The following is a 57671-nucleotide window of genomic DNA, read 5'->3' on the forward strand; positions in this document are numbered from 1 at the left end:
CGAGGGCGGAGATTTGGTCTAAATGATATTTGCAGCGAGTTGTTGGAGCGTGTGAGCCGCTTGTTGAGGACGCTGCGTTATTGTGTTGCCGAAACTGAAACTTTATCTATATTGAGTATTTTTTACAAAAGACACCGGCCGTCTGAACATTTCAGACGGCCTCAATGTTTGGAGTTTCAGATATAATGGCGGCAATTTTGAAATTATTAAATGAAGGATAAGTGATGAACCGTTTGTATCCCCACCCGATTATCGCCCGTGAGGGCTGGCCGATTATCGGCGGCGGTTTGGCTTTGAGCCTGCTGGTGTCGATGTGTTGCGGCTGGTGGTCTTTGCCGTTTTGGGTGTTTACCGTATTTGCTTTGCAGTTTTTCCGCGACCCTGCGCGTGAGATTCCGCAAAATCCTGAAGCAGTGTTGAGTCCGGTTGACGGCCGTATCGTGGTGGTCGAGCGCGCACGCGATCCGTATCGTGATGTCGATGCTTTGAAAATCAGTATTTTTATGAACGTGTTCAACGTGCATTCGCAAAAATCGCCTGCTGATTGTACGGTAACGAAAGTGGTCTATAACAAAGGCAAATTCGTGAATGCGGATTTGGACAAAGCCAGCACGGAAAATGAACGTAATGCGGTGTTGGCGACTACGGCTTCTGGTCGTGAAATTACTTTTGTTCAAGTGGCCGGTTTGGTGGCGCGCCGTATTTTGTGCTACACCCAAGCAGGTGCGAAACTGTCTCGCGGCGAACGTTATGGCTTTATCCGCTTTGGCTCGCGCGTGGATATGTATCTGCCTGTCGATGCGCAGGCGCAAGTGGCGATTGGTGATAAAGTTACCGGCGTCAGCACTGTATTGGCGCGTTTGCCGCTGACTGCGCCGCAAACTGAATCTGAGCCTAAAGCCGCAGCTCAACAAGCTGCGCCAGCTCCACAAGCGACTCCGGCTGAAACAGTGGCAAGCCAATCTACCGAACAGCAGCAAATCGAAGCAGCAGCGGCTAAAATTCAAGCGGCTGTGCAAGATGTGTTGAAAGATTAATAGTCAGTTTTAAATGATTGGTTAAAACAAGAAAAAAGGTTTTCAGACGGCCGTCTGAAAACCTTTTTTGTTTGCCTATCCGATTTTAAAACTTCACATTTACGCCACCGGTAAAGCTGCGGCCCATTTGCGGCGTATCAGAGAGGAAGCTGCTGTGGGCGTAAACGGATTGGTTGAGCAGGTTGTCGGCTTTGACGTACCAATTCCACTCGCCATAGCGCGTATTGCGGCGGTAGTTTGCGCCGAGGTTGAGCATATGGTGTCCGGGTGTGCGTGTTTCGTAGCGGGCGAGTTTGTTTTGATTGAACACGCGGTAGTAGTCCAAATTGGCATCGATACGGTCGGTCAGCGAGGCTTTCAGGTGGAAGCCGAGGCGCGCAGCCGGAACGCGAGGGGCGTTTTGGTCGTCCTGTGCGATGAAAGGACGGTTACCGTAAGCATCTTCCCTGCCGGGTAGGGAAGGCAGGTTTTTCAGACGGCCTCGTACATAGTCGCCGGAAACGCCGATGCGGTAGCGCGGTGTCGGTTTGAAGTAGATTTCGCCTTCCGCGCCGTAGAAGTCGGCGCCGGATTGGTTGTAGCGCACGAGTTTCATTTCGCTGTCGTCTTCGATGGATTTGGGGCCGCGTCCGTCGTTTAAGGTTTGGGCGTAAATGTAGTTGCCGAAGCGGTTGCGGTAGAGCGCCAGATTGTATTGCCAGCGGTCGCCTTCGTAGCCCAGCGCGATTTCGATGTTGTTGGAACGCTCTTTGTTGAGGTGTTTGTTGCCGACTTCAAAGGTGTTGGTGGCGACGTGTTTGCCGTGTGCGTACAGCTCTTGCGTTGACGGCAGGCGTTCCTGATGGGAGGTGGTCAGGCTGAGTTTGTGTTGTGGCGTGAAATACCAGTTTCCCGAAAGTGCGAACGAGCGGGCGGTTTGGCGGTGCGCGCCGAGGTCGGGCAGGGGCTGGTTGTAGTAGTTTTCCCGATCAATCAATGCTTTGTCGTACTGGATGGAAGCTTTTTGTTTTTCCACGCGTACGCCACCTTCTAGCGTGAAATTGTCCCAGTTTGCCTGTTCTACACCGAAAAAGCTGTAATGGCGCACATTGTTGTCAATCAACATCGGTTGTTGGACGGTTTCGGGAATGGCGGAAAGCGCGCTGGATTTTTGTCCCAAATATTGCACGCCCCAGCTGCCTTTCAGACGGCCTATGGGTTGGTGGCGCAACTCGATACGGGCGTTGTGTGTTTTGTTGTTGAAGAAGTTTTCTACTGCATCGCCTGCTTTTTCGTCGTGGTGGTAGTCATTGTGGTTTAGGTGTACGCGCAGGGCTTCAAAACCGGGGAATGGCTGCTTCCATTCGGCGCGGAGTTCGTAGCGTTTGTTGCGCAGGTCTATCCACGGTTTGCCGTTGTGGGCATGGGTGTGTGCATTATCGTCGTCGTGAAAGCCGCAGCTCAAGCCCGGATTATCGTAATCAACATCTTCTTCGGTCAATAGGTGCGGATAAAGCTGCAAATAGCGTTTGTTAATCAAACTTTTCTGCCAGATGATGTCGGCGTGGCAGTCGTCGTAGAGATGGCTGTGGGCAGGCAGGCCGTAGCGGTCGCGACGGTCGCTGTACGCCACGCCGAGGAACCCTTTATCGCCAACCCAAGACAGACCGATGCTGCCGGTTTTTGAATCGGCATGGCTATCGGGCAGTCGTTTCAGACGGCCTTCTTCTTTTTGATAGCGCGGTACGGCGTAATCGCCCGATTTGCGGTACAGCCCTTCGGTATGCAGCACGAAGTTTTTGTCCAATCCGACGTTGATGCCGCCGGACGTGAGTTTTTCCAGATTGCCGCTGCTCAAACGTAATCCGGCTTCGCCCGATACTCCGTTTTCAGGCATTTTTTCGGGGATTTTGCCATCGGCAACATCGACCAAACCGGCTACATTGCCCGAGCTGTACAAGAGCGTAACTGGGCCGCGCAGGATTTCGACCTGTTGCGACAAGGCGCTGTCCACCATCAAGGCATGGTCGGGAGAGAAATCCGCCATGTCGCCCGTTTCGCCGTGATGGTTCAATACTTTAATCCGTCTGCCTGTTTGACCGCGAATAACGGGAGCAGATGCGCCGCCGCCGTATTGCGAGGCATGAATGCCCGGTACGCCGTCTAAAGCATCGCCTAAGTTGACGGCTTTTTGGCGTAAGGTATCGCCGGAGATGATTTTGTCGGAGGCGGTCGAAGTATGCAGCAGCCCCGAAGTGGCGCGCGGACGGCTTTTGCCGACGACGGTAACCTCGTCCAAGTCAACCGACTGATCGGTTTCATGCGCTTGGGAGAGGATGGGGGTGCTGATTAAAAGAATAGATAAAACAATGGGTTTGAGTGTGGTTTGTGTCATTTTAGTTTCTCATCATATTTCGAAAGGCTGTTATTATATAACATTGCGTCATTTATATGATAAGATTTTTGAGAAAAAAGGCCGTCTGAAAACGAAGCGTGGTTTTCAGACGGCCTTTAGCTTGTATGTAGGTTTAAATGAAAACGGAACAATCTCTCTGCAGCCTGGTTTGGGTAAGGCAGAAAGTCATGGCAGATTGTTTGCTTTCATTGAAAGCATTACTTGGTTTCGGCGGCTTTAGCGCCAGTGGTCTCTGCAATCAGATCAAGGAATACCAACGGTTTTTTGTCGATATTTTTGAGTGCGTGGGACTGTCCAGGGCGGGCGATGGTAATGTCGCCGGCACCGACTTCGGTTTGTTTGCCTTCGCTGTCGGTAAACAGGCCTTTGCCGGATACGATGATGTAAACGTCTTCATTGCCGGTATGTTTGTGCTGACCGATGGAAGCACCCGGCGGTAATGTGAGCCAGCCGATTTCTTTGAATGCGTCTTGGTCGGCGGTTTGATGGCGCGTGAAGGCAAAGTTGCCGAGCAATGGGCCTTGGCCTCCGGCTGCGTTTTCGCGGTTCCATTCTGCTAAGTCGGCTTTTTTGTACACTTGGATGCTGCGGTCGGTGGGGGTGGTTTGTTCGGCAGCTTGGGCGCTTATGGATGTGCCGAGCAGAAGGGCGACAGATAATGCGGCAAATAGTGGTTTCATGGTGGTTCTCCGTTTGTCAGGTTGAGTCAGATAATGCGGATTCAGTTTTCAGACGGCCTGCGGGGTTGAAATGTGTAACCCTGCAGGCTTCCCCCAAGTTTTATTTCACATTGCGCAGATAGTTCAACAATAAAGGAACAGGGCGGCCGGTCGCGCCTTTTTCACCGCCGGATTTCCATGCGGTACCTGCGATGTCGAGGTGTGCCCATGGATAGTCTTCGGTGAAGTAAGACAGGAATGTTGCGGCGGTAATCGTGCCTGCACCCGGCGTACCGATGTTTGGAATGTCGGCAAAGTTGGATTTGAGTTGGTCTTTGTAGGTTTCAAAGAGCGGCAGTTGCCATGCTTTGTCGTCCACGTTGCGGGAAGCGGTCAGCAGGCTGTCGACCAAATCTTGATTGTTGCCCATCACGCCGCTGACGTCATGACCCAAAGCGATGATGCACGCGCCGGTCAGGGTGGCGACGTCGATAACGGCTTTGGGTTTGAATTGTTCGGCGTAAGTGAGTGCGTCGCATAAAATCAGACGGCCTTCGGCATCGGTGTTCAATACTTCGATGGTCAAGCCTTTCATGCTTTTCACGACGTCCCCCGGTTTGTTGGCCGCGCCGGAAGGCATGTTTTCGCAGGTGGCGACGACGGCAATCAGGTTGATCGGCAGTTGCAGTTTGACGGCGGCGCAGAAGGTACTGATGACGGTTGCCGCGCCGCACATGTCGAACTTCATTTCGTCCATGTTCAGGCCGGGTTTGAGGGAAATGCCGCCTGTGTCGAAGGTAATGCCTTTGCCGACCAAGACGACGGGGGCGGCTTCTTTGTCGGCCGCACCGAAATAGCTCAGTTCGACCAAATATGGGTCTTCGACGCTGCCTTTGGCGACAGACCAGAACGAACCCATGTTTTCTTTAATGTAGTCTTTTTCAATGATTTTAGCGTGTGCGCCCAATTTTTCGGCTTCGGCTTTCGCGGTACGCGCGAGGAATTCAGGCGTGCATTCGTTGGGTGCGGCATTGCCCAAGTCGCGGCAGAGGCTTTGTCCGTAAACCTGCGCTTCGGCAACGCGCAGGGCTTCTTTGACGGCGGCTTCGTGTGCGCTGTGGAACACGGCTTCTGCAAATTTGGCCGGTTTGGCTTCTTTTTTGTAGCGGTCGAAACGGTAGGCGGCATTGCCGAACGCAATCGCAAACGCTTCGGCAACGGCTGCTGCTTGCGCTTCTTCAAAGGCGTGAACGTCCACATTGACCGTTTCTTGATTTTGCGCCCATTTGGCGGCTTCGGCTGCGGCTTTGTTCAGCGCGGCGCGGTCGGTTTTTTCGAGGCGGGAGACGGCAATGGCTTGCAAACCGTTGTCCGTCGGGATTTTGGTGTCGGCGAAATTTTGACCTTCTTCAAGGGAAGCGAAGAGGGCGAGGGCAGTCGGGTTGCTCAGTTGCGATGCTTCGGCGCAGACAAATAATTGCGCACCTGCCTGTTGAGCCTGCAAAGTTTCGGCTTTTGTGCTAAATTTCACGTTTATTCTCCTGATTGGAACGGTTGTCGGTTGTTCAGACGGCCTGTTGACCAACCGTCCGAACAGATGAAAATCATTGTACTCCATTTGTGTCATGCCGTCTGAAGCCTTATTAATAAATATAGGTTTCCCATAAACCGTATACCACGCTCAATCTTATGATTTACCAAAGAAACTTTATTAAAGAACTTTCCTTTACCGCCGTCGGCATCTTTGTCGTCCTCTTGGCGGTATTGGTGTCCACGCAGGCCATCAACCTGCTTGGCCGCGCAGCCGACGGGCGTGTCGCCATCGATGCCGTGCTGGCCTTAGTCGGCTTCTGGGTAATCGGCATGACACCGCTTTTGCTGGTGTTGACCGCATTTATCAGTACGTTGACTGTATTGACCCGCTACTGGCGCGACAGCGAAATGTCGGTTTGGCTCTCTTGCGGATTGGCATTGAAACAATGGATACGCCCGGTCATGCAGTTTGCCGTGCCGTTTGCCATTTTGATTGCCGTCATGCAGCTTTGGGTAATGCCGTGGGCAGAGTTGCGTAGCCGCGAATATGCCGAAATTTTGAAGCAGAAGCAGGAATTATCTTTGGTGGAAGCCGGCGAGTTTAATAGCTTGGGCAAGCGCAACGGCAGGGTTTATTTTGTCGAAACCTTCGATACCGAATCCGGCATCATGAAAAACCTGTTCCTGCGCGAGCAGGATAAAAATGGCAACGACAACATCGTTTTTGCCAAAGAGGGCAATTTTTCGCTGACCGACAACAAACGTACGCTTGAATTGCGCGACGGCTACCGTTACAGCGGTACGCCCGGCAAAGCCGATTACAACCGCGTTTCTTTCCAACACCTCAGCCTGATTATCAGCACCACGCCCAAACTCATCGACCCTGTTTCACACCGCCGTACCATCCCGACCGCCCAACTGATTGGCAGCAGCAACCCCCAACACCAGGCGGAATTGATGTGGCGTATTTCCTTGACCGTCAGCGTTTTGTTGCTGTGCCTGCTTGCCGTGCCGCTTTCCTATTTCAATCCGCGCAGCGGCCATACCTACAATATCCTGATTGCCATCGGCTTGTTTTTGGTTTACCAAAACGGGCTGACCTTTCTGCGCAATGCCGTGGAAGACGGCAAAATCCATTTCTGGCTCGGACTGCTGCCCATGCACATCATCATGTTTGTGATTGCCGTCGTCCTGCTGCGCGTGCGCAGTATGCCTAGCCAACCCTTCTGGCAGGCGGTTGCCAAAAGTCTGACATTGAAAGGCGGAAAATGAACCTGATTTCACGTTACATCATCCGTCAAATGGCGGTTATGGCGGTTTACGCCCTTCTTGCCTTCCTCGCTTTGTACAGCTTTTTTGAAATCATCAACGAAGTCGGCGATCTTGGAAAAGGCAGCTATAACGGCGCAAAATTGGGGCAGTATGTTTTAATGCAGATGCCTGCGCGCGCCTATGAACTGATGCCGCTTGCCGTTTTGATCGGCGGCCTGATTTCCCTCAGCCAACTGGCTTCCGGCAGCGAGCTGACCGTCATCAAAGCCAGCGGCATGAGCACCAAAAAGCTGCTGTTGATTCTGTCGCAGTTCGGTTTGATTTTCGCCATTGCCACCGTCGCGCTTGGCGAATGGGTTGCACCCACGCTGAGTCAAAAAGCCGAAAACATCAAAGCCGCCGCCATCAACGGCAAAATCAGTACCGGCAATACCGGCCTTTGGCTCAAAGAAAAAAACAGCATCATCAACGTGCGCGAAATGCTGCCCGACCATACCCTGCTGGGCATCAAAATTTGGCAGCGCAACGATAAAAACGAACTGACCCAAGCGGCAGAAGCCGAATCAGCGGTTTTGAATCCCGACGGCAGCTGGCAGCTGAAAAACATCCGCCGCAGCATATTGGGCGAAGATAAAGTCGAGGTTTCTACCGCCGCCGAAGAAAACTGGCCGATTTCCGTCAAACGCAACCTGATGGACGTATTGCTCGTCAAGCCCGACCAAATGTCTGTCGGCGAATTGACCACCTACATCGACCATCTGGAAAAAAACAACCAAAATACCCAAGTCTATGCCATCGCATGGTGGCGCAAGCTGGTGTATCCCGTTGCCGCATGGGTGATGGCGCTTGTTGCCTTTGCCTTTACCCCGCAAACCACGCGCCACGGCAATATGGGCTTGAAACTTTTCGGCGGTATCTGCCTTGGTTTGCTGTTCCACTTTGCCGGACGGCTCTTCGGCTTTACCAGTCAGTTGTACGGCGTGCCGCCGTTTTTGGCGGGCGCATTGCCGACGGTTTTGTTTGCACTGTTGGCGGTGTATCTGATACGCCGTCAAGAAAAAAGATAAGGCAAAATAAACTTCAGGCCGTCTGAAAGGCAATCTTCAGACGGCCTGAGTATTTTGTGTGCAAAAAACAAAATGCTAAAGTAAAATAATACCTTTCCAAACCAATGCGGCTATTGAAAATGTCCCAAACCATCTGCTTGAATATGATTGTCAAAAACGAAGCGGCAATTATCGAAGAAACACTGGCCAACATCACCGACCACATCAAACTTGACTACTACGTCATCAGTGACACCGGCTCGACCGATGATACCGCCGGCGTGATCCGCCGCTTTTTCGATGCAAAGGGCATCGCAGGCGAGATTCATCATGATGGTTGGCAAAATTTTGCATACAACCGCAATCAGGCGTTGAAACACGCAAAAAACAAAACCGATTACGTGTTGATTTTTGATGCGGACGACCGCTTTGAAGGCAAATTGGAATTGCCCGAGTTGACCGCCGACCGTTACCGCCTCCGCATGAGAAATGCCATGGGCAGCGTGGTTTATTACCGTCCGCTGTTGTTGCGCAATGACGGAACATTCTACTGGCGCGGCGTGTTGCACGAATTTATTGAAACCGACAAACAAGATACCAGCGAAGCCACGCTTCATGGCGACTATACGGTTCTCAGCGGCCGTTTCGGCGCGCGCAGCAATATGGCGAACAAATACCTGCTTGACGCGGTTTCTTTGGAAAAAGCGTTTTACAGCCCTGAAGATGAAGACCTGAAACCGCGTTACGCCTTTTACGCGGCGCGCTCTTATTGGGATTCTGATATGCCCGAGCGTGCGAGCGAATGGTTTAAAAAACGCATCGAGTTGGGCGGTTGGATAGAGGAAGTGACGGTTTCTTACCAACAGCTGGGCGAGTGCTACAAATTAATGGGCAAACGCGATGAAGCCTTGGCAACTTGGTTGGCAGGCTACGATTACAACCCGCGCCGTGCCGAGTGTCTCTACCTTGCGCAAACCATGCTGCGTCAGGAAGGGAAATACCGCATTTCCCATGCAATCGGCCTGATGGCGAAACGTATCCCGTTCCCAAAAGACGATATTCTTTTTGTCCAAAGCAATGTTTATCAGTTGGACATCGATTATGAATTGTCGGTTACCGCCTATGCGGCCGGCGATTTGCGCCAAGGCTATGAGTCTTGCCGCCACTTGCTCTTGCTTAATGTACGCGAGGTATTGACCACAGTGACCATGCAAAATATGTGGCTCTACCGCGAACATGCGCAAACCGAAACGCGCGAAGTATTAGAGCAGCTGGTAGCCGTCATGCAGCCTTATGCCGAGCAGGGTGGACGTTTGGCAGAAGTGACCGAATATTTTGCTGATATTTTGAAAAACCGTTAATCAGGACTTTGCCCCGACCATAAGGCCGTCTGAAAGGAAATTTTTTGAGCAAGCGCAATCTGTTTTCCGTCGATAAATCTTTGGAAAAGCCCGAACGCGTCCTCTTGGTCGGCGTGATGTTGACGGCGGACTATTCCGGCGCAAACGAAACGCGCGAGCGCGGCTTTCAGACGGCCTTGACCGAAGCGGCAGAATTGGTGGGCGCGGCCGGCGGCGATTTGGTTTCTATCGAAACTTCACGCCGCGATAAACCGCATCCGGCTTCGTTTGTCGGTACGGGCAAGGCGGAAGAGTTGGCGGCAGTGGTCAAGCAGCATGATGTCGGGCTGGTTGTGTTCAACCACGAACTCACGCCGACACAAGAGCGTAATCTGGAAAAAGAGCTTCAATGCCGCGTCCTAGACAGAGTGGGTTTGATTTTGGCGATTTTTGCCAAACGCGCCCAATCGCAGGAAGGTAAGTTGCAGGTGGAGCTGGCTCAGTTGAACCATTTGAGCGGACGGCTGGTGCGCGGTTATGGACACCTGCAAAGTCAGAAGGGCGGCATCGGCTTGAAAGGGCCGGGCGAAACCCAGCTGGAAACCGACCGCCGTTTAATCGGACAAAAAATCACGGCATTGAAAAAACAGCTTGCCGATGTCCGCAAACAACGCGCCACGCGCCGCAAATCGCGCATGAGCGGCCGTCTGAAAACCTTTGCCATTGTCGGCTATACCAATGCCGGAAAATCCAGCCTGTTCAACCGCTTGACCAAAGCAGACGTATTGGCGAAAGACCAGTTGTTCGCTACTTTGGATACCACTGCGCGCCGGCTTTTCCTGTCGCATGAGGCGAGCGTGATTTTGACCGATACCGTCGGCTTCGTCCGCGATTTGCCGCACAAGCTGGTGTCGGCGTTTTCCGCCACCTTGGAAGAGACGGCGATGGCGGATGTGCTACTGCACGTCGTTGATGCGTCCAATCCTGATTTTGAACGGCAGATGGACGATGTCAACGAAGTCTTGGAAGAAATCGGCGCGCATGAAATTCCGCAGTTGGTGGTGTACAACAAAATCGATTTGCTGCCGCCGGGTATGCGTGAAGCAGGCATTTTGCGCGACAATTCCGGGCATGCCGTCGGCGTGAATGTTTCCGTTGCCGAAAGTTTGGGCTTGGACGGTTTGCGTGAAGCGATGATTGAATTGACCGTACAGAAAAGTGCTTGATGGTATGGAATGAAACAAGGCCGTCTGAATGTTCAGACGGCCTTACCGTAAAATTTTAAATCTGAGGATTATGCCGACAGAGGGCTTTTCTTTTTAAACACGCTTTCGTAAAGCATCCAAGCGGCGAGGCTCAGGTATACGGTGCTGGACAAAATGCCGATAACGGCAAAGATAGGCATAAGGCGATCAATCATGGTGAGGTTTCCCAATAAGTTAGTTTTATAAGTAAATGTGTGTTTTTTGATTTCCGTCTTCGCGGAATGCCTAAAGTATGCTGCTTAAGTGGGCTGAGGTCAACAAAGAATGTATCGGAATTTTTAAAAAAGTTCCATTTTTACATTAAAATAATCGGAAGTTTTTAAAGATAAACGGTATTTATATGTTACCGTTCATCGTTTGATGAACGGTCAATACTTTGTTTTCCATATTTTTTACAAAGTCCGACAGTCTATTGATTCAAAAGTAAATGAAATGAAGCAGAAAAACGCTTTTTGCTAAAATGTAACACCCTGGGACGGTTGTTTCAGGCCGTCTGAAAAATAAATCGAACACATGATGACATCTTCCACACATCCCCAAAAAAACTGTTTCCATTGCGGACTTGAAGTCCCGGAGCATCTGCATCTGACGGTTCGTTTTGAAGACGAAGAACACGAAACCTGCTGTGCCGGTTGTCAAGCAGTGGCGCAGAGTATCATCGATGCAGGTTTGGGCAATTATTACAAACAGCGTACCGCAGACGCGGAAAAATCCGAATTGCCGCCACCGGAAGTGTTGTCGCAATTAAAGCTATACGATTTGCCCGAAGTGCAGGCGGATTTTGTCGAGGTCGGCGCAGGGGATGAACGCGAGGCGGTGTTGATGCTGGGCGGCATTACCTGCGCCGCGTGCGTGTGGCTGATTGAGCAGCAGTTGTTGCGCATGAAGGGCGTAGTGCGCGTGGATTTGAATTACAGCACCCACCGCTGCCGCGTGGTGTGGGACAGCGCCCACATCGAATTGTCGGACATTTTGCTGAAAATCCGCCAAACCGGTTATACCGCTGCGCCTTATGATGCGCAAAAAATCGAAGTGCAGGCGCAGAAGGAACGCAAACAGTTTATCGTCAGATTGGCCGTGGCCGGTCTGGGTATGATGCAGACGATGATGTTTGCCCTGCCGACTTATTTTTACGGCGGCGACATCGAGCCGCTTTATTTGGAAATCCTGCATTGGGGCGGCTTTTTGATGGTGTTGCCCGTTGTGTTTTATAGCGCGTTGCCGTTTTACCGCGGCGCGTGGCGCGACTGGAAAAACCGCCGTGTCGGCATGGATACGCCGATTGCCATTGCCATTGTGATGACCTTTATTGCGGGTATTTACAGTTTGGCCACCAACGCAGGGCAGGGCATGTATTTTGAATCCATCGCCATGTTGCTGTTTTTCCTATTGGGCGGGCGTTTTATGGAACAGATTGCCCGACGCAAAGCAGGCGATGCGGCGGAGCGGTTGGTCAAACTGGTTCCGGCATTCTGCCACCGTTTGCCGTCTTATCCGGAAAGCGAAGTCATCGAGGAAGCCGCAGTCGTCCGCCTCAATATCGGCGATACGATTGTTGTGAAGCCTGGCGAAGTCATTCCGGTGGACGGTACGGTTTTGTCCGGCGAAAGCGAAGTTAACGAAGCCATGTTGACCGGCGAAAGTTTGCCGATTGTCAAAAGGCCGTCTGAAAAAGTAACCGCCGGCACGCTTAACACCAGCAGCCCTTTAATCATCCGCACCGACCATACCGGTGGCAACACGCGCCTGTCCCATATCGTCAAACTGCTCGACCGTGCGCTGGCGCAAAAACCGCGTGCCGCCGAGTTGGCCGAAAAATACGCGTCCAGTTTTGTGTTTGGCGAACTTTTGCTTGCGATTCCTGTTTTTATCGGCTGGGCTTGGTATGCAGATGCGCACACCGCCTTGTGGATTACCGTTGCCTTGCTGGTCATTACCTGCCCATGTGCCTTGTCGCTTGCGACTCCGACTGCGCTGGCTGCTTCTACCGGTGCGCTTGCCAAAGACGGGATTCTCATCAGCGGCAAACAAAGCCTGGAAACGCTTGCTCAAATTGACGACGTCGTGTTCGATAAAACAGGTACGCTGACCAAAGGGCAGCTTTCCGTCAGCCGTATGTTGTCAGCAGGCCGTCTGAACGAAGTCCAAGCCCTTGCCGTTGCCCAAGCATTGGAACAGCAATCCGAACACCCCATCGCCCGTGCCATTTTGAACCATACGCTTTTAGACGGACCTGTATCCGCGCTTGATGTGAAAGTGCAGCAACGGGTCAACCGTATCGGACACGGTGTCAGCGCACAAATCGAATTGGATGGCAAAACCCAAGTTTGGGCTTTGGGCAAAGCGGCGTTTGTTTCGGAAATCGCCGGTAATCTGCCTGAAACATTTGCCCATATCGACCACACAGGCGGCATTATTTTCTTGGGCAATCAAAGCGGTTTTCAGACGGCCTTTTTGCTGGAAGACCAAATCAAAGACAGCGCCGCTGAAATGTTGCAAAACCTGAAACAACACGGCATCCGTCTGCACCTTTTAAGCGGTGACCGTCAAGCTGCCGTAGCCCAAGTCGCGCAAGAGCTGGGATTGGATGCCTATCGTGCCGAAGCCACGCCTGAAGACAAACTTGCTTATGTGGAAAATCTGCAAAAACAAGGGCGTAAAGTCATGATGATCGGCGACGGGATCAACGATGCCCCCGTCCTTGCCCAAGCCGACGTGTCGGCCGCCGTGGCCACGAGTGCCGATGTGGCGCGAGACGGTGCGGATGTGGTTTTGCTCAATGATGATTTGAACGTTTTGCCCGTGATGATGGAACAGGCACGCCGCACCCATCAAATTATCCGCCAAAACCTGACTTGGGCTAGCGCATACAATCTGGTTGCCGTTCCGCTGGCCGTGTTTGGTTACGTTACCCCGTGGATCGCCGCGCTCGGCATGAGTTTCAGCTCGCTGCTGGTGTTGGGCAATGCCTTGAGATTGTTGAAAACCAAAAAGGCCGTCTGAAACCGGCCAATCCATTGCCTAAACGAAAGAATACGCCATGCCTAAAGCCACTTTTTATACACACGTCGCCCGCCCGGCCGCCTTTGCCTGCCGCCTGATTGCGCGCGCCATACGCGATGGCGGGCAGATTTTGGTGTGGTCGGATTCTGCCGCGGCAGTGCAGCAACTAGACGTTGATTTTTGGCAGCAAATTCCCGAAAGCTTTATTCCGCATGAAGTCTGGCTGCCTACCGACCCCATGCCGTCTGAAACGCCGGTATTGCTTGCGTTTGGAAACGCATTGCCGAATATTTCGCAAGATTGCACGGTTTTGAACCTGTCTGCTGATTTCTGGAGCCAAGCCCCGGCCATTCCAAACCGTATCCTTGAAATTGTGGGCAACAGCTTAGAAGATTTGGCCGAAGCCCGAGACCGTTTTCGAGCTTATCGTCAGAGCGGATTTGAGATTGAGCATTTTTCGAGAGGAGGGAAGGATTGAGTGTTGGAGATATTCAAGGCCGTCTGAATATAAACAAAGGGACATTTTGATGATGTCCCTTTGTTTTTTAGATTGATTATCGGAAGGCTTCGTGCCATATACCATAAAACATGAGGCAACAGCAGAAAGAGTAGAAATAGTGGAAAAAGCGTTCAAAAAGGGAAGTATTGGCAAGATACCATTGAACAGACTGATGGTGGTGTTGGGGATTTTTGAGGATTAAGTTGGGGAAACGGACAATCGAAGGTACGGCAAGCAAGTCAAACAGATTGAGGAAGACTGTAACCGATAATGAAAAACCGATTGTCTCATGAAATACGTCGAATGGCTGTAATGACAGGGTGTGTGCAAATAGGGAGGTTAGGGCAGATTTGTTGGACATCCATAAATAAAACAGTCCACCGATAGACAAGTAAAGTGCCAAACGAATCCATATAGATAGCTTGCGTCGCAAATAGAGGATGAAGAATAAGTTGAGCAGGATAAAGAAAATAGGAAAAACTGATTTCATGGGTTTGTTTGCTTACAGTTTGGTATTTAAAGCTGCTAAGGGAAACGCATTATTGCTTGTATGAAGGGCTGCCTTAGGAAAAGACAGTCTGAAAAGGCCATTCTATTTTAGGCCGTCTGAAAAAGATTTGCGTAAGGGCAAGGGTTTCAGACGGCCTTAAGTTTTTTTGAAGTCAAAATCCGATGGTTTAGGATTCGGTTTTTGAGGCCGCATTGGCGAAATAGCGGTTGGATACCGGATTGAAGATGAGGAGCAGCAAAACAGGGTGGAGAATGGATTGAATAATGATTTGTTGAGAACTATAGCTCGCCATATCGCTATACACCATGATTAGCGAAGAGGCCGCTAGCACAATAGCCAGCCAACGGGCAGAACGGTTGCCTGAAAGCAGGCCGACAGCAATAAATACCGGTAAGGAAAGGAGGATGAAGTATAGGGGCATAGACAGCCACCAAGGCAGGAAAGGGAATGCCAAGGCTGCAACCTCTATCAGTAAATCGCCCGAATAAATCGCAAGAGCAACCGTAGTAAAGCAAGTAAGGGCAGTTATGATGAAATAGAGAACGGTGGCGATGGTAACAGGGACTGGACGTTTCATGTAATAAAAGCCTTGGAGGGGATATCGGGGATAAGGATTAAAATCGGTATTGGCCAAACCTTGTTATCGAAGGCGATGGCCGTCTGAAAGCAGGCTATTCGTCTTTCTCAAATGAAGAATGCTTGATAATGGCAGGCTGGAAGACTGCAACCAAATAGAGCATGATAGGAAGGATGAGATACGTAAAAGGAATATCTGCGCGAAATAGTGCAATCAGAAAGGCAAGGTATAAGGTCAGCAGGGCAAGGAAAATAATGCTCTTTTTCCATGTCGCTTGGCGGATTTCTTTTGCAGTTGGCTGCTTATAGCGGACTTTTTTGTGGCAGGTCGGGCATTCTTTAATGCTTTTCAGTCCTTTGAATGCACTACCTCGAATCGGATTGGAGCAATGCGGACAAAAAAATGGGGACGATTTCATTATTTTTTATTGGGCCGTATAAAGTATTGCCCATCCGGAAAAGTGGGTTGGATGGGCAAAGTATATGTTTATTCGTCTTTTTCAAAAGATGAAAGTTTGTTTTGAATCGGGATAATGTAGTAGACGAAAAAGCCGATAACTAATGCCATACTGATATATTGGGGGAATGTACCAAACAGGCTGATCAGTATTGCCGCTACGATGCAGACAACTACTACAAAAATAGCGAAAGGTTTCAGCAAAGCTTTGAAATATTCGCCAACAGGCGGTTTTTTGAATTTGACTTTTTTATGGCAGGAAGGACATTCTTTGACTGCGGCCAAACCTTTAACCAATCCGCCTTGGATCGGGGCATGGCAGTGTGGGCAGGGGAGTGAAGGGTTTAGATTATTCATTGTGTTCAACCTGACTTAGGGTTTGGAAAGGTGGTATCGATGTTGCCGATACCACCGATATTTATCGGAAACAATAGGCTTATTGGGAGTATTTTTTGCCTAAAGCTTCGGCAGCTTTTTGTACTTCTTGATTGGCTGCACGTAGGGTTTCTTGCAATTTTTGAGATTTTTCTTGGAAATCATTGGCAAATTTGAGCGAATCTTTATCTTTGCCGTTGATAGTCAGCTCAGAAGCATGTTTGCCTGCATAAATCATCATGTCGTTGGCAGCACTGCTGACTTGTAATGCACGATCCAGAACTGCTTTGATTTCAGGATCTTTGATGTCGAGGGCAGCTGCGCTCTGATGGAATTGTTCCAGTGCGGCAGTCAGTTTGTTCATCTGCTCCAAAGCTTCTTTTTCTTTATTTTGGTTAGCCAAGTTTTGCAATTCTAGGCCTAGCTGAGTAATTTTTTGAGCTTCTTCACCAGTGGTGAAGTGAATGAATTTTTGCAATTCGGCAAGACCGTCTGGAGATTTTTTATCGGAAATGACGATAGGTTCGGCCAGTTTAGGATCTGCTTCCGGGAATTCGCTCAGAGCTTTTTCGTATTTGTTGGCAGAGCTAGATTCGCTTTGAGCAACTTGTTCTGCCGGTTTGTCGCTGCTGCCTTTATTACCGGAGTCGCCGCAGGCTGCCAGCAGGGAAGCGGTCAAGATCAGCATACCGAATTTGTTTAATACGTTCATATTAGGATTCCTTCTTAAGTTAGGAGAAAATTGGGGGAAATTTGTTTTTATTGATGAGCGTAGATAATTGTTTGTACTTTTGTCCTATTTTATTACAGATTTGTTTATTTTTCTCAAATTAGGTTAAGTGGTATGTTTTTGGAATTAAACGGCGAAGGTGGATGGTTGTAAAATATTGAATATATAATGAAATTAACAAGGGTAATAATAAGCCAGGCTACACTGTTTTGAGCTAAAGTTGATTTTTTTTATTAAGATGTTGTTGATTTATGTAATGGAAATAAAAAAGGCCTTCTGAAACAATAAAGTTTCAGAAGGCCTTTTTGACTGGTTGGAATTAGTTGCCTAAGTCGAATGCTTTGTGCAGAACGCGGGTAGCCAGTTCCATGTATTTTTCGTCAATCAGGACGGATACTTTGATTTCGGAAGTTGAAATCATTTGGATGTTGATGCCTTCTTCTGCGAGGGTGCGGAAGATTTTGGCGGCTACGCCGACGTGTGAACGCATGCCCAAGCCGACTGCGGAGACTTTGCATACGGTGTCGTCGCCGTCGATGTAGGCGGCGCCGATGCTGTCTTGGCGTTGTTGCAGGAGTTCGATGGTTTGTTTGTAGTCTCCGCGTGGAACGGTGAAGGAGAAGTCTGTTGTGCCTTCGCTGCCAACATTTTGGATGATCATGTCGACTTCGATGTTGGCATCGGCAACTGCGCCGAGGATTTGGTAGGCAACGCCGGGTTTGTCAGGTACGCCGCGTACGTTGATGCGTGCTTGGTTTTTGTCGAATGCGATACCGGTTACGGCTGCTCTTTCCATGTTGTCGTCCTCTTCAAAGGTAATCAGGGTGCCGTTGCCGCCATCTTGCAGGCTGCTGAGTACGCGCAGGCGCACTTTGTATTTTCCGGCGAATTCTACGGAGCGGATTTGTAAAACTTTTGAGCCGAGGCTGGCCAATTCGATCATTTCTTCGAATGTGATCGTGTCCATGCGGCGTGCTTCGGGTACGACGCGCGGGTCGGTGGTGTAAACGCCGTCTACGTCGGTATAAATTTGGCATTCGTCGGCTTTGAGGGCTGCGGCGATGGCAACGGCGGAGGTATCCGAACCGCCACGGCCGAGGGTTGAGATATTGCCTTCGCTGCTGATGCCTTGGAAACCGGCTACGATAACGACTTTACCGGCAGCCAAATCGGCACGCATTCTTTCGTCGTCGATGTTTTCGATGCGGGCTTTGGTGTGGGAAGTGTCGGTTTGGAGGGCGACTTGCCAGCCGGTGTAGCTCTTGGCGTCAACGCCGATGTCTTTCAGGGCCATGGCCAGCAGGCCGATGGTCACTTGTTCGCCGGTAGCGAGAACGACGTCGAGTTCGCGCGGATCGGGATGCTCTTGCATTTCGTGCGCCAGTGCGACCAGTCGGTTGGTTTCGCCGCTCATGGCGGATACGACGACTACGATGTCGTGTCCTTCGGCGCGGGCTTTGGCGACACGTTTGGCTACGTTTTTGATGCGTTCGGGCGAGCCTACTGATGTGCCGCCGTATTTATGTACGATTAACGCCATGTTTCGTGCTTTCTTGTGGGGGTTGTCGGGCAGCTTGGTTTGCTGGAAAAAGGGTTATTATTACTATTTTTTACATGGAATTCAAGGATAGAACGCGCTTTTTTGAGTAAATACGCATAAAGGGGTTTGGTTAAAAAAGGCCGTCTGAAAGTTTTCAGACGGCCTTGCTGATTATCGGGCCAAAAGAGCGGCCTGCTGGTGTTGAACCAATTCAGCAATGCCTTTATGCGCGAGGGCAATGAGTTTGCCCAATTCTTCGATGCTGAAGGGTGCGCCTTCGGCTGTGCCTTGGATTTCGATGATTTTGCCGGATGCGGTCATGATGATGTTAACGTCGCTGTCGCAGCCTGAATCTTCTGGATAGTCCAAGTCCAAAAGCGGTACACCGCCCACCACGCCGGCGGAAACGGCGGCAACGGCTTCACGGATGGGGTTTTCGCTGATAAGGCCGTTTGAAAGGAGTTTGTCTACGGCGATTTGCAGGGCAACGTAGGCACCAGTAATGGAGGCGGTACGCGTGCCGCCGTCGGCTTGGATGACGTCGCAGTCAATCAGGATTTGGCGTTCGCCGAGTTTTTCCATATCGACGACGGCGCGTAGAGAGCGGCCAATCAAGCGTTGGATTTCTTGTGTGCGTCCGGATTGTTTGCCCGCGGCGGCCTCGCGGCGCATACGGGAGGCGGTGGAAGCCGGCAACATACCGTATTCGGCCGTTACCCAGCCTTGTTCTTTACCGCGCAGGAACGGTGGGACATTTTCGTCGATGGAGGCAGTGCAAATCACTTTGGTGTTGCCGCACTCAATAAGGCAGGAGCCATCGGCATGGGGGAGGAAATTGGGGGTAATTTTGATGTCGCGCAGGCTGTCGGCGGCGCGGCCGGTGCGGGTGTAGTTACTCATGATGAACCTTTGGGGGGAATAAAAAATAGGTTGCCTTGAATTATAGAGGAATTTGGCACCAAAGGCCGTCTGAAAATCGTCGGTCGGGTGTGTTATAGTGTCCATACTTTCACTCGTATTTGGAAACGGAGTAAAACCATGGCTACAAGACGAACTATTCAAATCCACAGCATGACCGGCTTTGCCAATGCCGCAGGCGAATGCGGAGGCAAGCGGATTAATTTGGAAATCCGCGCGGTCAACCATCGTTATTTGGATGTTCAATTCCGTATGCCGGAAGAATTGCGTTATTTGGAAGGCGCGTTGCGCGAGCAGATTGCCGCGGCTGTGGCGCGCGGTAAATTGGAATGCCGCATCCAGCTGCAGGATGCCTCCTCGGGCGGACAGACTTTGGAGGTCAATCAGGATTTGGTTGCCCAACTGGCGCATTTGAACAAAGAATGGCGCAAGGAACACAATTTCGGCAAGCTGAGCGTGGCAGACGTTTTGCGTTTCCCCGGCGTTTTGGCAGGCCAGGGCGAAGATGCCGAGGCTTTGGCCAAAGGCGTTAAAGATTTATTGACCAGCGCTTTGAAAGAGTTTACAGCCGCCCGCAAACGCGAAGGCAAAAAACTGGGTGAGCACCTGCTGCAACGCCTGGATGGCATGGAAGAGATTGTGGACGCTTTGAACGAATTGTTCCCCAGCCTTCTGCAAGCGCATATGGATAAAGTCAAAACCCGTTTGGCAGAAGCCGTCGGCAATATCGACAACGACCGCTTGCAACAGGAATTTGCTTTATTCATCCAAAAATCCGATGTGGATGAGGAATTCAGCCGTTTGCGCACCCATATCGCCGAAGTACGCCGTATCGTTACCGAAGGCAAGGGCAGCGTAGGCAAACGTTTGGATTTCCTGATGCAGGAGTTGAACCGCGAAGCCAACACTTTGGGCAGCAAAGCCATCGCCGCCGAATGCACGCAAGCGTCGGTTGAACTGAAAGTCTTAATCGAACAAATGCGCGAACAGGTTCAAAATATCGAATAAATCGATAATGAACGGATAAAACAAGGCCGTCTGAAAAGGTTTCAGATGGCCTTTGTGTTGATATTGGGTGGAGTTAGTGTGGTTTGTTTTTAAACATTATTGGATGATGGATTTCCTGTTTCGTTACTGTCATTGCGCACAAGAGTTAATATGTGTTAAATTATGGCAATTATTGTCATGATAAAAACATACAAAGGAGTAAAATATGAACTTTCTGACCGCTATCAGTCGGCAAATGACCCGCTTCACCGCCTTGATTATCGTCCTTGCCTCCATTATCGCCTTTATCGAACCTGCTACGTTTTCATGGGTAAAAGGCGATACTCAAGTCGTTGTACTCGGTATCATCATGCTCGGTATGGGCATGACTTTAGGCAAAGAAGATTATCAAATTCTGGCGCAACGTCCGCTCGATATTTTTATCGGCGCCATCGCCCAATACACGATTATGCCCCTGCTCGCTATCGGTATTGCCAGAGCCTTTGACCTCTCGCCTGGATTAACGCTGGGTCTGGTTTTGGTCGGCACCTGCCCGGGCGGTGTTTCGTCCAATATCATGAGTTTTTTGGCTAAAGGCGATGTCGCCTTTTCAGTCGGTATGACCACCGTCTCCACCGTCCTTGCGCCTGTGATGACGCCGCTGTGGATGACTTATTTGGTCGGACAAACCGTCGAAATGGACGGCTGGGGTATGTTCAAATTTATGTTGCTCGTTACCTTGTTGCCTGTGGTTATCGGTTCTGCCGCCAATATATTGCTGCATAAAAAACACTGGTTTGAAGACGTGCGCGCGATTATGCCTGCTGTTGCCGTTGTCGCGTTTGCCTGCATCGTCGGCGGCGTTGCTGCCGTTCACGGCCACCGCTTTGCTGAATCCGCCTTCGTTATGGTACTCGCCATCGCTGCCCACAACATCGGTGGCTACATCCTCGGCTATTACAGCGGCGCACTGACCGGCATGAACACCGCCAAAAAACGCACTCTTGCCATCGAAGTCGGCGTACAAAATGCCGGACTTGCCACCGGTTTGAGTGCTAAATTTTTCCCCGGTAATGCCGAATCTGCCGTTGCCGCCGCCGTTGCCTGCGTTTGGCACTCTGTGTCAGGAACGGTTTTGGGCAATTTGTTTGCCTGGTGGGACAAGCGTAAGCAATAAGCTGTAAACATTGCCAGATAGCAAAAGGCCGTCTGAAATATTTCAGACGGCCTTTTGATTGCCTTTTATTATCAATGCGCTTTATGCGTCGTGCTGTACACGATTTTGTCCGTTAAAGCCATGGCGAGGGCGGAAATCAGGAAGCAGATGTGGGTAATACATTGCCACATGATTTGTTTTTCCGACAGATTGGCGGCGTTGAGGAAGGTTTGCAGCAGATGGATGGAGGAAATGCTGATGATGGACATCGACAGCTTAACCTTCAAAACCGAAGCATTGACATGGCTGAGCCATTCGGGCTGGTCGGGATGTTCGTCAACGTGAAGGCGGGAGACGAAGGTCTCGTAGCCGCCGACAATGACCATGGTCAGCAGGTTGGCAATCATCACAACATCAATCAGGTTCAATACGGCGATCATGATGGTGTTTTCATCCATGATGCTGAAATTGGATACCAAGTGCCACAAGGATTTGAGGAACTTACAGGCATAAATGACTTGGGCGATAATCAAGCCTATATAAATCGGCAGTTGCAGCCAGCGGCTGGCAAAAATGAAATGCGCGAAGATGCCCATTCGGTCGTGGGCTGTGCGTTTGGTCGGGGTGGAATGTTCCATAAAATGTGTTGTGTGTAGGAAAGATAAGGGGCGGCATTTTAATGGAAAAATTTTTAAGCCGCAATTTGAGCGGTTGAATTTAAAAAGAAAGGCCGTCTGAAAACAGGATATCGTTCCTTGTTTTTCAGACGGCCTTGTAGGTTGTCAGGACAGGCAAATACGCGCAAAATCGCTTTGCTTTTTAGAGATGGACATTATGCTTGCAGATTCGTTTTTTTATTATCTGGTGTTGGTCGGCTTTGCCGCAGGGCTGATGGATGCGGCGGTTGGCGGAGGCGGGCTATTGCAGATTCCCGGATTATTCAACCTATTGCCAAACGCTACACCTGTGGCCTCGGTAATGGGTGTCAATAAATTTGCTTCCTGCTGCGGCACGCTGACTGCGACGGGGCAATACCTGCGCCGAATCCCCGTGCCGTGGAAAATGCTGCTGCCTGCCGCGGTGTTGGCATTTGTCGCTTCATATTTGGGCGCGAAAACGGTGGTGTATTTCCCCGTGCAATACATGAAACCGACGATGTTGGTCATCATGATTGCCATGTGTCTGTACACTTTTTTGAAAAAAGACTTGGGACAGACGGTGCGCACTGAAAAGCTGACGCGCCGCGAAACTTTATGGGGCTTATTTTTCGGCGCGTTAATCGGGTTTTACGACGGCGTGTTCGGGCCGGGAACGGGCAGCCTGCTGGCTTTTGTGTTCGTCCGCTTTTACGGCTATGATTTTTTAGCGGCTAACGCCTCGGCAAAGGTCATCAATTCGACCACCAATCTTGCTGCGCTGACGTTTTTTATTCCGCAAGGCCATGTTGTGTGGGCATGGGCGATACCGTTGGCGGTGGCGAATTTGTGCGGCGGCGTGGTCGGCGCGCGCTTGGCAATGCGCGGCGGAACCAGGCTGCTGCGTTATGGGTTTATGTTGCTGCTGTGCCTGACCATCGGAAAGTTTGCTTGGGATTTATTGGGTTGATATCGAATGAAAAAAAGGCCGTCTGAAAGTTTCAGACGGCCTTTGCGTTTTACAGTTTAACCGAATGCTCGCGCGTTTCGTGGAACACGATGTCCGGCCAGCGTTCCTGCGTCAGGTTTAAGTTGACGCGGTTAGGCGCAAGGTAGGCGAGGTTGCCGCCTGCGTCTATCGCCAGATTGCCTGCGTTAGCTTTTTCAAATTCCGCCAGCTTTTTCTTGTCTTCGCACGATACCCAGCGCGCCGACCAGATGGATGCGCTGTCGAACACGGCTTCTACGCCGTATTCGTTGGCCAGCCGCGAGGTAACGACTTCAAACTGCAACACGCCGACCGCGCCCAAAATCAAATCTGCGCCGCTCATCGGTTTGAAGACTTGTACCGCGCCTTCTTCGCCGAGTTGCTGCAAACCTTTTTGCAGTTGCTTGATTTTCAGCGGATTTTTGATGCGGACGCTGCGGAACAGTTCGGGTGCGAAGAAGGGAATGCCGGTAAATGCCAGTTGTTCGCCTTCGGAGAAGCTGTCGCCGATTTGGATGTTGCCGTGGTTCGGGATGCCGATGATGTCGCCGGCGTAGGCTTCTTCCACCAGCTCGCGGTCGTGCGACATGAAGGTTACCACGCTGGAGGCGGCGATTTCGCGGTTGATGCGCAGATGTTTCATCTTCATGCCGCGCTCGAATTTACCGGAGCAGACGCGCAAGAAGGCGATGCGGTCGCGGTGTTTCGGGTCCATATTGGCTTGGATTTTAAAGATAAATCCGGAAAACTTCGGCTCATCTGGCTCGACCATGCGTACGGTCGCATCGCGCGGTTTCGGCGCAGGCGCCCATTCAATCAATGAATTGAGGATTTCCTGAATACCGAAGTTGTTAATTGCCGAACCGAAGAACACGGGCGTGAGTTCGCCGGCGAGGAATTCGTCGAGATTGAACTCGTTGGAAGCCGCCTGCACCAATTCGATTTCGTCGCGCAACTGTTGGATTTCCAACGGAAAGCGTTGTTCCAATTCGGGATTGTCGATGCCTTTGATGATGTCGAACTCGTGCGGCAGGCGTTCACCGCCCGCTTCAAAGAGATAGATTTCGTCGTTCAGGATGTGGTACACGCCTTTGAAGTTTTTGCCCATGCCGATTGGCCAAGTTACGGGCGCGCAGCGGATTTGCAGGATGTTTTCTACTTCGTCCAAGAGTTCCAGCGAATCGCGCACTTCGCGGTCGTATTTGTTCATGAACGTAACAATCGGCGTATTGCGCAGGCGGCAGACGTTCAAGAGTTTGATGGTTTGCGCTTCCACGCCTTTTGCCGCGTCGATGACCATCAAGGCGCTGTCGACGGCGGTCAATACGCGGTAGGTATCTTCGGAGAAATCTTGGTGTCCCGGCGTGTCCAAGAGGTTGACGGTATGGTCTTTGTAGTCGAACTGCATCACGCTTGATGCCACGGAAATGCCACGCTGCTTCTCGATTTCCATCCAGTCGGAGGTGGCGAATTTGCCGGTTTTCTTGCCTTTTACCGTACCCGCGCTCTGAATCGCGCCTGAAAACAGCAACAGTTTTTCGGTCAGCGTGGTTTTACCCGCGTCAGGGTGGGAGATGATGGCAAACGTGCGGCGGCGGCGCACTTGGTCGAGGATTTCTTGGGACATGGTTTTCTTTGCAAAAAGTTTCAGGCCGCTTTTTCAGACGGCCTGAAGGGTATGGGTGTTGGAAAACAGGCTAAAATAAGGGCGTGTGCGACACGCCCTGCAATAGATTGAAAGATGCGGAATTGTACAAAAAAATGCTTGATAATTCAATGTTTGCACCAAACCAAAGGCCGTCTGAAAAGTTTCAGACGGCCTTGTGCTATGAATCGATGATTAAATATCCATCGGTTTCCATTCCGCGCCTTTTACCGGCGGCAGCCATGATTGCGTACCGCTGGAGGCAAATCCCCACAAGGTGTCGGGGAGGCCGTAATGGTCGGCGCGTGTCGGGTCGAGTTGCGTTTCGATTTCAGCTTCGCGGCCTTCGCGGATTTGCGTGGCGATGTGCGGATTAATCATCACGGTTTTGCCCAAGGCGATAAATTCTGCCCAGCCGGTTTCATAGGCGGCCAAAATTTGGTCGGCGGTAAACAGGTTGCCCACGCCGATAAGCGGCAGTTTGCCGTTGATGCGTTCGTGGATAAACTGCATACGGGTTTGGGCGGTATCGCCGCCGCGACGGATTTTTTTATCAAATTCCCACAGGGAAACGTGCAGATATTGCAGCGGTTTTTGTACCAATGCGTCAATCAGTGCGCCGGTTTCGGTCATGGTTAAGCCGTCTTCGCCCGGCTCTTCGGGGGAGAAGCGGTAGCCGATAATGAAATCGTCGCGCTGGTGTTTTTCTCGGACGGCAACCACGGCATCGACAACGGCCAGCGGGAAGCGCATTCTGTTTTCCAAGCTGCCGCCCCATTGGTCGTTGCGGCGGTTGCTTTGGGCAGAGTAAAACTGTTGGATTAAATAGCCGTTCGCACCGTGGATTTCCACGCCGTCAAAACCGGCACGAAGCGCCAAATCGGCGGCTTGCGCATAAGAGGCGATGAGTGCTTCGACTTCTTCTGCGGTCGCTTCGCGTGCGTGTTCGGCTTCGTTGGCGGAAGCGCTGATTTTGTCGAGACCGTCCAAAAGGTCATCAATGGCTTTGGAACCGCCGTGATGGATTTGCAAAATCGCTTTTGTGCCTTGTTGTCGCAGGATTTGTGCGGTTTCTTTCAGGCTGTCGAGGCAGTGTTCGCCTGTGGCTTCAGGTTGGCCGTGAAAGGCTTTGCCGTCTTTTTGAACCAAAGTGGCGGCCGTGATAAACAGGCCCATATCGCCTGCGCGGTTGCTGAGGAAGGTACGCTCTTGGTCGCTGATTAAACCGTCGGTTTGTGAACCGAAATGGGTCATGGGGGCGACGGCAAGGCGGTTTTTGATGGTTACGCCGTTATTGAGGGTGTATGTTTGAAAGAGTGGGGCGTATTTTGGATTCATGAGATTTTGCTCTTGATAAGTGAATGGTTGGCAGAGGATTGGGCCATTCGGGAATTTATCAAGTAAACAGGCCGTCTGAAAAGTTTCAGACGGCCTGTTTATTCTTTAAGCCTTAGGATTAAAGATTAGGATTAACAATGATTTTTACTGCGGATTCATTGTTGTGGATCAAGCGCTCGAAGCCTTCGGAAATCAATTCGTCCAGTTTGATGCGTTGGGTGATGAAAGGCTCAAGGTTGATTTTGCCTTCTTCAACCAATTTGATGGTTTCGGCGTGGTCGTTGCAGTAGGCGATGGTGCCGCGCACGTCCAGCTCTTTCATCACAACGCTGTGGACGTTGATGGTAGCGGGGTGGCTCCAAATGGATACGATGACGACTTTCGCAGTCGGACGGCATGCTTCGACCATGGTGTCCAGCACTTTGTTGACGCTGGTGCATTCGAATGCAACGTCTACGCCTTCGCCGTTGGTCAGTTTTTTCACTTCTTCAACGACATCGACTTCGGATGGGTCGAGGATGTAGTCGGCCACGCCGGCTTCGCGTGCTTTGTCTTTACGCGCTTTGCTCAATTCGGTGATGATGACTTTGATGCCTTTGGCTTTCAGTACGGCAGCCAACAGCAAACCGATTGGGCCTGCGCCGCCGACCAATGCGACGTCGCCTTCTTTCGCGCCACTGCGTACATAAGCATGGTGGCCGACAGACAGAGGCTCAATCAAAGCAGCTTGGTCCAATGGGATTTTGTCGGAAATAGGGTGTACCCAACGGCGTTTAACGGCAATTTTTTCAGACAAGCCGCCACCGCAGCCGCCCAAGCCGATGAAGTTCATGTCTTTGGAGAGGTGGTAGTTGCTGCCTTCGCCGGTCGGTACGTCGTCGCGGATGATGTAGGGTTCGACAACAACGTGTTGACCGACTTTGATGTCGTCCACGCCTTCGCCTACGGCATAAACCACGCCGGAGAACTCGTGACCCATGGTGACTGGCGCAGACTCGCCGGAGATTGGGTGCGGATGGCCGCAAGGCGGAATGAAAATCGGGCCTTCCATGAATTCATGCAGGTCTGTACCGCAGATACCGCACCAAGCAACATTGATGCCGACAGTACCCGGAGCTACGGTTGGCTCGGGAATGTCTTCGATGCGGATGTCGCCTTTGTTATAAAAACGTGCTGCTTTCATTGTAACGCTCCTTTTTTAAAGTGGAGGCCGTCTGAAAAAGACGGTCAATTGGGGAAAGGGAAGCAGTGTGGCGTGTGAAATGTTTTTATTGATATGTTTTATGTTTGTTATTTTACTACTGATAATATGGAAATGGTTTGTCTTTGCTCAAATTAAAGTTTGTAAATGAAAAAAAAGGCCTTCTGAAATGGATAATCTGTTTTCAGACGGCCTGGGCAATAGTTTGAATGCGTTATGGTGTAGGATTGTTACTTTTGCCGCGCTTCAGATGCTTTTGGTAGGCGATGACGTAATCGGCCTTGCTTAAGCCCGCCAATACGCGGATGTGGGCGGCGGCGGATTTGGACATGGATTCCAAGGTATAGCCGCCTTCCAGCACGGAAACAACACGTCCTTGGCAGCTTGCCGTTGCTTGGACGATTTTGTGCGTCAGCCAGGCAAAATCGGCTTCATGCAGGTTCAGACGGCCTGTTTCGTCTTGTTTATGCCCGTCAAAACCTGCCGAAAGCAACACCAACTCGGGGCGGAAGGCCGTGAGCTTGGGCAGCCATTGTTCGCGGATGGTCGTGCGGAAGATACGGCTGCCTGTGCCTGGTTTGAGGGGCGTATGCAGCATATTTTTATTGCCGGCGTATTGTTCCGCCTGAGGGAAGGGAAAGATATCGGTTTCAAACAGGTTGAAAAACATCACGCGCGGATCGTCTTGGAGAATCTCCGCCGTTCCATCGCCGAAGTGGACGTCGAAATCGATGACGGCGATGCGTTGCAAGCGGTATTGGGCAATGGCGTGCATCACGCCGGTGGCGGTGTTGTTGATCAGGCAAAATCCGCCGGCGCTGTTGCTGTGGGCATGGTGGCCTGGCGGGCGGATGGCGCAAAAAGCATGCCAGGCTTTTTTATTCATCACCATATCGACTGCCTTGACAACGGCTCCGGCCGCAAAACGGGCGGCTTGAAGGGAGTCGTGGCAGATGACCGTATCGTCATCGATGCGGTGGATTTTGCCGGGGAGCGGCTGGGCGGCTTCCAACTCGTGCAGATAGTTGCGCGAGTGGACCAATGCCAGCTGCGCATCTTTGATTTCCGGTGCTTCGGTGGTTTGCAGGCGACGCCAAATGCCTTCTTGTTTTAAGGCAGTTTGAATGGAGCTGATGCGTTCGGGCCTGTCGGGATGGTTAGGCCCCGGCTGGTGCTGTAGGAATATCGGATGCGAAATCCATACGGTGCGGGCGTTTTTGCCAAACAAACGGCGTAGGCGGGTGCTGATGCGCCAAAGGATTTTTTTGAACATGGAACAGTATGTGTCGGACAAGTCGTAAAGACTGCTAAATATGGTTAATAAATACGGAAATACTTGGAAATTTTTCAGACGACCTTTAGAATAGCTCAATTTTACAGTCCAACCAATGTATTTGATTGCAGTGTGCAGTTTTTTACTTAATCTAAAACTTGAAAGAACGGATATATTATGAATCAAGCAGTGGCTCAATTTGCCCCTTTAGTGCTGATCATGGTGGTGTTCTACTTCCTGATTATGCGTCCTCAACAAAAGAAATTCAAAGCGCACCAAGCGATGTTGGCCGCTTTGAAAGTCGGCGATAAAGTCGTTTTGGCGGCAGGCTTCAAAGGCCGCGTGACCAAAGTCGGCGAGCAATTCTACACTGTCGACATCGGTCAAGGTGCGAAAATCGAAGTGGAAGTTGAGCGCAACGCGATTGCCGCGAAAGCCGAATAATCCGTTTTTTTGCAAAAAGCCGCCTCATTTTCCGAGCGCGGCTGTTTGCCTTTATAAATAAAGCAAAGGTTTACCATGAACCGTTATCCTTTATGGAAATACCTGCTGATTGCGTTCACGATTGTGGTTGCGGCTGTTTACTCGCTGCCCAACCTTTTCGGTGAAACGCCTGCCGTACAGGTATCGACCAACCGACAAGCCATCGTTATCAATGAGCAAACCCAGTCTAAAGTGGATGCCGCGCTGAAACAGGCAGGTATTCAGACTGATGGTATGTTCATCGTCGACAACTCGCTGAAAGTGCGTTTCAAAGATACCGAAACGCAACTGAAAGCGCGCGACGTCATCGAAAATACTTTGGGCGAGGGCTATATTACCGCGCTCAACCTGTTGGCAGACAGCCCTGAGTGGATGGCGAAAATCAAAGCCAATCCGATGTTCCTGGGTCTGGACTTGCGCGGCGGCGTGCATTTCACCATGCAGGTGGACATGAAAGCCGCGATGCAGAAAACGTTTGAACGTTATTCCGGCGATATCCGCCGCGAATTGCGCCGCGAAAAAATCCGTACCGGCACGGTGCATCAGACTGAAAACGGTCTGACCGTGCCTTTGCAAGATGCTGCCGATGTACAAAAAGCCTTGCCTCAGTTGCAAAAATTGTTCCCTGAAGCCACGCTGCTGCCGGACGGTAACAATATCGTGCTGACTTTGTCTGAAGAGGCAATCAATAAAGTACGTTCTGATGCAGTTAAACAAAATATCAATACGTTGCACAACCGTGTGAACGAATTGGGCGTAGCCGAACCGGTTATCCAACAATCCGGCCTTGACCGCATTGTCGTACAGCTGCCGGGCGTGCAAGATACTGCCAAAGCAAAAGATATTATCGGTCGTACTGCGACTTTGGAAGTGCGTATGGTGGAAGACGATCCGATCAAACTGCAAGAAGCTTTGAACGGCAATGTGCCGACCGGTTACGAATTGCTGTCAAGCGGTGGCGATCATCCGGAAACTATCTTGGTCAACAAACAAGTTGAACTAACCGGCGACAACATCAACGATGCGCAACCTAGCTTTGACCAAATGGGCGCGCCTGCCGTGAGCCTGAGCCTGGATAGTGCGGGCGGCAGCATTTTTGGCGAATTGACTTCGGCCAATGTGGGTAAACGTATGGCTATGGTGTTGATCGACCAAGGTAAATCCGAAGTCGTGACCGCGCCTGTCATCCGAGCCGCCATTACCGGTGGCCGCGTGGAGATTTCCGGCAGCATGACGACAGCCGAAGCCAACGATACTTCATTGTTGCTGCGCGCCGGTTCGCTGGCCGCGCCGATGCAGATTGTCGAAGAACGTACCATCGGCCCGTCTTTGGGTAAAGAAAACATTGAAAAAGGTTTCCACTCTACCTTGTGGGGCTTTGCCGCTGTTGCTGCATTCATGGTGATTTACTATCGCTTGATGGGTTTCTTCTCTACCATTGCCTTGAGTACCAATATCTTGTTTTTGGTGGGTATTTTGTCTGCCATGCAGGCAACGCTGACCTTGCCGGGTATTGCCGCCTTGGCTTTGACCTTGGGTATGGCGATTGACTCCAACGTGTTGATTAATGAACGTATCCGTGAGGAACTGCGTGCCGGTGTCGTACCACAGCAGGCCATCAACCTCGGTTTCCAACACGCTTGGGCAACCATTGTCGATTCCAACTTGACCTCCCTGATTGCCGGTATCGCTTTGTTGGTATTCGGTTCCGGCCCGGTACGCGGTTTTGCGGTTGTACACTGTATCGGTATTCTGACTTCGATGTATTCATCCGTGGTCGTGTTCCGTGCTTTGGTCAACCTGTGGTACGGCCGTCGCCGCAAATTGCAAAATATTTCCATCGGTTCGGTATGGAAGCCGAAAGCTGAAATGGCAGAAGGCAAGGAGTAAAACATGGAATTATTTAAAATCAAACGTGATATTCCGTTTATGAGCTACGGCAAACTGACGACTTTTATTTCGTTGGTTACGTTTATCGCCGCCGTGTTCTTTTTGGTAACCAAAGGCCTGAATTTCTCCGTCGAATTTACAGGCGGTACGGTGATGGAAGTCCAATATCAGCAGGGCGTGGATGTGAATAAAACGCGCGAACGCCTCGATACGCTGAAAATGGGTGATGTACAGGTTCAGGCCTTGGGTACGAATAAACACATTATGATTCGCCTGCCGAACAAAGAAGGCGTAACGTCTGCACAGCTGTCCAACCAAGTGATGGATTTGCTGAAAAAAGACAACCCTGACGTTACCTTGCGCCAAGTCGAATTCATCGGCCCTCAGGTTGGTGAAGAATTGGTTACCAATGGTTTGATGGCATTGGGCTTCGTGGTGGCAGGTATTATTATTTACTTGTCCATGCGTTTTGAGTGGCGTTTTGCAGTATCCGCGATTATTGCGAATATGCACGATATCGTGATTATTCTCGGCTGTTTCGCCTTCTTCCAATGGGAATTCTCATTGACTGTCTTGGCAGGTATCTTGGCTGTTTTGGGTTATTCCGTAAACGAATCTGTGGTGGTATTTGACCGTATTCGCGAAAACTTCCGCAAGCCGCATATGCGCGGCCACACTGTGCCGGAAGTCATCGACAACGCGATTACTGCAACCATGAGCCGTACCATCATTACCCACGGTTCGACCGAGGCAATGGTTGTTTCTATGCTGGTGTTTGGCGGTGCAGCCTTGCACGGTTTCTCTATGGCGCTGACTATCGGTATCGTGTTCGGTATTTACTCTTCCGTATTGGTTGCCAGCCCGCTCTTGCTGATGTTTGGCTTGAGTCGTGAGAACATTGCCAAAGAAGTGAAGAAAAAAGAAGAAGTTGTAGTTTAATCGCTGCAATGCTGCGATAAAGGCCGTCTGAAAATTGATTGAATCAGTTTTCAGACGGCCTTTTGTATTTAAATTTCAGAATATTTTGTTTTAATGAAACAGGAGGGGATAAATGTGAAAGAAAAAGAAAAAATAGGAACAATATAATTTTGTGATGAATCAAGTTTATTGTCTGATATTCCCTTAATTGCTTGTCAGTCCCAATATTTTAAAACATAATACTTTTGCCCCCGATGCTGGAGTTTTACTACAAGTACATGATTTGCAAAAATCTGTCGGGTGTGCAGACCCTGCCAATCAACCTCAAAAAAGGAAGGCCAAGAATGAAAGTAACCAGTTTCGGCGAAGTGCTGTGGGACGATTTTCCAAACGGAAAGGTATTGGGTGGTGCACCCCTAAATGTTGCTGTCCGTTTGCAGTCTTTGGGTATCGATGCTGTCATCATCAGTCGTCGCGGCGATGATGCCGATGGCGAGGAATTGCTACGTCAAATTCAAAGTAAAAACGTCAATACTGATTATTTGCAGGTTTGTCACGAATGTGCGACCAGCTTGGTGAAAGTACACTTGGACAAGTCTGGCAGTGCGTCTTATGAGATTGTTTATCCTTGCGCGTGGGACAGGATTGCGGTTGATGATGCGGCAATCAAACGTGTGGCAGAATCAGATGCTTTCGTTTTTGGCAGCTTGGCAACCCGCGATGAAGTTTCGCGTAAAAGCTTGGCGGTTTTGCTGAAAGAAGCCAAATTCAAAATTTTTGACGTTAATCTGCGTAAGCCTCATTACGATATTGACCGCTTGCTTGAGACCATGAAACAGTCCGATATGGTCAAACTCAATGATGATGAGCTGTATGAGTTGGCTGCGGCTTACGGTTCTCCTTATCACAGTATCGAACAAAATATCGGCTACCTCGTTGAGCTGACCGGCGTCAAAATCTTGTGTGTGACTTTGGGTAGTCATGGCGCGGTTTTGTATAAGGACGGCGAGTTGTACCGTCATTGCGGTTTCCGCGTCAAAGTGGTGGATACTGTCGGCTCCGGCGACAGCTTTCTTGGTGGTTTGACTTACAAGCTGCTCAATAATGCGCCTCCTCAAGAAGCCATTGCTTTTGCTTGTGCGCTGGGTGCATTGGTGGCTTCACGTCATGGCGCGACGGCGGATATTTCTTTGGAAGAAGTTGAAGCGTTTATGAATCCTGCTTGATATTTTGACAAGAGACATAAAAAGGCCGTCTGAAAACCATTAAATCAGGTTTTTCAGACGGCCTTAGTATTTTCAGGCTTTACCAATAAGTTGTAAAACATTCTAAGTTGGTATTTTTCGGGCCGCTTCCTTCTTCGGTCGGCGAACCAATCATCATCAGGCCGATGATTTTGTCTTTGTCGGCACACTCAAATGCTTCGCGCAACAATGGGCTGTTGACCCACATGCCCGTAATCCAAACATTGTCGAAGCCTTGAGCAGAAGCAGCCAGTTGTAAAGCATAGGCGGCGCAGCCTGCAGTCAGCATTTGCTCCCATTCAGGTTTGGGTTTCGCCACTTCACGGTTTGGCGCAAATGTAACGCCAATAATCATAGGCGCCATGTTGCCGACGCGTTCGGCCTTTTTCATGGCATCATCACCGAAGTTGAGTTCGGTAACGGTCTTGCCCAAAAGCTCGCGGAAACGTTGTAAGCCGGCCTCGCTTTGAATTACAGTAAAGCGGTAAGGGCGCATATTGCCGTGATCAGGTACTTGTGTTGCCGCTTGCAGCATTTGTTCCAGTTGCTCGGCATTGGGTGCAGGAGCAGTCAGTTTTTTGGAAGAGCGACGAGTGGTGAGGAGATTTAAGGCATCCATTTTTATTCTTTCTTGTGAATTCGAATGAGAATAATTATATAGCAGAACGATAAATAAATCAGCAAAGGACTAAGGCCGTCTGAATTAAGGTTTCAGACGGCCTTTGAGTTTTACAGGATACCGTTGTTTTGTGTATTTTCAGTAATCAGTGCTTTGCTGATTTCATCGGCGGTGTAGCTCTTACCGTTTCCGAATACAAAGCTGTCGACATTATTGTTGGCAATGTCATGGATGGTCAGGGTGTCGCCTGTATCTTTGATGGTTAAGACCCAATCATCGCCGGTTTTCAACTGTAAATCTTTCAGCGTCAGCCCTTCTTTGAAAAGGACTTGGGTATCGCTGCCACCATACGGATTAAAGGTGTCGTTGCCGCTGTTTCTGCCAAACATGATAACGGTGTTGTCGGCACCCGGGTCGGTAATGGTATCGTTGCCGCCGGCCGTATCAACGATGTTGATGCCTCGGCCCAAAGTAATGGTTTCATCGCTTCGGTTGCCCCTGTATTCGACAACAGAAGTGTAATGCGACAAATCTAAATCGCTGTTGTCGCTATCGGCGTGGATGGTGTGATTGAAGTTGTTGTACACATCACGGTTGAGTTCTTCAACGGGTTGGCCTGTGTATTGGACGATGTTTTTGTTGCCGATCATGTGCGGGATAGACAGTTTGAAGTGGTTGATCAGCTCGCCTGTGCTGTATGAGGTATTGCCGTCAAACTGAAACTCGGAAATCGCACCATAAATACCGCTTTGGTTTTTGATGGTTAAAACATCGTCCGTGCCTTTAATGCGGATATGCCAAGTATCGCCATCCAACAGGGGGGGGGATACAAATTGGTTGCTGTCGGGTATGTCGGCAATCCCGGTTTTGTCGTAACCTTTTTCAACGGTAATTTCGAGGTCGTCAAGGGTAATGCCGCCGGTAAATTTAACGACATTAGCGTTGAGTCTGTGTAGGCTTGCCTCGCTATCAAAACCGAAGTTGTAGTCGAAAATGGTGTCGTGGCCGTAACCTTTTCCGAAAACATAGGTGTCGTTGTGTTCTCCGCCTTCCAGATAATCATTGCCTGCGCCGCCGTCGAGTAAGTCGGTGCCTACATGGGCATAGAGTTTGTCGTTACCGTTGCCGCCGTAGAGTTTATCGTCGGAAGCGGGTTCGTTGCCGTAATAGGTTTCGCTGTGTTCGCGCAAGATGTCATCGCCGTCGTGGCCATAGAGGATGTCGCGGCCGTCGTTGCCGCCGTCGATTTCATTGTTGCCTGCATTGCCATGCAAAGTGTCGTCGCCGTTTGTGCCGACAAAGTTAATGTTTTTGGCTTTCAGCGCTTGGAAGGCTTGTTGGAACTGTGCGGCAGTGTAAGTTTGGTCGCTGAACTGGAAACGGTCGATGGAAATGCTGCCATCAGCACCGATTTGGTTTTGAATCAAGGCTGAACCTTGATCCGAAGTAATTTCCCAGCTTTGGCTGCCATCATCGTTATGAATGGTCTTCAGGTTGAGCTTGGCATTGTTCAGGCCGTCTGAAAACTTGAGGGTATTGATGCCTTGGTTGTCGATAATGGTATCGTTGTCGCCGTAGATATAGGTATCGTTTCCGGCGCCGCCTTTCAGAATGTCTTTGCCGTTGCCGCCCATCAAAATATCGTTGCCAGCATCACCGTTGATGAGATCGTTACCGTCGCCGCCATCCAGATAATCGTTGCCGTCGCCGCCGTTGAGGTTGTCGTTGCCGCCCATGCCGTAAACGGTATCATCACCGCGTCCGCTGTTGAGGCGGTTGCGGCCTTCGTTACCGGTCAGGATGTTATTGCTGTTGTTGCCGGCGGCAAAAATATTGGCCGAGCCGGTCAAGGTAACATTTTCGACGTGGGTGGCGGCAGTATGGGAAATGCTGCTGAATACGGTGTCTTCGCCGCCGCCAGCCTGTTCGATAACCACGTCTTTTGTGTTATCAACATAGTAAGTGTCATTGCCGTCCCTGCCTTCCATAATGTCGGCACCGGCCTTGCCGTCGATAATATCATCGCCGGATGTGCCAATCAGGTGGTCATTGCCGTCGCTACCATCGATGGTCTTACCGCTTTCGGTATATTCAGTCAGGGAAATATCGAAATATTTGGCAAAGCTGTTTACATCCAGTTTTTGTGTGCCGATGATGAATTGGGAGACTGCCGGTGTTGTACCGTTTTGAGTGTATTGGTTTTTGATGGTTAAAACGGCGTTGCTGTTTTTCACGGCAATCAGCCAGTCTTGACCGCCGGTTTCGTTGTTTCGGGCTTCAACGGTTAAATCGTTAAGGCTTAGGTCGGTATGAAAGCGGATGCTGTTGTGGCCTTGATTGTCGATGATGGTGTCTTGCTCGCTTTTGGCAGAGAAAAGGTAGGTGTCGTCACCTTCGCCACCTTCAAGCACATCGTTGCCTGCTTCGCCATTTAGGGTGTCATTGCCTGTTTCGCCGAAAAGACAGTCGTTGCCTTCGCCGCCATTGATGAAATCGTTGCCGCCGCCGCCGTAAACGATGTCGTCACCGCGACCGCTGTTGAGGCGGTTGCGGCCTTCATTGCCGATGAGGATGTTGTTACTGTTGTTGCCTGCGCCGAAGATGTTGGCTGTACCGGTCAAAACAAGGTTTTCAACGTGGTTTGGAAGGGTATAGCTGACGTTGCTGTAAACCGTATCATCGCCTCCATTTGGGTTTTCAATGATTTTATCGTCGCTGCGGGTTACATAATAAACGTCATCTCTCGAAGTACCTGTTGTTGCTTGTGCAAGGGCGGAAGGTTGTAATTGCTCTAAATGTCGTAATTCAAATTGCGCATTGCGAATGCGCATTGCTTTTTCGATTGTCATGATATTTTCTTTAGATATTGATGAGAGTAACAAGGAAGTAAACGTATCCGGCATATGGCCGGTATTGCTTAATTTGTATTGTGTTTAGGCTGTATATACTAGTGCCGAAATTTGAGAAAAACAACTGAAACGTTAAGATATGACAATATATAGAGAGCCTTATCAGGCTTAGTTTGCCGTCTATTCTTTTGCCAAATGGCTTTGCCTTGTGCGGCTGTTTTGTTTCTTATATACCACACATCAATTTCCATAGTTTCAAACTATGAATGGTTGTAAAAAGGCCGTCTGAAAAAAAGAAGCAGGTTTCGCATTGCAAAACCTGCTTCTGATTTTTCAGACGGCCTGTCTGATTACAGAGTACGGGCAACTTCGACGATGTCGAAACATTCGAGTTGGTCGCCTTCCATAATCTCGTTGTAGCCTTTGAGCATCAGACCACACTCGAAGCCCATGCGGACTTCTTTGACGTCGTCTTTGTAGCGTTTCAAAGAAGACAGTTCGCCGGTATGGATAACCACGTTGTTGCGGATGAGGCGGACATGGGAATCGCGTTTGACCACGCCGTCGGTAACCATACAGCCTGCAATATTGCCGACTTTGGATACGCTGATAACCTGACGGATTTCGACCGTGCCGGTTACTTGCTCTTTCTCTTCCGGAGAGAGCATACCACTCATGGCGGCTTTCACGTCGTCAATGGCATCATAAATGATGTTGTAGTAACGGATTTCCACGTTTTCATTCTCAGCTAGTTTGCGTGCGGAAGCATCTGCACGGACGTTAAAGCCGATGATGAATGCGCCGGAAGCAATGGCCAAGTTGACATCAGATTCGGTAATGCCGCCCACGCCGCTGTGCAACACGTTCACTTTCACTTCGTCGGTGGACAGTTTTTTCAGGCTGCCCGCCAAAGCTTCGTAAGAACCTTGTACGTCTGCCTTAATGATGACAGACAAGGATTGGGCTTGGTTTTCGCCCATGTTGTTGAACATGTTTTCCAGTTTCGCAGCCTGTTGTTTGGCCAAGCGCACGTCGCGGTATTTGCCTTGACGGAAGAGGGCGATTTCGCGCGCTTTTTTCTCGTCGGCCAACACCATTGCATCTTCGCCTGCGTTCGGTACGTCGGACAAGCCGAGGATTTCGACAGGGATAGAAGGGCCGGCTTCATTGATGGCTTTGCCGTTTTCGTCAACCATTGCACGGATTTTACCGAATGCAGTACCGGCCAGCAGCATATCGCCTTTTTTCAGCGTACCGCTTTGAACCAGCAATGTGGCAACCGCGCCGCGGCCTTTGTCCAAACGTGCCTCAACAATGATACCTTTGGCAGGTGCATCGACTGGGGCAGTCAGTTCCAAAACTTCAGCTTCGAGCAAGACGGCTTCGAGCAATGCATCGATGTTCAGGCCTTTTTTAGCGGAAACGTCGATAAACTGTACATCGCCGCCCCATTCGTCAGGCACGACTTCGTGCGCAGTCAGCTCTTGGCGGATACGCTCTGGGTTGGCGGCTTCTTTATCGATTTTGTTGACGGCAACCACCATCGGTACGCCCGCAGCTTTAGCGTGGGCAATGGCTTCGATGGTTTGCGGCATCACGCCGTCGTCGGCTGCAACCACAAGAATCACGATATCGGTTGCTTTCGCACCGCGCGCACGCATTGCGGTAAACGCTTCGTGACCCGGAGTATCCAAGAAAGTAATCACGCCGCGAGGGGTTTCAACGTGGTATGCACCGATGTGTTGGGTAATGCCACCCGCTTCGCCTTGTACCACTTTGGCGCGGCGGATGTAGTCCAGCAGGGAAGTTTTACCGTGGTCAACGTGACCCATCACGGTAACAACCGGTGGACGCGGCAATGCTTCGGCTTCTACTGCTTCAACGCCTTCATCCAGGAATGCTTCAGGGTCGTCGGCTGCAGCAGGTTTGCCGATGTGGCCGAGTTCTTCCACCACAATCAGGGCAGTGTCTTGGTCGATGGATTGGTTGATGGTTACCATCATGCCCATTTTCATCAGGGCTTTAACCACTTCGACGCCTTTAACGGCCATTTTGTGTGCCAAATCGGCAACGGTAATGGTTTCAGGTACCAAAACTTCGTGTACGACAGGTTCGGTTGGTGCTTGGAAGGCGTGTTGGTTTGGCTCAAGTTTGAGTTTTTTGCCTTTTTTGCCGCCGCGTACGCGCTCGTCGTCGCCAGTGCGTGCATTGCGGTCACGTCCGCCTTTGCCGCCTTTGCCTTTAGCATTGCGGCCTTGAATGTCTTCATCACGCTCACGACGGTCTTCTTTTTTACCGCGCACGTTGTGTTCGGATTTGCCTTCGCCGGATGCTGCTTTGGCTTTCTCGGCAGGTTTGTTGCGTTCGCCTGATTTGGCTTCTTTCGTAGGTTTTGAGTCTTGAGCGGCCTGTTGTTTCATGGCTTCGCGGCGTGCTTGACGCTCTTGTTTTTCTTTCAACAAAGCTTCTTGATGCGCACGCAGGGCGGCGGCACGACGGGCCTCTTCATCGCGTTGAGCCTGTTCTTCCACGCTGACGACAGGTTGCGGTACGGCAGGAGCGACAGGTTTGGCTGCCTTTTTCGCTTCTTTGCCTTTGCCGCCTTTGTCTTGTTTGGCTTTGGCAGTTTTTTTGGCTTCGGCTGGTTTTTCAGCTTCAACGGATTTTTCAGACGGCTTGTTGTCTGCTTTAGCCTCAACTTTTGCTTCGGCCTTGGCTTCTACGGCTTCAACCGGTTTGGCTTCTTCTTTTTTGGCTTCGGCAGGTTTGCCTTCCGCTTTTGGTGCGGTTTTGGCTGCTTTCAGTCTGGCTGCTTCGGCCTCTGCTTTAGCACGGGCTTCGGCTTTGGCGGCAGCTTCTGCTTCAGCTTTGGCTTTTTCTTCGGCAGCTTGGGAGGCTGCTTTTTCTGCTTCGGCTTTTTGGTTTTCCGCTGCTACTTTGGCTTTGGCTTCCGCTGCCAATTCTTCGGAAGAAGGAATAGTAACGGCACGGCTGCGGCGGCGTGTTTCTACTTTTACGCCGTCAACGGTGCTGACTTCGGTTTTTTTGCGGCGGATGCTGATGGTGCCGCTGTTGCTGCCGTTTTTCTTTTGCAGGTAAGCGGTCAGCAATTGTTTGTCGTCAGTGGTTATGCTGTCATTACCGCTGTTTTTATTGACCCCGGCTTCTTTCAATTGTTTAAGCAAATCATCGACGGGGCGGTTTAGTTCGGCGGCAAATTGCGCTACGGTTGTATTACTCATTCAGTACCCCCTTAGTTGTTTTCTTCAGTAAACCAGTGTTCGCGTGCAGCCAAAATCACTTTTTTGGCTTCTTCTTCGTCAACACCGGTAATTTCGACCAATTCGTCAACAGACAATTCGGCCAGATCATCGCGTTGGGTAACGCCGGCTTCGGCCAGTTTGCGCAACATGTCGGAATCTACGCCGTCCAAATTGCGCATGTCTTCAGACACTTCACCCAGTTTTTCTTCTGCGGCGATGGTAATGGTCAGGATAGCGTCGCGTGCGCGGTTGCGCAGGGTTTCAACGATTTCTTCGTCAAAGCCGTCAATGGCGAGCAATTCTGCCGCTGGAACGTAAGCAACTTCTTCCAAAGTGGCAAAGCCTTCTTCCACCAAAATATCGGCGGTTTCGTCGTCGATGTTCAAGTGGGTGGTGAAGAGGTTGCGGATAACCGCGTCTTCGGCGGCATTGCGTTCGTCGGCTTCTTCAACGGTCATGATGTTCAGCTGCCAGCCGGTCAGGATGGAAGCCAGACGGACGTTTTGACCGCCGCGGCCGATGGCCAGCGCCAGTTGGTTTTCATCAACGATCACGTCAACGGCGTGTTTGTCTTCATCAATTACAATGCGGCTCACTTCGGCAGGAGACAGCGCATTCATTACGAATTGGGCAGGCTCTGGAGACCACAATACGATGTCAATGCGTTCGCCGGACAATTCGTTGCTCACGGCGTTAACACGGGAACCGCGCACGCCGATACAAGTACCTTGCGGGTCGATGCGTTGGTCGTTGGCTTTAACGGCAACTTTGGCGCGTTGGCCGGGATCGCGTGCTACTTCGCGGATTTCCAACAGGCCGTCTGCAATTTCAGGCACTTCGTTGGCGTAGAGTTTGGCCAAGAAGTCGCCGCTGGTACGGCTCAAAATGACTTGTTTGCGGCCGGTATTGCCGATTTCGTCCACACGCAGGAAGAGGGCGCGGATGCGGTCGCCGCTGCGGAAGTTTTCGCGCGGAATCATTTCTTCGCGCGGAATCAGGGCATCGAGTTTGCCTGCGACAACTTCAACGATAATGCCGTGGCGCTCGACGCGTTTTACCGTACCGGAAACGATGTCTTCTTTAGAAGCGAGGAACTCGTTCAGGTTTTGCTCGCGCTCCGCATCGCGGATGCGTTGCAGGATGATTTGTTTGGCAGTTTGCGCGGCTTGGCGGCCGAAGCCTTCGTTTGGCAGCTGCTCTTCGTAGTATTCGCCGATTTGGATGGTGGTGCCGGGAATTTCTTCTTGGATTTCCTCGATGGTTTTTTCTACGTCGGGGTAGGTGTAGTCTTCATCGGCAACAATCAGCCAGCGGCGGAAGGTTTGGTATTCGCCGGTATCGCGGTCGATTTCGACACGCACGTCCATGTGCTCGCGGTCGGCTTTTTTCTTGGCGGCAGTAGAGAGGGCGAATTCAAGGGCTTTGAATACGACTTCCGTTTCAACGTTTTTTTCACTTGCCAGCGCTTCGGCTAGCTGTAACATTTCGCGACTCATTTTCTAGAATCTCCAAGTAATCGGTTTTTAAAATTTAAATTCGGGGCGCAAACGGGCTTTGTCGATGTTGCTCAATTCGATTTGGGCAGTTTTGCCGTCGAAAGAGACGGTAACGATGTCGTTTTCGCAAGATTCGATGCGGCCGATGAAGTTTTTCTGACCATCAATCGGCAGGCGTGTTTTGATTTTGGCGTTCTGGCCGGCAAAGCGCACGAAGTCGGCGGCTTTTTTCAACGGACGGTCAAGGCCCGGGCTGGAGATTTCCAAACGTTTGTAGTCGATGTCTTCAACCATAAACACGCGGCTCAGATGGTTGCTGACAGTGGCGCAGTCTTCGACGGTGATGCCGCCTTCTTTATCGATGAAAACGCGTAAATCGCCTTGTGCGGTCAGTTCGAAATCGACCAGCTCGTAGCCCAAGCCGGGCAGGGTTTTATCAAGAATGCTTTGAATATCCATGCTTCTCCAGAAGTACATAAACAAAAAAATGGCCGCGCGGCCATTTTTCGTGTGATTTGAAAAATTGGCCTATTATAACTGTTTTCAAGATAAAAGAAAAGCGTTGATTTGGCGTGGATTTTTTGAAGTGATTGCGTAAATGGAAGGATAGGGGCGAGGCCGTCTGAAAAGGAAATTGTTGACAAGTTTTGATGTGGTGTCTCTGAAATTATTTTGGAAAACAAAGAATTGGTGTTGCTTTGTTTTCAGGCGGCCTTGTATTTCCTGGTTTTTCGTGCTTGCACAATGTGCAAGGCGGTTCTACAATTTCCTTATACTCTCCGAATAAGAAAGAAGGCCGCCATGTTCGCACATCCGATTTACAATTTTTCCGCAGGTCCTGCCGTATTGCCGGAAGCGGTATTGCGTACCGCGCAACAGGAAATGCTCGACTACAACGGTACGGGTTTCCCCGTGATGGCGATGAGCCACCGTTCGGATATGTTTTTGAGCATTCTGCATCATGCCGAACAAGACTTGCGCCAGCTTTTGAATATTCCGTCCAACTATAAAATCCTGTTTTTACAGGGCGGTGCGACCGCGCAATTTAATATGGTGGCCATGAATTTAGCGCACGGTTTTACGACTGCCGATGCGGTGGTAACGGGCAACTGGAGCCGTATTGCCTATGAACAGATGAGCCGTTTGAGCAATGCCGAAATCCGTTTGGCCGCGCATGGCGGCGAGCAATATGCCTATAAAAACCTGCCTGCGGTGGAGGATTGGGATGTCAACCCGAATTCTGCGTTTGTTCATTTTGCGATTAATGAAACCGTAAACGGTTTGCAGTATCAAAACGTCCCCAAACTTTCAGACGGCCTGCCGCCGCTGGTGTGCGATATGTCGAGCGAGATTTTGTCGCGTGAGTTTAATGTATCCGATTACGGCTTGATTTATGCCGGTGCACAAAAAAATATCGGTCCTGCCGGTGCGACCGTGGTCATTATCCGCGAGGATTTGCTGGAGCGTTGTCCGAACGATATTCCCGATGTGTTCAACTACCGCTCTCACATCAACCGCGACGGTATGTACAACACGCCGTCCACCTATGCGATTTATATGTCGGGTTTGGTGTTCCGCTGGCTGCAAACGCAGGGCGGTGTGAAAAAAATTGAAGCGGTCAATCGAATAAAGGCTCAAACCTTGTATGAGACGATAGACGGCAGCGGCGGTTTTTACATAAATGATATTCATCCTGATGCGCGCTCCAAAATGAACGTGGTCTTCAAAACCGCAAGTGAAGACTTGGACCGCCGCTTTGTGTTGGAAGCCGAGTTGCAGGGCTTGTGCCTGCTTAAGGGCTATAAAACCGTCGGCGGTATGCGTGCCAGTATTTACAATGCGATGCCGCTTGAAGGTGTGAACGCGTTGGCCGACTTTATGAAAGATTTCCAACGACGTTACGGTTAAGATGAAGATATAAAAAGGCCGTCTGAAACTGGGTTTCAGACGGCCTTTTGATTTGAATAAGTCTTATTCGGTGACTTCTTCAGTGATGCTGTCGCGGTAGATAGTGCTGTCGTAAGTCGGAACAGGAGGAGGCAGCAGGCTGTCGAGTGTCAGCGCGGACGGGTTCAGCGTAGGATAGCCACTGAAGGTTACGGAATAACCGCCGTTGCCGTTACTGCGGACTTTGGCATGCGTGCCCAAAGGGAAAGTGGTTTTGTTGGTGATGTGGCCGAATGGGAAGCCGGTCAACACAGGAATCTTGGCGGTGCGCGAAATGTGGTTGACTACGGCGGAGAAATCGTAGTTGGAGTCGTACACGTCGCGGATGGTGCCCATGCGGAAATCGCCGAAGATGATGGCGCGTTGTTTTTGCAAAACACCTGACAGATAAAGCGTGTTGAGCATGCGCTCGATGCGGTAGGGTTGCTCGCTGACGTCTTCGATAAAGAGGATGCCGCCTTGAATATCAGGCATATAAGGCGTACCGGCGAGGGAGGCGAGAACGCTGAGGTTGCCTCCCCACAATGTGCCTTCGACGTTGACATCGGCGCGTTGGATGGTCGGAACATCAACGATGTTGACGTTGTTGGTCGTGCCGCGGATGAACGAATCCATGGTAAAGACGCTGGGGTCTGCTTTGCCGAATTCGCTGTACACCATCGGGCCTGCAAAGCTCATCATATTGCCTTTGGCCAACAGGGCGAGTTGGACGGCGCACACGTCGCTGAAACCGAAGAATAATGTGCCGCGTTCGCGCATTCTGGCGCCGAGTGAGGCAAAGTCAATTTGCGGCAGGATGCGTGCCGCGCCGTAGCCACCGCGCAGGCCCATCAAGATTTTAGGCGTTTCGACACGACCGCTGGCAACGTCTTGGAAGTCGGCGGCGCGTTGGGCATCGCTGCCGGCAAAGCGTTGGTAACGGCGGCTGCCTGCTTGTTGGTTGGTCACGGTAAAGCCTGCGTTGTAGAGGCGGGTCAGGCCGGTGGTCACGCGGTTGGGGTCTTCGGCGAAGCCTGACGGCGCAACAACGCGCAGGAGGTTGTCGCCGGAACGTGGCGGATGGGGTTGCTTAGGTTGCACGGTTTGGGCTTTCGCGGTGGTGGAAGTGGTTTTGGTTTGCGGTGTGGTGGTCGTGCCTGTGCCGCAGGCTTGTAGCAACCCTGCGCCTGCCGCGGCAGAGCAGGTACGCAGGAAATGGCGGCGCGTGGTGGAGTTCATTGAGGTTTTCCTTTCGTTATATGTTCAGACGGCCTGAACTAGGCGTGTCGGGCCTTGCAGACCGTCTGAAAGTTTAAGCGATTAAGTTTTTGATTTGTTCCGGCCAATTTTCGGGCAGGGTCATACCGTGTTCGCGTACGGGCGCGGCCCAAATCGGCGCAGGAAAGTTGGCGTCGTTTTCAAAGCGGGCGATGACGTGCCAATGCAAGTGAGGCACAACATTGCCGAGGCTGGCCAGATTGATTTTGGCCGGGCGGAAGACTTGGCGCATTGCGGCTTCAACCTGATACACCATTTCCATGATTTCATTGCGTTCGGCAGGGGAAAGGTCGGTCATCTCGGAAACATGGTTATTCCAAATCACGCGGCAGAATGCCGGTGCGCCGGCTTCATTGTGGACGGCGATAACGCGCAGGTTTGGCGTTTGCAGCAAAATATCTTCGTTGTCGGCAGTGCAGATGGGGCAGGTCATGGGTTTTTCTTTCTCAGTCTGAATAGGAATCGGATGATTTCAATCAGGATTTTTAGAACAAGGTAAATGGCAGTCAGAGATATGAATGCGAAAAGCCACGGTTCAGGTATAAACCACCAAAATAAATAGGAGGGCGTGATTAAGTCGGCACATTCTTCGGCACTCTTAACGTGATCGCACAAGCCAAAGCGAAAAAAATCATTGACATCATGAAAGGGCGAATAGGCGAACATAAGTGCTATGGGCGTCACACAAATCAATGCAATGATGGCAATCCAAAAGAATGGTTTGAGATGTTTGAGTGCAGTCATGGATGAAATGTTATAAAAATTTTGCCGCGCCCTTATTGGCAAGTTCGTCGGCTTTTTCGTTTTCTGGGTGTCCGGCATGGCCTTTTACCCATGTCCAGCGGACATCGTGTTGTTGAACCAAACTATCCAGCTCTTTCCATAAGTCGTCGTTTTTAACCGGTTTTTTGGCGGCGGTTTTCCAGCCGTTTTTTTTCCAACCGCGTATCCAGCTTTCCATGCCGTTTTTGACGTATTGCGAGTCGGTGCAGATGACGACTTGGCAGCGGCGTTTTAGGGATTTCAGGCCTTCGATGACGGCAGTCAGTTCCATACGGTTGTTGGTGGTTTCGGCTTCGCCGCCGAACAGTTCTTTTTCGTGTGTGCCGTAGCGCATAAATACACCCCAGCCGCCTGCGCCGGGGTTGCCTTTGCATGCGCCGTCTGTGTAGAGGTAAACGGGTTTATCCATGGGCATGTCTTTGTCGAATAAGGCGGTATCATTATCATAACATAAGGCCGTCTGAAATATCGGCAAATACGGTTTACGCGTGTAAAATACCCTGCGCTTTATCACTCGTATAGAAAGAAGGCAGATATGGGATTGTTCAGCGGCCTTTTGGGCAATGCTTCGCAAAAAGACGCCGATGCGGTGGAACGCGATTTGGCGAATATCCTGATTGATGGCGAACAGGTAAAAATGGCATTCAGCCTGGTGCGCGATTTGATTGTGTTTACCGAATATCGGCTGGTGTTGGTGGACAAGCAGGGGTTGACCGGCAAGAAAGTGTCTTACCGTTCGATTCCATACCGTTCAGTATCGCGCTTTTCGGTGGAAACCTCGGGTCATTTTGATTTGGATGCCGAGCTGAAGATTTGGGTTTCTTCCGGCGAGGTGCCAACCGAAACCTTGCAATTTAAAAGCGACAAGAGCGTGATTGCCATTCAAAAAGCCTTGGCAGAAGCTGTGTTGAAACCGTCAAAATAGAAAGGAAACATGATGAGCGAACAGCAAGAATTGTTTTGTTACAAGCAGATGCCGGTGTGGACGGCGGACGAGATTCCCGAAGCCTTGTTGTCCAAACACAATACTGCCGCCGGTACTTGGGGCTGCCTCAATGTCCTCCAAGGCCGTCTGAACTTCAATGAAGTGGACGAGGCGGGCAATGTTACGTCCACGCACGAGCTGACGCCTGAAAGCGATGATTGGATTATCCATCCGCAAGCATGGCACTTTATCGCGCCGCAAACGCAAGACACGGAAATCCAACTGTCGTTTTACTGCGAGGCGGCAGACTATTTCAATAAGAAATACGGCATGAGCGCGACACATTCGGCCGTCCGTGCTGCCGAAGGCATCGTACCTGTCGGCAAGGTTTTGGATATGGGCTGCGGTCAGGGCCGCAATGCGCTGTATCTGGGTTTGAAAGGTTTTGACGTTACCGCTGTCGATAATAATCCCCATGCGGTTCAAAACGTGGAAGAGCTGGCGCGTATCGAAGAGTTGAATGTCCGCGCGTTTGAATACGACCTCAACGCCGCCAATATTCAGGAAAACTTCGATTATATGGTGGCGACCGTGGTGTTTATGTTCCTGATGCCGCGTTACGTTCCTGACGTGATTGCCAATATAAAGGAACACACCAACCCCGGCGGCTACAACCTGATCGTGTCTGCGATGGATACGGAAGATTTCCCTTGCCCGATGCCGTTCCCGTTCAAGTTTAGTGAGGGCGAGCTGCGCGAATACTATAAGGATTGGGAATTGGTGGAATACAAGGAAGAGCTGGGTTCGATGCACGCGAAAGACGAATTCGGCAATCCGATTCAGTTTAAATTCGTTACCATGCTGGCGAAGAAACCGGAATAAAGGTTTTGCCGTCAAAAGGCCGTCTGAATTCAGTTTTCAGACGGCCTTTGCCGTAATCAATCCACAATCCTTTTGCCCAAAATCACCACGTCTGCCAACATGGTTTCCAAGTCGCAGACTTGTGGCAGCCGCCCCCATTCTTCAAAACCGAAACGGTGAAACAGGTTCAGGCTCGGATAGTTGTGGCCGAACACAAGCGCGATGACGTTGTGGATGTCTAAGGACGGTGCGCGTTCGAGCATGTGCCGCAACAGGATTTTGCCCACGCCTGCGCCGCGCATATCGTGGCGGACATAAATGCTGACTTCCGCGCTGATGTGGTAGGCGTAGCGCGGATGGTAGTCACTGAAACTGCCCCATGCCAATACGGTGCCGTCGGCATCGTAAAGGGCGTAGATCGGGCGTTTGTCCGTGTGCGCGGCAAACCACATTTCACGCTCGGCAACCGTGGTCGGCGACAAATCGGCCGTGGATTGGCGCGTGGCCACGGTGCTGTTGTAAATATCGACGATGGCGGGCAAGTCTTGGCGCAGGGCAGGACGGATGGTGTATTGCATTTCAGACGGCCTGTTATTGAATTAGTTTGGAGATAGTCTTAAAGGCCGGATGTTTGGCATCGCCGAGCAGTTGGAACAAAATACTTTCGACATTGGAAACGATAATGCCTTGACGGCTCATTTGCGCCAAACCATTGTCGCGGTTGGCCGTTGTGCGCGAGGCGGTGCATTCGAAAGGCAGGAATACGGCGTAACCTTGCGCCTTCAAATCCAAGGCCGTCTGAAGCATACAGATATGCGCTTCAGCACCCATCAAAATAACGTTTTTAATGTCGTTTTTGCGTAAGATTTCCTGAATTTCGGGCAAAAACGCCGAAAATTGGGTTTTCTCGACAATCGGCGTGCCTTCGGGCAACAGCAGCGATACGGCGGATACGGTGCTGCCCAAACCTTTCGGATATTGTTCGGTTACGGCAAAGGGGATGTCCAAAGCCGTCAAACCTTGAATCAGCAGGCGGCAGCGTTCCAACATTTCATCCGCGCCGGAAAGGGCGGGCAGCAGGCGTTCTTGAATATCGACAATCAGACAAAGCGTATTTTTCGGGTTCATGGCTTTTCCTTTCAGACGGCCTTTACAGCAAAATCGTTGAATCAGAATGCAATCATATAACAAGCCGCTGGAAAAGTATTGCAGCTTGCCCTGTTTTAAAGCCCGAAATTCTTTTAAAATACCGCCTGATTTGAATTGATAGAGACCGACAACATGAATTTATACCAAACCGTCGAACGTGAAGCCCAAGCAGCCTTTGCCGCCGCAGGCATTGCCGACAGCCCCGTTGTTTTGCAGCCGACCAAGAATGCCGAACACGGCGATTTCCAAATCAACGGCGTGATGGGTGCGGCGAAAAAAGCCAAACAAAATCCGCGCGAGTTGGCGCAAAAAGTGGCCGAAGTATTGGCGGACAACGCTGTGATTGAAAGTGCGGAAGTAGCCGGCCCGGGCTTTATCAACCTGCGCCTGCGTCCTGAGTTCCTCGCCCAAAACATTCAGACGGCCTTAAACGACGCGCGTTTCGGCGTAGCAAAAACCGACAAACCTCAAACCGTCGTTATCGACTATTCTTCGCCTAATCTTGCCAAAGAAATGCACGTCGGCCACCTGCGTTCCAGCATCATCGGCGACAGCATTTCGCGCGTGTTGGAATTTATGGGCAACACCGTTATCCGTCAAAACCACGTCGGCGACTGGGGTACGCAGTTTGGCATGTTGGTCGCTTATTTGGTTGAGCAGCAAAAAGACAATGCCGCGTTTGAGCTGGCTGATTTGGAACAGTTTTACCGTGCCGCCAAAGTACGCTTTGACGAAGATCCTGCCTTCGCTGACACTGCACGCGAATACGTTGTGAAGCTACAAGGCGGCGATGAAACCGTTTTGGCGTTGTGGAAACAGTTTGTCGATATTTCGCTCTCGCACGCCCAAGCCGTTTATGACACGTTGGGCCTGAAACTGCGTCCAGAAGACGTGGCGGGCGAATCGACATACAACAACGATTTGCAGCCCGTGGTCGATGATTTGGCTCAGAAAGGTTTGGCAGTCGAAGACGACGGCGCGAAAGTCGTGTTTTTGGACGAGTTCAAAAACAAAGAAGGCGAACCTGCCGCATTTATCGTGCAAAAACAAGGCGGCGGCTTCCTTTATGCTTCCACCGACTTGGCGTGTTTGCGCTACCGCGTCGGTACGCTTCATGCCGACCGCCTGTTGTATGTCGTCGACCACCGCCAAGCCCTGCACTTTGAGCAACTCTTTACAACTTCCCGCAAAGCAGGCTATCTGCCGGAAGATGTAAAAGCCGAGTTTATCGGCTTCGGCACCATGATGGGCAAAGACGGCAAACCGTTCAAAACGCGCAGTGGCGACACCGTGAAACTGGTTGATTTACTTGATGAAGCGATCAATCGAGCCGAACAAGTCGTAAAAGAGAAAAATCCAAAATGGCAATTAACAACAGAATTAGAAGATGGATTAAAAAAGATTTCTTCTTTAACTAATTCTGATAATTTAAAAAATAAATTAAAGTACAACTTAGAAAATAAAAAGTTGGAAATTACTTTGGAAAACGATGTTGTGTATCATCTTCCTATCGATAAGATTGACAAGATTGTCAGAGGAGCAGAGGAATATACTGATACAGCATTAAGTGATGCAGAGAAAATTGCCCGAGTTGTCGGCATCGGCGCAGTCAAATATGCCGATTTGAGTAAAAACCGCACCAGCGATTATGTGTTCGACTGGGATGCCATGCTTTCGTTTGAAGGCAACACCGCCCCCTACCTGCAATACGCCTACACACGCGTGCAAAGCGTGTTCCGCAAAGCAGGCGAATGGGATGCAACCGCGCCAACCGTTTTGACCGAACCTTTGGAAAAACAACTGGCCGCCGAGCTGTTGAAATTTGAAGACGTACTGCAAAGTGTGGCAGATACTGCGTATCCGCACTACCTCGCCGCCTACCTCTATCAAATTGCCACTCTGTTCAGCCGCTTCTACGAAGCCTGCCCGATTTTGAAATCAGAAGGCGCAACCCGCAACAGCCGCCTGCAACTGGCGAAGCTGACCGGCGACACGCTGAAACAAGGCTTGGAATTGCTGGGTATTGATGTATTGGATGTGATGTAAGTTTTTGAATAAAAACGATGAAAGGCCGTCTGAAACTTTGCGGGTTGCAAGGTTTCAGACGGCCTTTTTTTATGCTTTGAAAAATATTGTGATACCGTTGATTTTGAGCCTAAGCGGTTTTGAATTTGCTCAGGTAATGCGTTTAGACGGCCTTATCTTTATTTCAAATTGCTTGCCAACAACCAAGCCTGTGCTTCGGCAGCATCGCTGAAATATTTGGGATGTTGGTTGGTCAAGAGGCTGGAAAGGCGCGCGCCGAGTTTGATCCAAATGTCGTCGGTAATGACGGCAACGCGGCCGAAGTCGGTTTCGTGTTGGTTGAGGAATTTGATTTGCTCAACCGCCATATCGATGGTGAAGTCTTTCAGCATGGACAAGTCCAACAGGATGTCGGGCAGATGGACTTTTTGTTTCGCGGCCAACAAGGCTTCTTCCAATTGGCGGAAATCGTCCAAAGTGAACTCGTTGTACAGCGCTACGTTTAAGCCGTAAGATTGTTCGCGGATGGAAATCATGGTGTTCTCCTTGTTAAATTATTGCTTCATCAGAAATTTTTTGATTGAGGCCGGAGTAAAACTGCTGAACACGCCGCCTGCAACAATGATAACCATGCCGACAGCTTCCTGCCAAGTGATTTTATCGCCGAAAAGCAATACGCCGGATAGGGCGGAGAAAACGACGGTCAGGTAGGAAAGCGAGGCAACGGTAAATTTCTTGCCGACCTTATAGGCGCGGGTCATGGCCAATTGTGCAATCATGGCGGAGATGCCGTTGCCGGCCAGATAGGGCAGGGAAGAGATGGTCAGCGGATGCCAGCCTGTGATGGTGCTCCAGACTGCGCCCATAATCAGGCCGGTAAGCGAGAGGTAAAACACCACGCGCCAGCCCGGCTCGCCCAAAAGAGAGAGTTCGCGCACCTGCAAATACGCCCAGCCCGACATGGCGCCACCTGCCAAACTGACCAGCGCGGCAAATTCTTGTCCGCCTTGAAAAGATGGGTTGAGCAAGAGGATAACGCCGATAAAGCCCATAACCAAAATGGCTTGGGTATAAAGCGTAATTCTTTCTTTTAAAATGAAAAATGAAAAGATGGCCAGCCAGATGGAGGACGTGTAGTTGAGCGTGACGCCTGTTGCCAGCGGCAGGTGCATGACGGAATAAAACGTGCACATCATGGCAAGCGTGCCGATGACGCTGCGGTTGAGATGGGTTTTCCAATGCGGCGTGGAAAACGTGTTGCCTTGCGCTTTGGCCATGATGCCTAAGAACAGGGTGGAGACCAGCATGCGCCAAAAGACCAGCTCGCCGCTGGAAAAGCCGAATTGCGTTGAGGCGGCTTTGATGGAGAGGTTCATGACGGTAAAGCCGAGCGCGGCAATAACCATCCATGCCGAGCCGAGCGGATCTTTTCTGACGGTTTCCATTTGATGGGTATATAAAGCGATTTTATTAATAAGAAAATATTATACAGATCAATCAGGCCGTCTGAAAAATATCGTTGGGTTTCAGACGGCCTTTAGATTAAGAAATGAGAATTATTATTGAACAATATAGTGGTTTTTTGTAGAATGAAAGCCCTATTTTCAAGAAAGGCTTGTCATGAAAGTTGCCAATATTTCTGCCGTATTGCTGTCTGCTTTGTTTTCCGTTGCTGTTTCTGCCGCGCCTTTGGGAGAGGTTTCTTCAGAAAACGGTAAGATTTTCAGCGGCGAAAATTACATGGTCGTTAAGAAAGACATGAAGAAAGGGGAGCAGATTAAGCCGCACGATCATCCGGGTTTTAAAACGTTGATTTTTGCCGTTGGAAAAGGAAGCTTTGACGTAACCTTGAATCAGAAGGAAAAACATACGGTTGGCGCAGGCTCGGTGCTGCGATTTGGCGGAGATGTCGTGATTGAGGCCGTTGCAACTGAAGATGCGAATGTGGCAATTACGTTGATTAAGTAAGCCGATAGATGATAAAAGGCCGTCTGAAGATGATGTTTCAGACGGCCTTGTTTATTCAGTCAACCATTGCCATTAAGCGCAAATCAAATAGATGAAGCCGGAGCCGAAGATATCTGCCAAGGCGTGAATCAGGAAAAACGGCAGCAGGTTTTTGACTTTGTATTTATAGAAGAAGTAGTACATCAAGCCGAAAACAACGCCGATAACGGTCGCCCAAAGCATGCCTTGATAAGTATGGAAGGAGATGCGCACCAAGGTCGAATAGGCCAATGCCTGCCATTTGTATTTGTCTTCCACGCAGGTCAAGAGGCCGAGGAAACAGAATTCCTCATAAAAGCCGTTTAAAAGGCCGTAGAGGATGGCCATCGGCGCAAGGGCGGCGAATTTGTCAAAAATGGATAATGGTTTGATGTATTGGAAGATTTCAGTGGTGAAGTAATTGTAGCCGCCGCTTAACGAAGTTACCGCATCGGCGGTCAGACCCATCAGGATAAAAATCACAGGCGTCCAAAACAACACGCCTAAGTTAAAACGAATCGGCAATTGTTTGAAGTCGAAACGGCGGATAACGAGGTAAATCAGAGCAATAGCAAGCAGCGTCAACTGCAGGCTCATGTTTTCAGAATAAGCCACGCCGGTTACCGCAGTATCGCGCGCCTCTTCGGCAACCGCGGCTGTTTCCACTTGCGGCATCAGGCTGGCGATATAAAGTTGGGTAGAACGGTAGGCAAATTGACCGAACAGGATAGCGGTCACAATCAGCATGTCAAACCAGCGCAAATGGCGCAAAGGCTCTTTAGGGCGGATAGCGGCGAGTATGCTCATATTCTCCTCTTTGCTCTAATAAATAACGGTGCGCAATAGTTACATAAACATACAAAAATCGTCAACGATTATCACAATAAAACATGAATTAAAAATCAGACCGTTTCAGACGGCCTGAAGCGCTTCTAAAAATGCCATATTTTTCGAAGGGTTTATCTTCAAAAATATGGCATAATCACTTTATTGCAAACCAAGGAATCTTATCGTGAGTATTTCTCTGTCCCAATATCTGCTCTACCTGCAATACATGTTGGCAGGTATCGCCATGACCGTTGTTTTTGCTGCCGTATATCTGCGGATTACACCCGTTGAAGAATTGCGCCTGATTAAAAACGGCAACCTTGCCTGCGCCTTGTCATTTGGCGGCGCGTTGGTCGGTTTTTGTCTGACGCTTGCCTCAAGCATTGCACACAGCGTCAGCTTCATCGATTTTATCCTGTGGGCCCTTGCCGCAGCCGTAATTCAGATTTTTGTCTATTTCGCTGCGACAATGATGATTAAAGGCGCTACCGCAGAACTCATCGGTAACAATGTTGCCGTCGGCGCGTTGTTTGGTGCAGTGTCCATCTCGATCGGCATTTTGAATGCGGCTTGCTTGACTTGATTTTGATGGTCGGTTGGATAGCAAAAGATGTGCTGTTCCTGACTCCTACCTAGAAAAATTATCGGTAGATTTTTTTGACTGATAAGGTCTTATGTCTGATGGTATTGGCGTTATAGTGAAATTCTGAAAGCATCAAAAAATTCAGACGGCCTGTTATATACAAGGCCGTCTGAAATGTTTTAACTACTTAAGTTTGCTAAATTAGAACGAGTATTGCAATCTTATGCCTGTTTCACGGGTGCGGTTTTTAGGTTCGATCGCGCCCAATTGAATGAAGCCATAGTCTTCTGTAACGGTGAAGTTTGAATCTTTGACTTTCCAGCCGCGATAGAACGGGGTCAGACTGATTTTAGAACCGTTAGAGAATTTTTTAGATACAGGTACTTCAACCTCAATACCTTGTCCACCGCCTTGTTTCATTCTGGTTTCTTCTCGATCTGGCTCGTAAGAATACTGGCGGCCCTTAACGGCACGATTGTAGGCAATACGAGGAGCAATCTCAAAGTTTGCTGGAAGTGCGATATTTACACCGGCATTGATTTGCGCATATGTGGTTCGGTTTTTGCGGTCATAATCATCAGGATCGACACGTCGGCTCAAATCTCTCAGAACACGGTGTCCCAAGCCTGCACCGGCAGTCAGGCTAAAGCGATCGTTAATTGGATGTGTATATTCATATAAGGCACGGATATCGTATGCGCGGCGAGGTGCATTTTTGAGTGTGGCAGAACCATAACCTGTGGATTCACCAAATCCATTTTGGAAGCTTCCTGTGTAATCTGATTTACCACGGGAATAACGGCCTTCCAATTTTGCCGCATGGCGATCGTTGAAACGGTATTTAACCCCCGCATTAATAGACCACAGGTTGCCTTTTTGTTGCATTATTCGACTACCATCTTGTTCATATTCGCGATAGGTTTCGTTGTAATATTCGCTGCCAACGGTAAATTCAACAGGGCGGGCAGCCTGTGCGCCTACTGCAGCAGACAGTGCTAACACAGCAAGACAGAAATGAGCAGAATTTTTCATGTAAATTCCTTTTAGTTTGGGAAAATCAGTGTGATAATTTAATGTTATTGCATGGCAAAGTTTATAATATTTAATGAACATTAACAATGCTGATGGGGTAATATATTTACTTTTATTATATTCTTTAATGATTTATCGCAAATATTTGTCTTTTTTATGAGACAGTATGGATAAAAAACCTGGAAATAGTGTAAAACTGAGTCGGTAAGAGGTTTAATTTCGAAGTTTTCAAAAGTTAATATCTATATAGTTATTATTTAGTTTGCGATAAAAGTATATGCAGCCACCCACTCTATTCCCATGCATAAAGACATTTTGAATGTTAATATCGTATGACATTCTATTTATATAAAATAAGCGATATAACCGACTAGGCAAATTGACCTGACTGCCCATAAGTTATCCTTTCTTCTTCAAATAAGGAACTGCGATGTTCAACTTTATCAAGAAACAGTTTATCGACGTCATTCAATGGCCGAATCCCGATGACAGCCTGCTGATGTGGCGTTTTCCGATTGCCGATGAGGAGATCCAAAACGGTGCAAGCCTGACTGTGCGTGAGGCGCAGATGGCGATGTTTGTCGATGAAGGCGTAACCGCGGACGTGTTCGGTCCGGGGCGTTACACGCTCAATACGCAAACTCTGCCAGTGCTGACCAACTTGAAAAACTGGGACAAGCTTTTTGAGTCTCCGTTTAAATCGGATGTTTACTTTTTCAATACCAAACAACAGCTCGCACGAAAATGGGGTACGTCTCAACCAGTTACCGTGCGCGATGCTGAGTTTGGCGCGGTGCAACTGCGTTCGTTCGGTATGTATTCTTACCGCATCAGCGATCCGGCAAAATTCTTTAAAGAAGTCAGTGGTGTGGCGGCGCAATACAGCGGCGTAGACTTGGAAAACCAACTGCGCAATATCGCAGTCACCCAGTTGGCGGCCGCGTTCGGCAGCTCCGGTATCCCATTCTTGGATATGGCGGCGAACCAAGTTTTGCTGTCGCAAAAAATCGGCGAATTGCTTGGCGCGGAATTTGCCAAGCTGGGTTTGGCACTGGAAAACTTCACTGTTGAAAGCATTACTTTGCCCGCGTCTATTCAGGCTGCGTTGGATAAGAAAATTTCGATGGGTGTTATCGGCGATTTGGGACGCTACACCCAATATCAAACCGCCGAATCTATTCCGCTTGCGGCACAAAATGAAGGCGGACTTGCCGGAATCGGTGCAGGTTTGGGCGTAGGTGCCGGTATTGGTCAGGCGATGGCGGGTGCCATGGCTGGCATGATGCAGCCGAATGCGCAACAGGCTCAGCAAAATGCTCAGCCGGTTGCCGAAGATCCGCAGGCTAAATTGGTGAAACTCAAGTCTTTGCTGGATGGCGGTTTGATTTCGCAAGAAGATTTTGACAAAGCCAAGGCTGAAGTGTTGAAACAGCTGATTGGTTGATCAATTGAAGGCCGTCTGAAAAATATCATTCAAAAGAAGCGTTGAGCTGCTTCTATGAAAAGGTTTCAGACGGCCTTTCAAATGATTTGATTAAGCCTGTCCGACTTCAAAAACGTTAAGGCCGTCTGAAACACTCCAACCCATTCTGAAAAAGCAAACCCATGTCTCAAACTCCTTTCTTCAAAACCGACTGCCCAAGCTGCGGAGCACCTGTCGAGGCGCATTCTGCTTCTGCCGTGACGCTGGTGTGCGGCTATTGCAACAGCATGCTGGTGCGGAAAGATAACGGCGTTGTCGACTCCGGCCGCGACTCCGCATTGCTGGAAGATTTTAGTCCGCTGCAAATCGGAACCAGCGGCACATTTGTCGCACAACGCTTTACCTTGGTTGGACGGCTTCAGGTGCAATACGACGATGGCGCGTGGAATGAATGGTATGCGCTGTTTGACGACGGCAGAGCCGGTTGGCTTTCTGAGGCGGGCGATTTGTATGTGATGACCATGCCGGTCGAAATCGATAATCCGCCGAAATTTGAAGATACGCGAGCCGGATTTAGCGAGCTGACTTTTCAAGATAAGCACTATATTGCCTCCGATGTCCGCAACATCAGCTTGAAACATGCGGCTGCGCAGGGCGAATTGCCGTTTGTTTTGAAAGAGGATACAGAAAATCGGGTTTCCGACTGGCGTTGCGAAAACCTTTTCATCACGCTCGATTACAACAATAAAACTCCCGAAGCCTTCTTCGGGCGGATGGTAAACCTAGATGGTTTGAAGCTGGAAAACACGCGCCACGAAGATGAAATTAAAGAAAGCGCAGGCCGTCTGAAAGGCAGTATTACTTCAGAAAACTGTCCTAACTGCGGCTCGTCCATTCATTGGGTAAACGGGCTGACTTCCCATCTGAACTGTCAAAGTTGCGGCAGCGAATTGGCAGTCGGCAAAGATAAAGCGGAGCTTATTACCGCCAATAATCTGCGTTTGTCGCAAAATACGATGTTTACTTTGCCTGTCGGCTCGACAGGCAGTCTGAAAAATAAAGAGTTTCATGTTATCGGCGCAATTAGATATTTAGAAACAGATGCGCAGGAAACATTTGATAACTTGTTCAAAGGTGCCAAACATACATTGGCACCAGAAGGGCAGTGGACAGAGTATCTGCTTTACAACCCAACTCAGGGTTTCTTATGGCTGGTTGAAGCTGATGAAGGTTGGAATATTTCCGAAACCTTGAACGATTGGCCGCGCCTCGACCGCAACCGCCAACCGCAAGGCTATGGCAAACTTTATGACTATGGCGGACGGGTCAGGATTGCCAGCGGAGCGTTTTATTGGCGTGTCCGAAACGGTGATTTGAACTATTACAGCGATTACAGAGACGGACAAAGCCGTAAGATTGGCTCCGAACTAAACAGTCACGAAATGGCATGGACTAGAAGTGCCCCAATTGCTTATCGGGAGATTGCAGACGCGTTTAATCTGACCAGCCAAGCTCCGCATTACACTGCAAACATGGCGGCGGACGGCATTGATAAATCATTAAGAATCATAATGACCGTCATCCTGGTTGTCGTCAATCTCCCTGCGCTTCTGACCGGCGATAGTTCTGCCGCACTTACCGTCATCTTTATAGGATGCTGGTTGTTGTGGACCATGGGCAAAAAAGACGAGGACGAGGATTAACATGTCGAGAATCACTTACATCATTTTC

54 protein-coding genes (1 of these 54 only partly in view) are annotated in these 57671 nt (G+C 50.1%); 23 read left to right on the forward strand and 31 right to left on the reverse strand.

What is annotated here, in order from left to right; all coding sequences use genetic code 11:
- The first annotated feature begins 224 nt into the window (after positions 1–224).
- Positions 225–1037 (forward strand): phosphatidylserine decarboxylase, encoded by an 813-nt coding sequence (locus ACTHUR_RS00290; protein ID WP_004519279.1) that lies wholly within the window; start codon positions 225–227, stop codon positions 1035–1037.
- Positions 1038–1122: 85 nt separating this feature from the next.
- Here ACTHUR_RS00290 and znuD read toward each other — a convergent pair whose 3' ends face one another.
- From znuD to ACTHUR_RS00305, 3 genes are all read right to left on the reverse strand, one after another.
- Complete coding sequence (gene znuD / locus ACTHUR_RS00295; RefSeq protein ID WP_004519280.1) at positions 1123–3411, reverse strand: TonB-dependent zinc receptor ZnuD; 2289 nt, start codon at positions 3409–3411, stop codon at positions 1123–1125.
- Between the two features lie 218 nt (positions 3412–3629).
- Positions 3630–4112 (reverse strand): cupin domain-containing protein, encoded by a 483-nt coding sequence (locus ACTHUR_RS00300; protein ID WP_070695332.1) that lies wholly within the window; start codon positions 4110–4112, stop codon positions 3630–3632.
- Positions 4113–4212: 100 nt separating this feature from the next.
- On the reverse strand, positions 4213–5622 hold the full coding sequence (locus ACTHUR_RS00305; RefSeq protein WP_070695333.1) for a leucyl aminopeptidase: 1410 nt from the start codon (positions 5620–5622) through the stop codon (positions 4213–4215).
- 158 nt (positions 5623–5780) lie between these two features.
- On the opposite strand from ACTHUR_RS00305, the gene lptF reads away from it, so the two are divergent.
- From lptF to hflX, 4 genes are all read left to right on the forward strand, one after another.
- Complete coding sequence (gene lptF / locus ACTHUR_RS00310; RefSeq protein WP_004519285.1) at positions 5781–6896, forward strand: LPS export ABC transporter permease LptF; 1116 nt, start codon at positions 5781–5783, stop codon at positions 6894–6896.
- The gene (gene lptG, locus ACTHUR_RS00315) at positions 6893–7963 is read left to right on the forward strand and encodes an LPS export ABC transporter permease LptG (RefSeq protein WP_003745632.1); all 1071 of its coding nucleotides are present in this window, start codon (positions 6893–6895) and stop codon (positions 7961–7963) included. Before lptF ends, lptG begins: the two co-directional genes overlap by 4 nt.
- 119 nt (positions 7964–8082) lie before the next feature.
- Positions 8083–9303 (forward strand): glycosyltransferase, encoded by a 1221-nt coding sequence (locus ACTHUR_RS00320; RefSeq protein WP_224783369.1) that lies wholly within the window; start codon positions 8083–8085, stop codon positions 9301–9303.
- 44 nt (positions 9304–9347) lie between these two features.
- Entirely contained in the window at positions 9348–10508 is a 1161-nt protein-coding gene (hflX, locus tag ACTHUR_RS00325; protein WP_070625930.1) for a GTPase HflX, read from the forward strand.
- Between the two features lie 68 nt (positions 10509–10576).
- On the opposite strand, the gene ACTHUR_RS00330 is transcribed toward hflX, so the two are convergent.
- On the reverse strand, positions 10577–10702 hold the full coding sequence (locus ACTHUR_RS00330; protein ID WP_003678791.1) for a hypothetical protein: 126 nt from the start codon (positions 10700–10702) through the stop codon (positions 10577–10579).
- A gap of 361 nt (positions 10703–11063) precedes the next feature.
- On the opposite strand from ACTHUR_RS00330, the gene ACTHUR_RS00335 reads away from it, so the two are divergent.
- Entirely contained in the window at positions 11064–13550 is a 2487-nt protein-coding gene (locus ACTHUR_RS00335) for a heavy metal translocating P-type ATPase (RefSeq protein ID WP_049335597.1), read from the forward strand.
- A gap of 37 nt (positions 13551–13587) precedes the next feature.
- The gene (locus ACTHUR_RS00340) at positions 13588–14028 is read left to right on the forward strand and encodes a DNA polymerase III subunit chi (protein ID WP_004519293.1); all 441 of its coding nucleotides are present in this window, start codon (positions 13588–13590) and stop codon (positions 14026–14028) included.
- A gap of 76 nt (positions 14029–14104) precedes the next feature.
- Here the strand turns inward: ACTHUR_RS00340 and ACTHUR_RS00345 are convergent, their stop codons facing one another.
- From ACTHUR_RS00345 to rph, 7 genes are all read right to left on the reverse strand, one after another.
- A complete protein-coding gene (locus tag ACTHUR_RS00345) occupies positions 14105–14539 on the reverse strand; it encodes a hypothetical protein (protein ID WP_141744533.1) in 435 nt (144 codons plus the stop codon).
- 187 nt (positions 14540–14726) lie between these two features.
- Positions 14727–15137, reverse strand: a complete 411-nt coding sequence (locus tag ACTHUR_RS00350; RefSeq protein ID WP_004519295.1) for a hypothetical protein — start codon at positions 15135–15137, stop codon at positions 14727–14729.
- 94 nt (positions 15138–15231) lie between these two features.
- A complete protein-coding gene (locus ACTHUR_RS00355) occupies positions 15232–15555 on the reverse strand; it encodes a hypothetical protein (protein WP_004519296.1) in 324 nt (107 codons plus the stop codon).
- Between the two features lie 68 nt (positions 15556–15623).
- On the reverse strand, positions 15624–15950 hold the full coding sequence (locus ACTHUR_RS00360) for a purine permease (protein ID WP_224783368.1): 327 nt from the start codon (positions 15948–15950) through the stop codon (positions 15624–15626).
- A gap of 79 nt (positions 15951–16029) precedes the next feature.
- Positions 16030–16680: a hypothetical protein gene (locus ACTHUR_RS00365; RefSeq protein ID WP_440361149.1), complete on the reverse strand. Its 651-nt coding sequence runs from the start codon at positions 16678–16680 to the stop codon at positions 16030–16032.
- 337 nt (positions 16681–17017) lie between these two features.
- Positions 17018–18238, reverse strand: coding sequence for an aspartate kinase (locus tag ACTHUR_RS00370; RefSeq protein WP_004519299.1), 1221 nt, complete (start codon positions 18236–18238; stop codon positions 17018–17020).
- A gap of 171 nt (positions 18239–18409) precedes the next feature.
- A complete protein-coding gene (gene rph / locus ACTHUR_RS00375) occupies positions 18410–19138 on the reverse strand; it encodes a ribonuclease PH (protein WP_039861956.1) in 729 nt (242 codons plus the stop codon).
- Between the two features lie 138 nt (positions 19139–19276).
- On the opposite strand from rph, the gene ACTHUR_RS00380 reads away from it, so the two are divergent.
- Entirely contained in the window at positions 19277–20164 is an 888-nt protein-coding gene (locus ACTHUR_RS00380) for a YicC/YloC family endoribonuclease (RefSeq protein WP_283116877.1), read from the forward strand.
- Positions 20165–20369: 205 nt separating this feature from the next.
- Positions 20370–21320 (forward strand): bile acid:sodium symporter family protein, encoded by a 951-nt coding sequence (locus ACTHUR_RS00385; RefSeq protein WP_004519302.1) that lies wholly within the window; start codon positions 20370–20372, stop codon positions 21318–21320.
- A 71-nt stretch (positions 21321–21391) separates the two neighbouring features.
- On the opposite strand, the gene ACTHUR_RS00390 is transcribed toward ACTHUR_RS00385, so the two are convergent.
- Positions 21392–21937 carry a TIGR00645 family protein gene (locus ACTHUR_RS00390; protein ID WP_004519303.1) on the reverse strand — a complete coding sequence of 182 codons (546 nt, stop codon included), beginning with the start codon at positions 21935–21937 and terminating at the stop codon, positions 21392–21394.
- Between the two features lie 196 nt (positions 21938–22133).
- On the opposite strand from ACTHUR_RS00390, the gene ACTHUR_RS00395 reads away from it, so the two are divergent.
- Positions 22134–22904, forward strand: a complete 771-nt coding sequence (locus ACTHUR_RS00395; RefSeq protein ID WP_039862025.1) for a sulfite exporter TauE/SafE family protein — start codon at positions 22134–22136, stop codon at positions 22902–22904.
- Positions 22905–22953: 49 nt separating this feature from the next.
- Here the strand turns inward: ACTHUR_RS00395 and ACTHUR_RS00400 are convergent, their stop codons facing one another.
- From ACTHUR_RS00400 to ACTHUR_RS00415, 4 genes are all read right to left on the reverse strand, one after another.
- Positions 22954–24549 (reverse strand): peptide chain release factor 3, encoded by a 1596-nt coding sequence (locus ACTHUR_RS00400; protein WP_070588308.1) that lies wholly within the window; start codon positions 24547–24549, stop codon positions 22954–22956.
- A 213-nt stretch (positions 24550–24762) separates the two neighbouring features.
- Positions 24763–25905 carry an NADH-dependent flavin oxidoreductase gene (locus tag ACTHUR_RS00405; protein WP_049335376.1) on the reverse strand — a complete coding sequence of 381 codons (1143 nt, stop codon included), beginning with the start codon at positions 25903–25905 and terminating at the stop codon, positions 24763–24765.
- A 118-nt stretch (positions 25906–26023) separates the two neighbouring features.
- A complete protein-coding gene (locus ACTHUR_RS00410; protein WP_003745670.1) occupies positions 26024–27088 on the reverse strand; it encodes a 2,3-butanediol dehydrogenase in 1065 nt (354 codons plus the stop codon).
- 232 nt (positions 27089–27320) lie between these two features.
- The gene (locus tag ACTHUR_RS00415) at positions 27321–28379 is read right to left on the reverse strand and encodes a histone deacetylase family protein (protein ID WP_049335378.1); all 1059 of its coding nucleotides are present in this window, start codon (positions 28377–28379) and stop codon (positions 27321–27323) included.
- Between the two features lie 177 nt (positions 28380–28556).
- Between ACTHUR_RS00415 and yajC the strand changes: the two genes are divergently transcribed.
- The 4 genes from yajC to ACTHUR_RS00435 all read left to right on the forward strand — a co-directional run bounded on the left by yajC (position 28557) and on the right by ACTHUR_RS00435 (position 32896).
- Positions 28557–28823, forward strand: a complete 267-nt coding sequence (yajC, locus tag ACTHUR_RS00420; protein ID WP_003675720.1) for a preprotein translocase subunit YajC — start codon at positions 28557–28559, stop codon at positions 28821–28823.
- 75 nt (positions 28824–28898) lie between these two features.
- Positions 28899–30752: a protein translocase subunit SecD gene (secD, locus tag ACTHUR_RS00425; RefSeq protein WP_004519309.1), complete on the forward strand. Its 1854-nt coding sequence runs from the start codon at positions 28899–28901 to the stop codon at positions 30750–30752.
- Positions 30753–30755: 3 nt separating this feature from the next.
- Complete coding sequence (secF, locus tag ACTHUR_RS00430) at positions 30756–31691, forward strand: protein translocase subunit SecF (protein WP_003686183.1); 936 nt, start codon at positions 30756–30758, stop codon at positions 31689–31691.
- Between the two features lie 323 nt (positions 31692–32014).
- The gene (locus tag ACTHUR_RS00435) at positions 32015–32896 is read left to right on the forward strand and encodes a carbohydrate kinase family protein (protein WP_049330901.1); all 882 of its coding nucleotides are present in this window, start codon (positions 32015–32017) and stop codon (positions 32894–32896) included.
- A 79-nt stretch (positions 32897–32975) separates the two neighbouring features.
- On the opposite strand, the gene ACTHUR_RS00440 is transcribed toward ACTHUR_RS00435, so the two are convergent.
- The 5 genes from ACTHUR_RS00440 to rimP form a co-directional block, all read right to left on the reverse strand.
- Positions 32976–33533 carry a nitroreductase family protein gene (locus ACTHUR_RS00440; protein ID WP_049330902.1) on the reverse strand — a complete coding sequence of 186 codons (558 nt, stop codon included), beginning with the start codon at positions 33531–33533 and terminating at the stop codon, positions 32976–32978.
- Between the two features lie 110 nt (positions 33534–33643).
- On the reverse strand, positions 33644–36382 hold the full coding sequence (locus tag ACTHUR_RS00445) for a calcium-binding protein (protein WP_049335380.1): 2739 nt from the start codon (positions 36380–36382) through the stop codon (positions 33644–33646).
- A gap of 350 nt (positions 36383–36732) precedes the next feature.
- Positions 36733–39624: a translation initiation factor IF-2 gene (infB, locus tag ACTHUR_RS00450; RefSeq protein ID WP_070695335.1), complete on the reverse strand. Its 2892-nt coding sequence runs from the start codon at positions 39622–39624 to the stop codon at positions 36733–36735.
- A gap of 11 nt (positions 39625–39635) precedes the next feature.
- Positions 39636–41141, reverse strand: coding sequence for a transcription termination factor NusA (gene nusA / locus ACTHUR_RS00455; RefSeq protein WP_049330906.1), 1506 nt, complete (start codon positions 41139–41141; stop codon positions 39636–39638).
- A 27-nt stretch (positions 41142–41168) separates the two neighbouring features.
- Positions 41169–41600, reverse strand: coding sequence for a ribosome maturation factor RimP (gene rimP, locus ACTHUR_RS00460; RefSeq protein ID WP_003685973.1), 432 nt, complete (start codon positions 41598–41600; stop codon positions 41169–41171).
- A gap of 342 nt (positions 41601–41942) precedes the next feature.
- On the opposite strand from rimP, the gene serC reads away from it, so the two are divergent.
- Positions 41943–43049, forward strand: coding sequence for a phosphoserine transaminase (serC, locus tag ACTHUR_RS00465; protein WP_070695336.1), 1107 nt, complete (start codon positions 41943–41945; stop codon positions 43047–43049).
- A gap of 63 nt (positions 43050–43112) precedes the next feature.
- On the opposite strand, the gene ACTHUR_RS00470 is transcribed toward serC, so the two are convergent.
- The 4 genes from ACTHUR_RS00470 to rnhA all read right to left on the reverse strand — a co-directional run bounded on the left by ACTHUR_RS00470 (position 43113) and on the right by rnhA (position 45537).
- A complete protein-coding gene (locus ACTHUR_RS00470) occupies positions 43113–44306 on the reverse strand; it encodes an LD-carboxypeptidase (protein WP_070695337.1) in 1194 nt (397 codons plus the stop codon).
- Between the two features lie 73 nt (positions 44307–44379).
- Positions 44380–44778: an HIT family protein gene (locus tag ACTHUR_RS00475; RefSeq protein ID WP_004519320.1), complete on the reverse strand. Its 399-nt coding sequence runs from the start codon at positions 44776–44778 to the stop codon at positions 44380–44382.
- Positions 44775–45089, reverse strand: a complete 315-nt coding sequence (locus ACTHUR_RS00480) for a hypothetical protein (RefSeq protein WP_049335391.1) — start codon at positions 45087–45089, stop codon at positions 44775–44777. Before ACTHUR_RS00480 ends, ACTHUR_RS00475 begins: the two co-directional genes overlap by 4 nt.
- Before the next feature lie 10 nt (positions 45090–45099).
- Positions 45100–45537 carry a ribonuclease HI gene (rnhA, locus tag ACTHUR_RS00485; RefSeq protein ID WP_049335392.1) on the reverse strand — a complete coding sequence of 146 codons (438 nt, stop codon included), beginning with the start codon at positions 45535–45537 and terminating at the stop codon, positions 45100–45102.
- Between the two features lie 126 nt (positions 45538–45663).
- Between rnhA and ACTHUR_RS00490 the strand changes: the two genes are divergently transcribed.
- Together ACTHUR_RS00490 and tehB are read left to right on the forward strand one after the other, a co-directional pair.
- Entirely contained in the window at positions 45664–46053 is a 390-nt protein-coding gene (locus ACTHUR_RS00490; RefSeq protein WP_004519323.1) for a PH domain-containing protein, read from the forward strand.
- Positions 46054–46065: 12 nt separating this feature from the next.
- On the forward strand, positions 46066–46935 hold the full coding sequence (gene tehB / locus ACTHUR_RS00495; protein WP_039861960.1) for an SAM-dependent methyltransferase TehB: 870 nt from the start codon (positions 46066–46068) through the stop codon (positions 46933–46935).
- A 56-nt stretch (positions 46936–46991) separates the two neighbouring features.
- Here tehB and ACTHUR_RS00500 read toward each other — a convergent pair whose 3' ends face one another.
- Positions 46992–47492, reverse strand: coding sequence for a GNAT family N-acetyltransferase (locus tag ACTHUR_RS00500; protein WP_004519325.1), 501 nt, complete (start codon positions 47490–47492; stop codon positions 46992–46994).
- A gap of 13 nt (positions 47493–47505) precedes the next feature.
- A complete protein-coding gene (locus ACTHUR_RS00505) occupies positions 47506–48042 on the reverse strand; it encodes an isochorismatase family protein (RefSeq protein WP_004519326.1) in 537 nt (178 codons plus the stop codon).
- A gap of 153 nt (positions 48043–48195) precedes the next feature.
- On the opposite strand from ACTHUR_RS00505, the gene argS reads away from it, so the two are divergent.
- Positions 48196–50109 carry an arginine--tRNA ligase gene (gene argS / locus ACTHUR_RS00510; protein ID WP_004519327.1) on the forward strand — a complete coding sequence of 638 codons (1914 nt, stop codon included), beginning with the start codon at positions 48196–48198 and terminating at the stop codon, positions 50107–50109.
- Between the two features lie 158 nt (positions 50110–50267).
- On the opposite strand, the gene ACTHUR_RS00515 is transcribed toward argS, so the two are convergent.
- Entirely contained in the window at positions 50268–50624 is a 357-nt protein-coding gene (locus tag ACTHUR_RS00515) for an STAS/SEC14 domain-containing protein (protein WP_003678720.1), read from the reverse strand.
- An 18-nt stretch (positions 50625–50642) separates the two neighbouring features.
- Positions 50643–51533 carry a DMT family transporter gene (locus ACTHUR_RS00520; protein WP_004519328.1) on the reverse strand — a complete coding sequence of 297 codons (891 nt, stop codon included), beginning with the start codon at positions 51531–51533 and terminating at the stop codon, positions 50643–50645.
- A gap of 175 nt (positions 51534–51708) precedes the next feature.
- On the opposite strand from ACTHUR_RS00520, the gene ACTHUR_RS00525 reads away from it, so the two are divergent.
- Positions 51709–52056, forward strand: a complete 348-nt coding sequence (locus ACTHUR_RS00525; RefSeq protein ID WP_004519329.1) for a hypothetical protein — start codon at positions 51709–51711, stop codon at positions 52054–52056.
- 72 nt (positions 52057–52128) lie between these two features.
- Here the strand turns inward: ACTHUR_RS00525 and ACTHUR_RS00530 are convergent, their stop codons facing one another.
- Positions 52129–52881 carry a CPBP family glutamic-type intramembrane protease gene (locus ACTHUR_RS00530; RefSeq protein ID WP_004519330.1) on the reverse strand — a complete coding sequence of 251 codons (753 nt, stop codon included), beginning with the start codon at positions 52879–52881 and terminating at the stop codon, positions 52129–52131.
- A 205-nt stretch (positions 52882–53086) separates the two neighbouring features.
- On the opposite strand from ACTHUR_RS00530, the gene ACTHUR_RS00535 reads away from it, so the two are divergent.
- Positions 53087–53485, forward strand: coding sequence for a DUF350 domain-containing protein (locus ACTHUR_RS00535; protein WP_039861961.1), 399 nt, complete (start codon positions 53087–53089; stop codon positions 53483–53485).
- 201 nt (positions 53486–53686) lie between these two features.
- On the opposite strand, the gene ACTHUR_RS00540 is transcribed toward ACTHUR_RS00535, so the two are convergent.
- Complete coding sequence (locus ACTHUR_RS00540) at positions 53687–54517, reverse strand: outer membrane beta-barrel protein (protein WP_039861962.1); 831 nt, start codon at positions 54515–54517, stop codon at positions 53687–53689.
- A gap of 430 nt (positions 54518–54947) precedes the next feature.
- Here ACTHUR_RS00540 and ACTHUR_RS00545 point away from each other — a divergent pair, with 430 nt between their 5' ends.
- The 3 genes from ACTHUR_RS00545 to ACTHUR_RS00555 form a co-directional block, all read left to right on the forward strand.
- Entirely contained in the window at positions 54948–55961 is a 1014-nt protein-coding gene (locus ACTHUR_RS00545) for an SPFH domain-containing protein (RefSeq protein WP_049335400.1), read from the forward strand.
- A gap of 161 nt (positions 55962–56122) precedes the next feature.
- A complete protein-coding gene (locus tag ACTHUR_RS00550; protein ID WP_224783367.1) occupies positions 56123–57643 on the forward strand; it encodes a DUF4178 domain-containing protein in 1521 nt (506 codons plus the stop codon).
- Between the two features lies 1 nt (position 57644).
- A protein-coding gene (locus tag ACTHUR_RS00555; RefSeq protein ID WP_162837292.1) for a hypothetical protein crosses the window boundary here: on the forward strand, positions 57645–57671 show its 5' end (the start). 120 nt of this gene lie beyond the right edge of the window; 27 of the gene's 147 nt are visible here — the first part of the coding sequence; the start codon lies at positions 57645–57647; the stop codon falls past the right edge of the window.

This window comes from Neisseria sp. P0021.S007 (assembly GCF_051956855.1).

Coding starts and splice junctions, on each gene's coding strand:
- ACTHUR_RS00350 (WP_004519295.1), bottom strand. CDS start 15,137: ATGAAACGTCCAGTCCCTGTTACCATCGCCACCGTTCTCTATTTCATC.
- ACTHUR_RS00340 (WP_004519293.1), top strand. CDS start 13,588: ATGCCTAAAGCCACTTTTTATACACACGTCGCCCGCCCGGCCGCCTTT.
- ACTHUR_RS00530 (WP_004519330.1), bottom strand. CDS start 52,881: ATGAGCATACTCGCCGCTATCCGCCCTAAAGAGCCTTTGCGCCATTTG.
- ACTHUR_RS00385 (WP_004519302.1), top strand. CDS start 20,370: ATGAACTTTCTGACCGCTATCAGTCGGCAAATGACCCGCTTCACCGCC.
- ACTHUR_RS00525 (WP_004519329.1), top strand. CDS start 51,709: ATGAAAGTTGCCAATATTTCTGCCGTATTGCTGTCTGCTTTGTTTTCC.
- ACTHUR_RS00390 (WP_004519303.1), bottom strand. CDS start 21,937: ATGGAACATTCCACCCCGACCAAACGCACAGCCCACGACCGAATGGGC.
- ACTHUR_RS00370 (WP_004519299.1), bottom strand. CDS start 18,238: ATGGCGTTAATCGTACATAAATACGGCGGCACATCAGTAGGCTCGCCC.
- ACTHUR_RS00345 (WP_141744533.1), bottom strand. CDS start 14,539: ATGAAATCAGTTTTTCCTATTTTCTTTATCCTGCTCAACTTATTCTTC.
- ACTHUR_RS00440 (WP_049330902.1), bottom strand. CDS start 33,533: ATGGATGCCTTAAATCTCCTCACCACTCGTCGCTCTTCCAAAAAACTG.
- ACTHUR_RS00335 (WP_049335597.1), top strand. CDS start 11,064: ATGACATCTTCCACACATCCCCAAAAAAACTGTTTCCATTGCGGACTT.
- ACTHUR_RS00490 (WP_004519323.1), top strand. CDS start 45,664: ATGGGATTGTTCAGCGGCCTTTTGGGCAATGCTTCGCAAAAAGACGCC.
- ACTHUR_RS00415 (WP_049335378.1), bottom strand. CDS start 28,379: ATGTTCAAAAAAATCCTTTGGCGCATCAGCACCCGCCTACGCCGTTTG.
- lptG (WP_003745632.1), top strand. CDS start 6,893: ATGAACCTGATTTCACGTTACATCATCCGTCAAATGGCGGTTATGGCG.
- ACTHUR_RS00365 (WP_440361149.1), bottom strand. CDS start 16,680: ATGAACGTATTAAACAAATTCGGTATGCTGATCTTGACCGCTTCCCTG.
- ACTHUR_RS00355 (WP_004519296.1), bottom strand. CDS start 15,555: ATGAAATCGTCCCCATTTTTTTGTCCGCATTGCTCCAATCCGATTCGA.
- lptF (WP_004519285.1), top strand. CDS start 5,781: ATGATTTACCAAAGAAACTTTATTAAAGAACTTTCCTTTACCGCCGTC.
- ACTHUR_RS00545 (WP_049335400.1), top strand. CDS start 54,948: ATGTTCAACTTTATCAAGAAACAGTTTATCGACGTCATTCAATGGCCG.
- ACTHUR_RS00410 (WP_003745670.1), bottom strand. CDS start 27,088: ATGAAAGCAGCACGTTTTTATAACAAAGGCGACATCCGCATCGAAGAC.
- ACTHUR_RS00505 (WP_004519326.1), bottom strand. CDS start 48,042: ATGAACCCGAAAAATACGCTTTGTCTGATTGTCGATATTCAAGAACGC.
- ACTHUR_RS00480 (WP_049335391.1), bottom strand. CDS start 45,089: ATGACTGCACTCAAACATCTCAAACCATTCTTTTGGATTGCCATCATT.
- znuD (WP_004519280.1), bottom strand. CDS start 3,411: ATGACACAAACCACACTCAAACCCATTGTTTTATCTATTCTTTTAATC.
- yajC (WP_003675720.1), top strand. CDS start 28,557: ATGAATCAAGCAGTGGCTCAATTTGCCCCTTTAGTGCTGATCATGGTG.
- ACTHUR_RS00395 (WP_039862025.1), top strand. CDS start 22,134: ATGCTTGCAGATTCGTTTTTTTATTATCTGGTGTTGGTCGGCTTTGCC.
- argS (WP_004519327.1), top strand. CDS start 48,196: ATGAATTTATACCAAACCGTCGAACGTGAAGCCCAAGCAGCCTTTGCC.
- ACTHUR_RS00475 (WP_004519320.1), bottom strand. CDS start 44,778: ATGACCTGCCCCATCTGCACTGCCGACAACGAAGATATTTTGCTGCAA.
- ACTHUR_RS00540 (WP_039861962.1), bottom strand. CDS start 54,517: ATGAAAAATTCTGCTCATTTCTGTCTTGCTGTGTTAGCACTGTCTGCT.
- secD (WP_004519309.1), top strand. CDS start 28,899: ATGAACCGTTATCCTTTATGGAAATACCTGCTGATTGCGTTCACGATT.
- ACTHUR_RS00360 (WP_224783368.1), bottom strand. CDS start 15,950: ATGAATAATCTAAACCCTTCACTCCCCTGCCCACACTGCCATGCCCCG.
- ACTHUR_RS00470 (WP_070695337.1), bottom strand. CDS start 44,306: ATGAACTCCACCACGCGCCGCCATTTCCTGCGTACCTGCTCTGCCGCG.
- ACTHUR_RS00380 (WP_283116877.1), top strand. CDS start 19,277: ATGGCTACAAGACGAACTATTCAAATCCACAGCATGACCGGCTTTGCC.
- ACTHUR_RS00400 (WP_070588308.1), bottom strand. CDS start 24,549: ATGTCCCAAGAAATCCTCGACCAAGTGCGCCGCCGCCGCACGTTTGCC.
- ACTHUR_RS00435 (WP_049330901.1), top strand. CDS start 32,015: ATGAAAGTAACCAGTTTCGGCGAAGTGCTGTGGGACGATTTTCCAAAC.
- ACTHUR_RS00520 (WP_004519328.1), bottom strand. CDS start 51,533: ATGGAAACCGTCAGAAAAGATCCGCTCGGCTCGGCATGGATGGTTATT.
- ACTHUR_RS00405 (WP_049335376.1), bottom strand. CDS start 25,905: ATGAATCCAAAATACGCCCCACTCTTTCAAACATACACCCTCAATAAC.
- secF (WP_003686183.1), top strand. CDS start 30,756: ATGGAATTATTTAAAATCAAACGTGATATTCCGTTTATGAGCTACGGC.
- rph (WP_039861956.1), bottom strand. CDS start 19,138: ATGAGTAACTACACCCGCACCGGCCGCGCCGCCGACAGCCTGCGCGAC.
- serC (WP_070695336.1), top strand. CDS start 41,943: ATGTTCGCACATCCGATTTACAATTTTTCCGCAGGTCCTGCCGTATTG.
- ACTHUR_RS00290 (WP_004519279.1), top strand. CDS start 225: ATGAACCGTTTGTATCCCCACCCGATTATCGCCCGTGAGGGCTGGCCG.
- ACTHUR_RS00320 (WP_224783369.1), top strand. CDS start 8,083: ATGTCCCAAACCATCTGCTTGAATATGATTGTCAAAAACGAAGCGGCA.
- ACTHUR_RS00300 (WP_070695332.1), bottom strand. CDS start 4,112: ATGAAACCACTATTTGCCGCATTATCTGTCGCCCTTCTGCTCGGCACA.
- tehB (WP_039861960.1), top strand. CDS start 46,066: ATGAGCGAACAGCAAGAATTGTTTTGTTACAAGCAGATGCCGGTGTGG.
- rnhA (WP_049335392.1), bottom strand. CDS start 45,537: ATGGATAAACCCGTTTACCTCTACACAGACGGCGCATGCAAAGGCAAC.
- infB (WP_070695335.1), bottom strand. CDS start 39,624: ATGAGTAATACAACCGTAGCGCAATTTGCCGCCGAACTAAACCGCCCC.
- ACTHUR_RS00330 (WP_003678791.1), bottom strand. CDS start 10,702: ATGATTGATCGCCTTATGCCTATCTTTGCCGTTATCGGCATTTTGTCC.
- ACTHUR_RS00515 (WP_003678720.1), bottom strand. CDS start 50,624: ATGATTTCCATCCGCGAACAATCTTACGGCTTAAACGTAGCGCTGTAC.
- nusA (WP_049330906.1), bottom strand. CDS start 41,141: ATGAGTCGCGAAATGTTACAGCTAGCCGAAGCGCTGGCAAGTGAAAAA.
- ACTHUR_RS00500 (WP_004519325.1), bottom strand. CDS start 47,492: ATGCAATACACCATCCGTCCTGCCCTGCGCCAAGACTTGCCCGCCATC.
- ACTHUR_RS00550 (WP_224783367.1), top strand. CDS start 56,123: ATGTCTCAAACTCCTTTCTTCAAAACCGACTGCCCAAGCTGCGGAGCA.
- ACTHUR_RS00445 (WP_049335380.1), bottom strand. CDS start 36,382: ATGACAATCGAAAAAGCAATGCGCATTCGCAATGCGCAATTTGAATTA.
- rimP (WP_003685973.1), bottom strand. CDS start 41,600: ATGGATATTCAAAGCATTCTTGATAAAACCCTGCCCGGCTTGGGCTAC.